The organism is Streptomyces sp. NPDC005574, assembly GCF_040605435.1.
Taxonomy (GTDB): domain Bacteria; phylum Actinomycetota; class Actinomycetes; order Streptomycetales; family Streptomycetaceae; genus Streptomyces.
In genome coordinates this window covers 169,167-226,837 of sequence record NZ_JBEXCW010000001.1, presented here as the reverse complement: position 1 = coordinate 226,837, position 57,671 = coordinate 169,167, and the positions used below count along the sequence as shown (strand labels likewise).

Annotated in this window: 49 protein-coding genes and 1 tRNA gene (1 of these 50 only partly in view); 21 read left to right on the top strand and 29 right to left on the bottom strand. The window is 68.8% G+C overall.

All coding sequences use genetic code 11. From position 1 onward, the window contains the following. Positions 1-1,176 carry the 3' portion of a protein kinase gene (locus ABZT03_RS01080; protein ID WP_356031698.1) on the top strand. The gene continues 423 nt to the left of window position 1, outside the view, so 1,176 of the gene's 1,599 nt are visible here — the last part of the coding sequence; the start codon falls outside the window, past its left edge; its stop codon occupies positions 1,174-1,176. Positions 1,177-1,229: 53 nt separating this feature from the next. Here the strand turns inward: ABZT03_RS01080 and ABZT03_RS01075 are convergent, their stop codons facing one another. Together ABZT03_RS01075 and ABZT03_RS01070 are read right to left on the bottom strand one after the other, a co-directional pair. After that, on the bottom strand, positions 1,230-2,567 hold the full coding sequence (locus ABZT03_RS01075; RefSeq protein WP_356031696.1) for a hypothetical protein: 1,338 nt from the start codon (positions 2,565-2,567) through the stop codon (positions 1,230-1,232). Between the two features lie 282 nt (positions 2,568-2,849). Then, complete coding sequence (locus ABZT03_RS01070) at positions 2,850-2,978, bottom strand: DLW-39 family protein (protein ID WP_003999697.1); 129 nt, start codon at positions 2,976-2,978, stop codon at positions 2,850-2,852. Positions 2,979-3,315: 337 nt separating this feature from the next. Between ABZT03_RS01070 and ABZT03_RS01065 the strand changes: the two genes are divergently transcribed. Next, positions 3,316-3,684, top strand: coding sequence for a DUF6344 domain-containing protein (locus ABZT03_RS01065; RefSeq protein WP_356031694.1), 369 nt, complete (start codon positions 3,316-3,318; stop codon positions 3,682-3,684). Between the two features lie 464 nt (positions 3,685-4,148). On the opposite strand, the gene ABZT03_RS01060 is transcribed toward ABZT03_RS01065, so the two are convergent. The 9 genes from ABZT03_RS01060 to dnaA form a co-directional block, all read right to left on the bottom strand. Then, positions 4,149-4,225: transfer RNA gene (locus ABZT03_RS01060), tRNA-Ile, on the bottom strand. A gap of 123 nt (positions 4,226-4,348) precedes the next feature. After that, positions 4,349-5,134, bottom strand: a complete 786-nt coding sequence (locus tag ABZT03_RS01055; RefSeq protein ID WP_356031692.1) for a DUF3566 domain-containing protein — start codon at positions 5,132-5,134, stop codon at positions 4,349-4,351. 18 nt (positions 5,135-5,152) lie between these two features. Beyond that, positions 5,153-7,747, bottom strand: a complete 2,595-nt coding sequence (gene gyrA / locus ABZT03_RS01050) for a DNA gyrase subunit A (RefSeq protein WP_356031690.1) — start codon at positions 7,745-7,747, stop codon at positions 5,153-5,155. 42 nt (positions 7,748-7,789) lie between these two features. Continuing rightward, positions 7,790-9,874 (bottom strand): DNA topoisomerase (ATP-hydrolyzing) subunit B, encoded by a 2,085-nt coding sequence (gene gyrB / locus ABZT03_RS01045; protein ID WP_356031688.1) that lies wholly within the window; start codon positions 9,872-9,874, stop codon positions 7,790-7,792. Between the two features lie 362 nt (positions 9,875-10,236). Further along, on the bottom strand, positions 10,237-10,776 hold the full coding sequence (locus ABZT03_RS01040) for a DciA family protein (protein WP_356031686.1): 540 nt from the start codon (positions 10,774-10,776) through the stop codon (positions 10,237-10,239). Continuing rightward, the gene (gene recF, locus ABZT03_RS01035) at positions 10,773-11,894 is read right to left on the bottom strand and encodes a DNA replication/repair protein RecF (RefSeq protein ID WP_356031684.1); all 1,122 of its coding nucleotides are present in this window, start codon (positions 11,892-11,894) and stop codon (positions 10,773-10,775) included. The genes ABZT03_RS01040 and recF overlap by 4 nt, the downstream gene beginning before the upstream one ends. Positions 11,895-11,946: 52 nt before the next feature. Continuing rightward, positions 11,947-12,822, bottom strand: coding sequence for a phosphogluconate dehydrogenase (NAD(+)-dependent, decarboxylating) (gene gnd / locus ABZT03_RS01030; RefSeq protein WP_356031682.1), 876 nt, complete (start codon positions 12,820-12,822; stop codon positions 11,947-11,949). Between the two features lie 138 nt (positions 12,823-12,960). Further along, positions 12,961-14,091, bottom strand: coding sequence for a DNA polymerase III subunit beta (gene dnaN / locus ABZT03_RS01025; protein ID WP_356031958.1), 1,131 nt, complete (start codon positions 14,089-14,091; stop codon positions 12,961-12,963). An 857-nt stretch (positions 14,092-14,948) separates the two neighbouring features. Further along, positions 14,949-16,946 carry a chromosomal replication initiator protein DnaA gene (dnaA, locus tag ABZT03_RS01020; protein ID WP_356031680.1) on the bottom strand — a complete coding sequence of 666 codons (1,998 nt, stop codon included), beginning with the start codon at positions 16,944-16,946 and terminating at the stop codon, positions 14,949-14,951. A 374-nt stretch (positions 16,947-17,320) separates the two neighbouring features. Between dnaA and rpmH the strand changes: the two genes are divergently transcribed. The 9 genes from rpmH to ABZT03_RS00975 all read left to right on the top strand — a co-directional run bounded on the left by rpmH (position 17,321) and on the right by ABZT03_RS00975 (position 24,378). Continuing rightward, on the top strand, positions 17,321-17,458 hold the full coding sequence (gene rpmH / locus ABZT03_RS01015; RefSeq protein ID WP_006381191.1) for a 50S ribosomal protein L34: 138 nt from the start codon (positions 17,321-17,323) through the stop codon (positions 17,456-17,458). 21 nt (positions 17,459-17,479) lie between these two features. After that, positions 17,480-17,851 carry a ribonuclease P protein component gene (rnpA, locus tag ABZT03_RS01010; RefSeq protein WP_356031678.1) on the top strand — a complete coding sequence of 124 codons (372 nt, stop codon included), beginning with the start codon at positions 17,480-17,482 and terminating at the stop codon, positions 17,849-17,851. Continuing rightward, on the top strand, positions 17,848-18,201 hold the full coding sequence (yidD, locus tag ABZT03_RS01005; RefSeq protein WP_356031676.1) for a membrane protein insertion efficiency factor YidD: 354 nt from the start codon (positions 17,848-17,850) through the stop codon (positions 18,199-18,201). The genes rnpA and yidD overlap by 4 nt, the downstream gene beginning before the upstream one ends. A 3-nt stretch (positions 18,202-18,204) precedes the next feature. Further along, positions 18,205-19,488 carry a membrane protein insertase YidC gene (yidC, locus tag ABZT03_RS01000; protein ID WP_356031674.1) on the top strand — a complete coding sequence of 428 codons (1,284 nt, stop codon included), beginning with the start codon at positions 18,205-18,207 and terminating at the stop codon, positions 19,486-19,488. A gap of 15 nt (positions 19,489-19,503) precedes the next feature. Then, positions 19,504-20,019 carry a R3H domain-containing nucleic acid-binding protein gene (locus tag ABZT03_RS00995; RefSeq protein ID WP_356031672.1) on the top strand — a complete coding sequence of 172 codons (516 nt, stop codon included), beginning with the start codon at positions 19,504-19,506 and terminating at the stop codon, positions 20,017-20,019. Positions 20,020-20,144: 125 nt separating this feature from the next. Further along, the gene (gene rsmG / locus ABZT03_RS00990) at positions 20,145-20,867 is read left to right on the top strand and encodes a 16S rRNA (guanine(527)-N(7))-methyltransferase RsmG (protein ID WP_356031670.1); all 723 of its coding nucleotides are present in this window, start codon (positions 20,145-20,147) and stop codon (positions 20,865-20,867) included. Between the two features lie 388 nt (positions 20,868-21,255). Continuing rightward, entirely contained in the window at positions 21,256-22,332 is a 1,077-nt protein-coding gene (locus tag ABZT03_RS00985) for an AAA family ATPase (protein WP_356031955.1), read from the top strand. Next, the gene (locus tag ABZT03_RS00980; protein ID WP_356031668.1) at positions 22,329-23,432 is read left to right on the top strand and encodes a ParB/RepB/Spo0J family partition protein; all 1,104 of its coding nucleotides are present in this window, start codon (positions 22,329-22,331) and stop codon (positions 23,430-23,432) included. The genes ABZT03_RS00985 and ABZT03_RS00980 overlap by 4 nt, the downstream gene beginning before the upstream one ends. 328 nt (positions 23,433-23,760) lie before the next feature. After that, a complete protein-coding gene (locus ABZT03_RS00975; protein WP_356031666.1) occupies positions 23,761-24,378 on the top strand; it encodes a GNAT family N-acetyltransferase in 618 nt (205 codons plus the stop codon). 117 nt (positions 24,379-24,495) lie between these two features. Here ABZT03_RS00975 and trxA read toward each other — a convergent pair whose 3' ends face one another. The 7 genes from trxA to ABZT03_RS00940 all read right to left on the bottom strand — a co-directional run bounded on the left by trxA (position 24,496) and on the right by ABZT03_RS00940 (position 34,208). After that, complete coding sequence (gene trxA, locus ABZT03_RS00970) at positions 24,496-24,828, bottom strand: thioredoxin (protein WP_007383275.1); 333 nt, start codon at positions 24,826-24,828, stop codon at positions 24,496-24,498. Positions 24,829-24,871: 43 nt separating this feature from the next. Continuing rightward, positions 24,872-25,840: a thioredoxin-disulfide reductase gene (gene trxB / locus ABZT03_RS00965; RefSeq protein ID WP_356031664.1), complete on the bottom strand. Its 969-nt coding sequence runs from the start codon at positions 25,838-25,840 to the stop codon at positions 24,872-24,874. 169 nt (positions 25,841-26,009) lie between these two features. Further along, the gene (locus ABZT03_RS00960) at positions 26,010-26,930 is read right to left on the bottom strand and encodes a hypothetical protein (RefSeq protein WP_356031661.1); all 921 of its coding nucleotides are present in this window, start codon (positions 26,928-26,930) and stop codon (positions 26,010-26,012) included. Then, positions 26,927-27,652, bottom strand: coding sequence for an RNA polymerase sigma factor SigM (sigM, locus tag ABZT03_RS00955; RefSeq protein WP_356031659.1), 726 nt, complete (start codon positions 27,650-27,652; stop codon positions 26,927-26,929). Before sigM ends, ABZT03_RS00960 begins: the two co-directional genes overlap by 4 nt. Before the next feature lie 31 nt (positions 27,653-27,683). Then, positions 27,684-29,402: a protein kinase family protein gene (locus ABZT03_RS00950; protein ID WP_356031657.1), complete on the bottom strand. Its 1,719-nt coding sequence runs from the start codon at positions 29,400-29,402 to the stop codon at positions 27,684-27,686. Positions 29,403-29,520: 118 nt separating this feature from the next. Continuing rightward, positions 29,521-31,758 carry a murein biosynthesis integral membrane protein MurJ gene (gene murJ, locus ABZT03_RS00945; protein WP_356031655.1) on the bottom strand — a complete coding sequence of 746 codons (2,238 nt, stop codon included), beginning with the start codon at positions 31,756-31,758 and terminating at the stop codon, positions 29,521-29,523. A gap of 44 nt (positions 31,759-31,802) precedes the next feature. Further along, positions 31,803-34,208, bottom strand: coding sequence for a DUF6049 family protein (locus ABZT03_RS00940; protein WP_356031653.1), 2,406 nt, complete (start codon positions 34,206-34,208; stop codon positions 31,803-31,805). Between the two features lie 268 nt (positions 34,209-34,476). Here ABZT03_RS00940 and ABZT03_RS00935 point away from each other — a divergent pair, with 268 nt between their 5' ends. Next, complete coding sequence (locus ABZT03_RS00935) at positions 34,477-35,949, top strand: CCA tRNA nucleotidyltransferase (protein WP_356031651.1); 1,473 nt, start codon at positions 34,477-34,479, stop codon at positions 35,947-35,949. A 159-nt stretch (positions 35,950-36,108) separates the two neighbouring features. On the opposite strand, the gene ABZT03_RS00930 is transcribed toward ABZT03_RS00935, so the two are convergent. The 4 genes from ABZT03_RS00930 to ABZT03_RS00915 form a co-directional block, all read right to left on the bottom strand. Beyond that, positions 36,109-36,612, bottom strand: a complete 504-nt coding sequence (locus ABZT03_RS00930) for a hypothetical protein (protein ID WP_356031649.1) — start codon at positions 36,610-36,612, stop codon at positions 36,109-36,111. A gap of 123 nt (positions 36,613-36,735) precedes the next feature. Next, positions 36,736-37,998, bottom strand: coding sequence for an MFS transporter (locus ABZT03_RS00925; protein WP_356031647.1), 1,263 nt, complete (start codon positions 37,996-37,998; stop codon positions 36,736-36,738). 79 nt (positions 37,999-38,077) lie between these two features. Further along, on the bottom strand, positions 38,078-39,160 hold the full coding sequence (locus ABZT03_RS00920) for an inositol-3-phosphate synthase (RefSeq protein ID WP_356031645.1): 1,083 nt from the start codon (positions 39,158-39,160) through the stop codon (positions 38,078-38,080). A 44-nt stretch (positions 39,161-39,204) separates the two neighbouring features. Further along, positions 39,205-39,885: a PadR family transcriptional regulator gene (locus tag ABZT03_RS00915; RefSeq protein WP_356031643.1), complete on the bottom strand. Its 681-nt coding sequence runs from the start codon at positions 39,883-39,885 to the stop codon at positions 39,205-39,207. A 372-nt stretch (positions 39,886-40,257) separates the two neighbouring features. On the opposite strand from ABZT03_RS00915, the gene ABZT03_RS00910 reads away from it, so the two are divergent. Next, entirely contained in the window at positions 40,258-42,957 is a 2,700-nt protein-coding gene (locus ABZT03_RS00910) for a transglycosylase domain-containing protein (protein WP_356031641.1), read from the top strand. A gap of 107 nt (positions 42,958-43,064) precedes the next feature. Beyond that, on the top strand, positions 43,065-44,564 hold the full coding sequence (locus ABZT03_RS00905) for a glycosyltransferase 87 family protein (protein WP_356031639.1): 1,500 nt from the start codon (positions 43,065-43,067) through the stop codon (positions 44,562-44,564). Positions 44,565-44,694: 130 nt separating this feature from the next. Here the strand turns inward: ABZT03_RS00905 and ABZT03_RS00900 are convergent, their stop codons facing one another. The 3 genes from ABZT03_RS00900 to ABZT03_RS00890 all read right to left on the bottom strand — a co-directional run bounded on the left by ABZT03_RS00900 (position 44,695) and on the right by ABZT03_RS00890 (position 47,405). Beyond that, positions 44,695-45,726, bottom strand: a complete 1,032-nt coding sequence (locus tag ABZT03_RS00900; RefSeq protein WP_356031637.1) for an alanine racemase — start codon at positions 45,724-45,726, stop codon at positions 44,695-44,697. Between the two features lie 63 nt (positions 45,727-45,789). Further along, positions 45,790-46,911: a peptidoglycan bridge formation glycyltransferase FemX gene (gene femX / locus ABZT03_RS00895; RefSeq protein ID WP_356031635.1), complete on the bottom strand. Its 1,122-nt coding sequence runs from the start codon at positions 46,909-46,911 to the stop codon at positions 45,790-45,792. A gap of 179 nt (positions 46,912-47,090) precedes the next feature. Continuing rightward, entirely contained in the window at positions 47,091-47,405 is a 315-nt protein-coding gene (locus ABZT03_RS00890) for a hypothetical protein (protein ID WP_356031633.1), read from the bottom strand. 262 nt (positions 47,406-47,667) lie between these two features. Here ABZT03_RS00890 and rpsF point away from each other — a divergent pair, with 262 nt between their 5' ends. The 4 genes from rpsF (at position 47,668) to rplI (ending at position 49,398) form a co-directional block, all read left to right on the top strand. Beyond that, the gene (gene rpsF / locus ABZT03_RS00885; protein ID WP_006604399.1) at positions 47,668-47,958 is read left to right on the top strand and encodes a 30S ribosomal protein S6; all 291 of its coding nucleotides are present in this window, start codon (positions 47,668-47,670) and stop codon (positions 47,956-47,958) included. A 78-nt stretch (positions 47,959-48,036) separates the two neighbouring features. Next, on the top strand, positions 48,037-48,651 hold the full coding sequence (locus tag ABZT03_RS00880) for a single-stranded DNA-binding protein (RefSeq protein WP_356031631.1): 615 nt from the start codon (positions 48,037-48,039) through the stop codon (positions 48,649-48,651). Positions 48,652-48,696: 45 nt separating this feature from the next. After that, positions 48,697-48,933: a 30S ribosomal protein S18 gene (gene rpsR, locus ABZT03_RS00875; RefSeq protein ID WP_003949403.1), complete on the top strand. Its 237-nt coding sequence runs from the start codon at positions 48,697-48,699 to the stop codon at positions 48,931-48,933. An 18-nt stretch (positions 48,934-48,951) separates the two neighbouring features. After that, positions 48,952-49,398, top strand: coding sequence for a 50S ribosomal protein L9 (gene rplI, locus ABZT03_RS00870; RefSeq protein WP_356031629.1), 447 nt, complete (start codon positions 48,952-48,954; stop codon positions 49,396-49,398). Positions 49,399-49,538: 140 nt separating this feature from the next. On the opposite strand, the gene ABZT03_RS00865 is transcribed toward rplI, so the two are convergent. Next, positions 49,539-50,876 carry an MATE family efflux transporter gene (locus ABZT03_RS00865; RefSeq protein WP_356031627.1) on the bottom strand — a complete coding sequence of 446 codons (1,338 nt, stop codon included), beginning with the start codon at positions 50,874-50,876 and terminating at the stop codon, positions 49,539-49,541. 460 nt (positions 50,877-51,336) lie between these two features. Between ABZT03_RS00865 and dnaB the strand changes: the two genes are divergently transcribed. After that, positions 51,337-52,815: a replicative DNA helicase gene (gene dnaB, locus ABZT03_RS00860; RefSeq protein ID WP_356031625.1), complete on the top strand. Its 1,479-nt coding sequence runs from the start codon at positions 51,337-51,339 to the stop codon at positions 52,813-52,815. 61 nt (positions 52,816-52,876) lie between these two features. Then, a complete protein-coding gene (locus tag ABZT03_RS00855) occupies positions 52,877-54,262 on the top strand; it encodes a serine hydrolase domain-containing protein (RefSeq protein ID WP_356031623.1) in 1,386 nt (461 codons plus the stop codon). Positions 54,263-54,327: 65 nt separating this feature from the next. Here the strand turns inward: ABZT03_RS00855 and ABZT03_RS00850 are convergent, their stop codons facing one another. Next, entirely contained in the window at positions 54,328-54,780 is a 453-nt protein-coding gene (locus ABZT03_RS00850) for a GNAT family N-acetyltransferase (protein WP_356031621.1), read from the bottom strand. A gap of 41 nt (positions 54,781-54,821) precedes the next feature. Beyond that, positions 54,822-55,286 carry a MarR family transcriptional regulator gene (locus ABZT03_RS00845; RefSeq protein ID WP_356031620.1) on the bottom strand — a complete coding sequence of 155 codons (465 nt, stop codon included), beginning with the start codon at positions 55,284-55,286 and terminating at the stop codon, positions 54,822-54,824. A 141-nt stretch (positions 55,287-55,427) separates the two neighbouring features. Between ABZT03_RS00845 and ABZT03_RS00840 the strand changes: the two genes are divergently transcribed. Then, the gene (locus ABZT03_RS00840; protein WP_356031618.1) at positions 55,428-56,636 is read left to right on the top strand and encodes an MFS transporter; all 1,209 of its coding nucleotides are present in this window, start codon (positions 55,428-55,430) and stop codon (positions 56,634-56,636) included. Positions 56,637-56,730: 94 nt separating this feature from the next. On the opposite strand, the gene ABZT03_RS00835 is transcribed toward ABZT03_RS00840, so the two are convergent. Next, entirely contained in the window at positions 56,731-57,597 is an 867-nt protein-coding gene (locus ABZT03_RS00835) for a GNAT family N-acetyltransferase (RefSeq protein WP_356031616.1), read from the bottom strand. Positions 57,598-57,671 lie beyond the last annotated feature (74 nt).

The window sequence follows — 57,671 nt, the reverse complement described above, 5'->3', positions numbered from 1 at the left end:
CGGCCGCGGCTGCGGCTGTCGGACTTCGGCATCGCGATGCGGCTGGGTGAGCCGCGGCTGACGGAGACGAACCTCGTGGTGGGGACGCCGGGGTATCTCGCGCCCGAGCAGATGATGGGCGCCGAACCGGACTTCCCCGCCGATCTGTTCGCGGTGGGGCTGGTCGCCCTGTATCTGCTGGAGGGCGCCAAGCCGGACGCGAAGGCGATCATCCAGTACTTCACGGCGCACGGCACTCCGAGCGCGCCCAAGGGCATCCCGGAGCCGCTGTGGCAGGTGGTGGCGTCGCTGCTCCAGCCCGATCCGCAGGCGCGGTTCCGGACGGCGACGGGGGCCCGCAAGGCGCTCGGCTCGGCCGTGCAGTTGCTGCCCGAGACCGGCCCGGACGACGAGCTGATCGAGATCTTCGACCAACTCGGCCCGCTTCCGGCGGGGTTCGGACCGGACGGACCGGCCAGGCCGGGACGCGGGGTGCGGGTGGGGCCGGGGAGGGCCCTGTCGGGGGACGACGTGTCGTCGGGGTCGGGGACCCCTGCCGGTGCCGCCCACGCGGAAACCGGCGCCGCGGGTGGCGAGCTTGCCGGCGGTTCCGTGGCGTCCGGCTCGGTCGAGGGTGTCGTATCGCGGGATTCCGGGGCCGTATCGCGGGATCCTCGGCGAAGTGGGGGGTCCCGGCCGGCTCCGGACGGCCAGGACTCCCGCGTTCCCCCGGTCCCCGGTGCGCAGCCGCTCGGGATGTCGGACACCGGCAGCTTTCATCTGCCGCCGCCTCAGCCGACCGTCTCCTCCCAGGTGTCCGCCGTACGGACGCCTCACGCGAACCCGCGGGCGGAGGGCGGGCAGCTGCCGGACGAGCAACGTCGGGGCGCGTGGCAGCACTTCTCCCCCGACGATCCCACGTACGACCTGCCGTCCCCTCCGTCTCACGCACCACGTCCGGCGGTGCCCGCCGTGGCCGCGGTGCCGGACCGGTATCAGCGTGAGGACGCCTCCACCGCTTCGTACACCGCTGAGGTCCCCAAGGTCCCGGCGTTCACGCAGGGGCACGCGCAGCCGCGTCACCGGGCCGGCCGTCGGGCCCTCCGGGCCGGGCCGCCCGCCAAGGTCGTGGTTCCGCTGCTGCTGCTCGCGCTGGCCTGCTACGCAGTGGGTTTCTGGGCGCTGACCCGCGTCTGACGGGCCACACCGCCGCTTCCCACGACGGTGAGGCTCGACCAGGGGCGGGCCGGCTACCGCTCGCCGGGCCTCCGTCGCGCCAGCGCCGTCCACGCTCCGAGCGCCACCAGCAGTACGGTGCCGGCGCCGATGCCGCCCGCGGCGACGAGCCGCATCGTGGCGTCGCCCCCCGAGGCGCCGTTCCCTGCGGCCGTCTGCCCGTCGCGTGCCGTGTCTCCGAAGATTCCGGCCGGCTCGGCGGGCCCGTCGTAGCCCGGGCCGCTCAGCGTGCCGCCCTTGATCCGTACGCGCAGGGTGAGTCCGACGGGTGCGTCGCCGAAGCGGTCGGCGACCTGCGCGGACAGGTTCACGACGAGGTAGTACGAGCCGGCGAACCGCATGGTGTTCACGCGGTCGGCGACGGCGTAGCGGTTGGGGTAGGAGACCGGCGGGACGGGTTGCAGGGTGGCCGACCTCTGGTTGCCGTCGTAGGTGACGCCGGTGTTCTCGATCTCGGCGCGCACCGGATTGTGGAGCGACACGTTGAGGGCGCCCGGTACGAAGCCCTTGCCGCCGCTGGAGTTGCCCAGTTCCACGGTGGCGTAGGGCTGGCGGCCCCAGCCGAGCGGTACCGCGTAGAAGAGGGTCTGTCCGGGCCGTATGTCATCGCGCCACACTCCCTCGGTGAGAGGTGTGGCGGAGGCGAAGCCCAGGCCGCCGCGGCAGCGCCGGGGATCGCCCGGGAGGGGCTGCGCCGAGGCCGAGTTCCAGGTCTCGGGGGCGCTGGTGGCGGTGGCCTGGCGCAGGCGGGGCTCCAGGACGGGGGAGAGCTCGAGGTCCCAGGTGCCCGGGGAGGAGTCCGTGCCGGTGATGCGCTCGACGACCAGGTAGTACGTGCCGCCGGCCTGGCACAGGACGCGCGTGGTCCTGGTCTCTCGGGTGCCGACGGCGGTGACGGGGTGCGGGCTGCGGCTCGGGCCCACGGTGGCGCTGTCGAAGGAGCAGGAGTTGCCGTCGGCGTCCTGGACCGAGACCCGGATGCCGTCGCCCGCCGTGACGGTCCTACCGGCGCGGGGGACGGCGGTCGCGGCGACGTAGGCGTTCGACGTGTCGTCGAGTTCGAGGCGGTAGTAGACCTTGCCGGTGCCCGGCAGGGAGCTGGTGTACGACGTGCCGGGCGTGAGGCGTTCGGCGTCCGTGGTGCTGGTCCTGGCGGCGACGGGCCGGGCGCCCTCGGCGAAGGCGTAGCGACCGGCGCCGGAGCCGGGGCTGGGGCCGGAGCCCGGGCCCGCGGTGCCGGCCGCCGTCGCGGGCACCCCGGGCAGCATCGCGACCGCCGCGCACAGGGCGGCACCCACGACGGCCGCACGCGCGTGCGCTCGCGTAGGCAGCGCGAGCGCGCGCGGGGGCAAGGTGACAGGCGGCGGGACGGAGGCCCGGGCGGGCGCCGGGGAACGGCCGTACGACACTCTCGCGCGCCACCACGCCGTACGCCGCCCCATCGTGCGCCACCCCTCGTCGTCCGCGCGGATCGCGGACCGTGGCCCATCCTGCCCCGCCGGGCCGCGCGTCATCCGCGCAATGCGTACGAGCGTCCGAAACACCCGGGGCACGGTGCGCTTAGAGGAGCCGGGCAACACAAAACCCCGACCGTGAGAGACGGCCGGGGTCTGGTCAGAATCGGTTGTCGGTCCTCACGAACCCGTGGGCACGGAGTCGGTCGCCTCCGTCCACAGATCCTGCTCGGCGCGATCCGCCTGGATCTGGCGGTACACGAGGAGCCCGCCGATGGCGGCCAGTGCGACCAGGAGAAGCTTCTTCACCGTGCGACCTCGTCTTTCCTTGACGTAGGGGACTTGTGGCGCCCGACTATACACACCGGCCGAGACCGATCGGTGACCTGCGTGGGCCCCTCAACTACCGCCCCGGGTACCGCAATAGAAGCGGATGATGCCGCCCCGATCAGAGGGTGATCACACCCCCACAGGCGGTGATTCAGGCACGGTTTCCCCTCATTTCTACTCTTCTGACGGCTTTGCGGCCATACGGGTGGTGTTCATCCGAAGATCGACGCGCCACGGGCGTCGGTCCACCACTTCCCGACCCACATACACATCATGAGGAAAGTACGCAAATCGCCCGACCCGAAAGTGAGGGGCCATGGCCCAGAACAAGGTCATGAAGCTGTGGACCGCCATCGTCACCGCCTTCCTCGCGCTGTTCACGGCGCTCGGACTCGTCACGACGACAGCCGCCGCGGCAGTACCGCAGACCGAAGCCCCGCGCAACAGCGGAAGCGCCACGACCGCGCAGGTACCGACGACGGCGTCGGCCCCGTGGGCCTGGTCCTTGGCCAGGTCCCTGCCCCCCACGATGAAGCAGCGCATCCACGCCGAGGCCCACGGCAAGTCCCCCAGCTGCCGCCACCGCCCGTCGGCGGACGCGGAAGCGGACCTGACCGCGGCGCCGGACACCCTGTGCGCCTCCCCCGACGCCCTGGACGCGCCCGACGCCCCGCTCCAGCGCTGAACGACCGCGCTCAGCGGCCCGCGCTCCGGGCGCCGGCACCAGGCCCCGACACGCGTCACCGCCGATCATCCTTCACCGCTCATCACGCCTCACCGCTCATCACGTATCTCGCACCACCGATCCCCGCGCCTCTCGCTCGTAGCGGCGCAGCAGCCCCTTCTTCCTCACGTCCATGACGGAACGGCGAACTTGCGTACAACGCTCTCGAAGAAGACCTGAGAAAGAACCGACGAAGACCCCCGGCCCACCGGCCGGGGGTCTTGTGTTTCCCTCCTCTTGTCGCACAGGCGGCCTTACGCGGAGGTCGTCGTGAGCGGAGGCGGCCGTGCGGGGGTCCCTGGGTGCGGGGACCGTGCGGTGCGGGGGCGCGCGGGTAGCCGAGGCCCGGTGGGTGCGGGACCGGCGTAAAAGCGCCTCGCATACGGCGAAGACCCCCGGTCCTGATGGACCGGGGGTCTTCTCGCTGGTGGGGCTAACAGGATTTGAACCTGTGGCCTCATCCTTATCAGGGATGCGCTCTAACCAACTGAGCTATAGCCCCGCCGCGCTGTGCGGAGTGTGTCCCGCGCGCTGACTCCTGAAGATTAGCGCACGACACGGGCAGTCCCAAAATCGGTTGTGACGGGTGCTTCGGCGGAGGTTTGGCACGACCGCCGAAGCGAAGTCACTCGTCCTCGGCGAGCGTCAGCTCGACGCCGCCGACGAAGCCGGCGGACAGGTTGTAGATGAACGCGCCCAGGGTCGCGAGGGCGGTCGCGAGGACGACGTCGATGACCGCGATGATCGTCGTGAAGATCAGGACGTTCGGCAGCGACAGGAAGGACTGCAGGTCGAAGCCGTTCGACTCGTTGGAGCCGGTCGCCTCGGAGATCGTGCCGCCGACCGTCGAGAAGACGCCCATCGCGTCCATGACCATCCACAGCACGGCGGCCGCGACGATCGTGCAGATGCCCAATGCGATGGACAGCAGGAAGCTGACCTTCATCACCGACCAGGGGTCGGCCTTGGCCACGCGCAGGCGGGCCTTGCGGGTGCGGGGCACGGTGCGCGCGCCTGTGCGCGGTCGGCGTACGGCGCCCGCCGGGCCGTCGGCGGGGTAGGCCTGCGGCGGGTGGTAGGGGCCGGCGGGCTGCTGCGGCTGGCGTTCGCCCGGCAGCGGGGAGGGGGCCTTCGGGGCCTGTGCCTGGACCGGCGGCTGGTGCGGCTGGGCGCCCGAGGCCTGGGCCGCGGCCGGGCCCGCGCCAGCGGTGTACTGCTGGGCCTGCGGACCTCGGGTGTCCGTCACAGTTCCCCCCTGGGAATCATGCGTGTCGGGCGAGCGCGAGTCGGTCGCGGGAGACTTGATCGCTTGAAGATTGGTCGTGTGCGGGTCTGTCGCGTTCGTGGCGGAGCCACGGCCACCGCCGCCCGTGTTCGTACCGGTCGATCCGGCGCCCGTGGCTCCGCTCACGCTGACTCACTCCTCGTGCTACTCGGCCGAGGGCGCGTCACCCTCATCCGTGCCGGTGGTCGTGGCATCCTCGGCGGTCTCGGCGAGGGCGTCGTCACCCTCGACCGCTTCCGCCTCGCGCCCCGCCTCGGCGTTACGAGCGACGCCGACCACGGCATCGCGCTTGCCCAGGTTGATCAGTTGGACGCCCATGGTGTCACGGCCCGTCTCCCTGATCTCGTTGACTCGCGTACGAATCACACCGCCGGACAGCGTGATGGCGAGGATCTCGTCCGTCTCCTCGACCACCAGCGCGCCGACGAGCGACCCGCGGTCCTCCACGATCTTGGCAGCCTTGATGCCGAGGCCGCCGCGACCCTGGACGCGGTACTCGTCGACGGCGGTCCGCTTCGCGTACCCGCCGTCTGTGGCAGTGAACACGAACGTACCGGTTCGAACAACATTCATCGAGAGCAGCTCGTCGCCCTCACGGAAACTCATGCCCTTGACACCCGAGGTGGCGCGGCCCATGGGGCGCAGGGTTTCGTCCGTGGCGGTGAACCTGATCGACTGGGCCTTCTTGCTGATCAGCAGCAGATCGTCGTCGGCCGAGACGAGTTCGGCTCCGATCAGTTCGTCGTCGGAACCGTCCTCCGTCTCACGGAGATTGATCGCGATGACGCCACCGGAACGCGGCGAATCGTAATCCTTCAGAGGCGTCTTCTTGACCAGACCGCCCTTGGTGGCCAGGACCAGGTACGGCACGGCCTCGTAGTCGCGGATCGCGAGGATCTCCGCGATCGCCTCGTCCGGCTGGAAGGCCAGCAGGTTCGCGACGTGCTGGCCGCGCGCGTCCCGGCCGGCGTCCGGCAGCTCGTACGCCTTCGCGCGGTAGACGCGGCCCTTGTTGGTGAAGAACAGCAGCCAGTTGTGCGTCGTCGTCACGAAGAAGTGGTCGACGATGTCGTCCTGCTTCAGCTTCGTCCCACGGACGCCCTTGCCGCCCCGCTTCTGCGAGCGGTAGTCCTCCGTCTTGGTGCGCTTGATGTAGCCGCCGCGTGTGATGGTGACGACGATGTCCTCTTCGGCGATCAGGTCCTCCATGGACATGTCGCCGTCGAAGGGCACCAGCTTGGAGCGGCGGTCGTCGCCGAACTTCTCGACGATCGCGGCGAGTTCCTCGCTGATGATGCCGCGCTGGCGCACCGGCGAGGCCAGGATCGCGTTGTACTCGCGGATCTTCGCCTGGAGCTCGTCGTGCTCCTGGATGATCTTCTGGCGCTCCAGGGCGGCCAGTCGGCGCAACTGCATCTCGAGGATGGCGTTGGCCTGGATCTCGTCGATCTCCAGGAGGCCCATGAGGCCCTCGCGCGCGATCTCGACGGTGTCGCTGCGCCGGATCAGCGCGATGACCTCGTCGATGGCGTCCAGGGCCTTCAGCAGGCCGCGCAGGATGTGCGCCCGCTCCTCGGCCTTGCGCAGCCGGAACTTCGTACGGCGGACGATGACCTCGATCTGGTGCGTCACCCAGTGCCGGATGAACGCGTCCAGGGACAGGGTGCGCGGCACGCCGTCGACCAGCGCCAGCATGTTGGCGCCGAAGTTCGTCTGCAGGTCGGTGTGCTTGTAGAGGTTGTTCAGGACGACCTTGGCGACCGCGTCCCGCTTCAGCACGATGACCAGGCGCTGGCCCGTGCGGGAGGACGTCTCGTCACGGACGTCGGCGATGCCGCCGACCTTGCCGTCCTTCACCAGGTCGGCGATCTTCTGCGCCAGGTTGTCGGGGTTGACCTGGTAGGGGAGCTCGGTGACCACCAGGCACTGGCGGTTCTGGATCTCCTCGACCTCGACGACCGCGCGCATCGTGATGGAGCCACGGCCCGTGCGGTACGCCTCCTCGATGCCCTTGCGGCCCACCACCAGGGCGCCGCTCGGGAAGTCGGGGCCCTTGATGCGCTCGATCAGGGCGTCCAGCAGCTCCTCGTGGGAGGCCTCGGGATTCTCCAGGTACCACTGGGCGCCGGCCGCGACCTCGCGCAGGTTGTGCGGCGGGATGTTGGTGGCCATGCCGACCGCGATGCCCGCCGAGCCGTTGATCAGCAGGTTCGGGAAACGGGCGGGCAGGACGGTCGGCTCCTGGGAGCGGCCGTCGTAGTTGTCCGTGAAGTCGACGGTGTCCTCGTCGATGTCGCGGACCATCTCCATGGACAGCGGCATCATCTTGCACTCGGTGTACCGCATGGCGGCCGCCGGGTCGTTGCCGGGAGAGCCGAAGTTGCCGTTGGAGTCCACCAGCGGCATGCGCATCGACCACGGCTGCGCGAGGCGGACCAGCGCGTCGTAGATCGAGGAGTCGCCGTGCGGGTGGTAGTTGCCCATGACGTCGCCGACGACGCGGGCGCACTTGTAGAAGCCCTTCTCGGGCCGGTAGCCGCCGTCGTACATGGCGTACAGGACGCGGCGGTGGACCGGCTTGAGGCCGTCCCGCACGTCGGGCAGCGCGCGGGAGACGATGACGGACATCGCGTAGTCGAGGTAGGAGCGCTGCATCTCCGTCTCGAGCCCGACGGGCTCGACACGCAGGACGATCTCGCCGCCCTCTTCAGGCGTGCTGGGGGTGTTCTCGTCGGCCATTGCTGGTGAAGATCCTTTCTGCGGCGGTCAGCTGAGACCGACTCAGATGTCGAGGAAGCGGACGTCCTTGGCGTTGCGCTGGATGAAGGCACGGCGCGCCTCGACGTCCTCGCCCATGAGGACCGAGAAGAGGTCGTCCGCCTGGGCCGCGTCGTCCAGCGTGACCTGGCCGAGCACGCGGTGCTCCTGGTCCATCGTGGTGATGCGCAGTTCCTCGGCGTTCATCTCGCCGAGGCCCTTGAAGCGCTGGACCGAGTCGTCGCGGATGCGCTTGCCGTTCTGCCGGCCGAGTTCGATCAGCGCGTCGCGCTCACGGTCGGAGTACGCGTACTCGAAGTCGTCCCGGCCCCACTTGATCTTGTACAGCGGGGGGCGGGACAGGAAGACGTGTCCGGCCTCGACCAGCGGCCGCATGAAGCGGAACAGGAAGGTCAGCAGCAGGGTGTTGATGTGCTGGCCGTCGACGTCGGCGTCCGCCATCAGGATGATCTTGTGATAGCGGAGCTTCTCGATGTCGAAGTCCTCGTGGACCCCGGTGCCGAACGCGGAGATCAGCGCCTGGATCTCCTGGTTCTGCAGGATCTTGTCGATCCGCGCCTTCTCGACGTTGAGGATCTTTCCCCGGATCGGGAGGATCGCCTGGTACTGCGGGTTGCGGCCGGACTTGGCCGAACCGCCGGCGGAGTCACCCTCGACGATGAAGATCTCGCACTTGGTGGGGTCGTTCGACTGGCAGTCGGACAGCTTGCCCGGCAGGGACGCCGACTCCAGCAGACCCTTGCGGCGGGTGAGGTCGCGCGCCTTGCGGGCCGCCACGCGCGCGGTGGCCGCCTGGATCGACTTGCGGATGATGTCCGCGGCCTCGTTGGGGTTGCGGTCCAGCCAGTCGCTGATGTGCTCGTGGACGACCTTCTGCACGAAGGTCTTCGCCTCGGTGTTGCCCAGCTTGGTCTTGGTCTGGCCCTCGAACTGCGGCTCACCGAGCTTGATCGAGATGATCGCCGTCAGACCCTCGCGGATGTCGTCACCCGTGAGGTTGTCGTCCTTCTCGCGCAGCAGCTTCTTGTCGCGCGCGTACCGGTTGATGAGACCGGTGAGCGCCGCGCGGAAGCCCTCTTCGTGGGTGCCGCCCTCGTGGGTGTGGATGGTGTTGGCGAAGGAGTACACGCCCTCGCTGTAACCGCTGTTCCACTGCATCGCGACCTCGAGGGAGAGCATGCGCTCCCGGTCCTCGGCCTCGATGTCGATCACCGTCTCGTGGACGACGTCGCCCTTGCGGGAGTTGAGGTACTTCACGAAGTCGACGATGCCGCCCTCGTAGTGGTACGTGACGGTCTTGACCTCGGCCTTCTCGTCCGCACCCGCCTCGTCGGCCCCGGCCGTGGCCTTCGCCGACTCGCGCTCGTCAGTGAGTTTGATCGTCAAACCCTTGTTGAGGAACGCCATCTCCTGGAAACGCCGCGAGAGCGTCTCGAAGGAGTAGTCGGTGGTCTCGAAGATGTCGCCGTCGGCCCAGAAGGTGACCGCCGTACCGGTCTCCTCGGTGGCCTCGTGCTGCGCGAGCGGGGCCGTGGGGACGCCCAGCTTGTAGTCCTGCGTCCAGCGGTGGCCGTCCGTCCGGACCTCGACCGCCACCCTCGTGGACAGCGCGTTCACGACGGAGACACCCACGCCGTGCAGACCGCCGGAGACGGCGTACCCGCCGCCGCCGAACTTGCCGCCCGCGTGCAGCACGGTCAGCACGACCTCGACCGCCGGCTTGCCCTCGGAGGGCACGATGCCCACCGGGATACCGCGGCCGTTGTCGACCACACGCACGCCGCCGTCGGCGAGGATCGTCACGTCGATCGTGTCCGCGTGACCAGCCAGCGCCTCGTCGACGGAGTTGTCGACCACCTCGTACACGAGGTGGTGAAGTCCACGCTCACCGGTCGAGCCGATGTACATACCGGGTCGCTTGCGGACCGCGTCCAGACCCTCGAGGACGGTGATGGCGCTGGCGTCGTACGAGGCGGTGACCTCGCCGTTCGAGGTGGATGCCTCGATGTTGACGCCGGCGTCGGTGGACGGGATGTTCTCGTTGGGGTTGCCGGAATCGGCCACGAAGCGCCCTTTCTGGCACAGCACCAGCCAGGCTCGTCGGCGGGTTGCCGGAGCGGCTGCGGCATGTTGCGTTGGTAAGCCTTGATCAGCGTTGCTCAGCTTTTCCCGGGCGGTCCCCACGTTCGGGGCGGGATTGGCTCCAGTCTACCGGTAGCGCCGACAGTGATGGGGGTTTGCCGGTACCTGAGTCCCCATGTGCCGCCCTGAACCGGTCTCCGCCGGGTCCCCATATACGGAACGGGGCTCAAAGAGGCTCACGGAGGCACTCAGCGCTTCCGGGTGTCAACCCATGGCTACTTGGGAGTCAGGTCGGCATTCGCCACCGCGTGCGGTAGCGCGCCGGGACCTCGGACAGCGCCACGATCAGCCCCGGGACGTGACGTACCTCACCCATAGGTGTCACCGGGTCCGGTGCTCCCGGGGGCACGCAGCGGGCCGTAGCGACGGACGGGGCCGGCGGGGCCGTGGACCTTGATCAGCTTCACCGTGCCGTGCCCGAGGTCCTCGTTCAGCCGGGCGACGAGCTGCGGCGCGAGCAGCCGCAGGTTCGTCGCCCACGCCGTGGAGTCGCAGCGCACGACGAGCACCCGCTCGTCCTCGTCGTACGTCTCCGGCTCGCAGTGCTTGGCCAGGTCCTCGCCGACGATCTGCGGCCAGCGCCCCATCACACCGCCCACCGCGGCCGGCGCCTCCCAGCCGCGCTCCGTGATCAGACGGTTGATCGCCGCTCCCAGCGCCATGGGATCGCGCCCGTCGGCGCGCGCACCGGAGCGCAGCCCCCCGCGCCGCGCCTGCTTCTTCTGCTGGGCCGCGTCCCCGCGCGCGCGTGCCTGCTCCTTGGCCGCCCGCAGCGCCACGCGCGCGAGGTCCACCCCGGAGGGCTCCGGGGCCTTCTTGGGGGCCGCCTCGTCCTTGCCGTCACTCACGCGCGCTCCACCGTCCCGTCGGACACCGTGTACCGCACCCCCGCGAGCACATGCGGTACGTCGTCGTCGACCGCGGCCGTCACCAGGACCTGCTCGCCCGGCGCGACCAGCTCCGCCAGCCGCTCCCGGCGACGGGTGTCCAGCTCGGCGAACACGTCGTCGAGAACGAGCACCGGCTCGTTCCCCTCGGCGCGCAGCAGGTCGTACGACGCCAGCCGGAGCGCCAGTGCGTAGGACCAGGACTCGCCGTGCGACGCGTACCCCTTCGCCGGCAACTGACCCAGCTTCAGCAGCAGTTCGTCCCGGTGCGGCCCCACCAGGGTCACGCCCCGCTCGATCTCCCCCTTGCGGGCCTCCGCGAGCGCGGCCATCAGCTGCCCGTAGAGATCCTCACGCGTGTGTGCCTCGCCCGGCGCGGACGGCCTGTACTCCAGCGCCACCGGACCCCCGCCCGGCGCCAACTGCTCGTACGCCTTGTCGGCCAGCGGCTGGATCGCGGCGATCAGGTCGAGACGCTGTGCGAGCAGCTCCGCGCCCACGCGCGCGAGATGCTGGTCCCACACGTCGAGGGTGGACAGGTCCATGGAACGGCCGCCGTGCCGGCGGGCCAGCGCCGCCGTCTTCAACAGCGTGTTGCGCTGCCTGAGGACCCGGTCGTAGTCCGACCGGACCCCGGCCATGCGCGGCGAGCGCGCGGTGATCAGCTCGTCGAGGAAACGCCGCCGCTCACCGGGGTCGCCCTTGACCAGCGCGAGATCCTCGGGCGCGAACAGGACGGTCCGTACGATACCGAGCACGTCCCGCGGTCTGACCTGCGACGATCTGTTGATGCGGGCCCGGTTCGCCTTGCCCGGGTTGAGTTCCAGCTCGACCAGCTGCTGCCGCTCGCCCTGGCGGACCTGTGCCCGGATCACCGCGCGGTCGGCGCCCATGCGCACCAGAGGGGCGTCCGAGGAGACCCGGTGACTGCCGAGGGTCGCCAGATAGCCGACCGCCTCGACCAGGTTCGTCTTGCCCTGCCCGTTGGGACCGACGAACGCGGTGACGCCCGGATCGAGCGGGACCTCGACCCGGGCGTAGGAGCGGAAGTCGGCCAGCGACAGATGCGTGACGTGCATGGTCGTTCGCCGACCTCCCGCAGGGTTGTGGACCGCCGGGCGGCCCTGTGGACTACTTCTTCTCGACCGCGTGGCCGCCGAACTGGTTGCGCAGCGCCGCGATCATCTTCATCTGGGGCGAGTCCTCCTGCCGGGAGGAGAACCGCGCGAACAGCGAGGCGGTGATGGCCGGCAGCGGCACCGCGTTGTCGATCGCGGCCTCCACGGTCCAGCGGCCCTCGCCGGAGTCCTGGGCGAAGCCCCGCAGCCGGTCCAGGTGCTCGTCCTCGTCCAGGGCGTTGACCGCGAGGTCCAGCAGCCAGGACCGGATCACGGTGCCCTCCTGCCAGGAGCGGAACACCTCCCGGACGTCGGTCACGGAGTCGACCTTCTCCAGGAGCTCCCAGCCCTCGGCATAGGCCTGCATCATCGCGTACTCGATGCCGTTGTGGACCATCTTCGCGAAGTGGCCCGCGCCGACCCGGCCCGCGTGCACCGCGCCGGAGTCGCCCTCCGGCTTCAGCGCGTCGAAGACCGGCTGCACCTTGGCGACGTGCTCCGCGTCACCGCCGTACATGAGCGCGTAGCCGTTCTGCAGGCCCCAGACGCCGCCGGAGACGCCGCAGTCGACGAAACCTATGCCCTTGGCCGCCAGCTCCCCGGCGTGCTTCTCGTCGTCCGTCCAGCGGGAGTTCCCGCCGTCCACGACGACGTCGCCGGGCTCCAGCAGTTCCGCGAGTTCGTCGACGGTCGACTGGGTCGCGGCTCCGGCCGGGACCATCACCCACACGACCCGCGGGCCCTGCAGTTTCCCCACCAGCTCTTCCAGGCTGTGGACGTCGGCGAGGTCCGGGTTGCGGTCGTATCCGATCACGGTGTGGCCTGCGCGGCGGATCCGCTCGCGCATGTTGCCGCCCATCTTGCCGAGGCCGACGAGACCGAGCTCCATCAGTGTTCCTTAGGTGTGCGACGTGGCGTGACGGCACTTTCGTACCTACGTCCGACCCTAAACCCGGACGCTCGCGCACATCTGTGGGCATACGCGCTCATGCGTATGCCCCGACCTGCGGGTTCTCCGACGGAACGGTCAGCCGCTGAGGCGGACCGGCATGATCAGGTACTTGTAGGCCTCGTCCGCCTCCGCGTCCAGGGCCGGCCTGCCGCTCAGCAGGGCGGGCTTGGTGGACGTGGTGAACGACAGCTGGGCCACCGGGGAGTCGATGGCGCTCAGGCCGTCCAGCAGGAACGTCGGGTTGAAGGCGATCGAGATGTCGTCGCCCTCCAGCTGGGCGTCGACCCTTTCCACAGCCTGTGCGTCGTCGCTGGAACCGGCCTCCAGGATCAGCACTCCCTGCTCGAAGCTGAGCCGCACCGGGGTGTTGCGCTCGGCGACCAGCGCCACACGCTTGACGGCCTCCACGAAGGGGGCGGTCTCGATCACGGCGATGGAATTGAACTCCGTCGGGAACAGGGTCCGGTACTTCGGGAGGTCACCCTCCAGCAGCCGCGTGGTGGTGCGCCGGCCGGCGCCCTCGAAGCCGATCAGGCCCTCGCCCGCACCCGAACCGGACAGCGCCAGGATGACGCTGTCGCCGCTCGTGAGGGCCTTGGCGGTGTCCAGGAGCGTCTTGGCGGGCACCAGGGCCACCGCGGACGCCTCCGGGTTCTCCGGCTTCCACAGGAACTCGCGGACCGCGAAGCGGTAGCGGTCGGTGGACGCCAGCGTGACCGTGTCGCCCTCGATCTCGATGCGCACACCGGTGAGCACCGGCAGCGTGTCGTCGCGGCCGGCGGCGATGGCCACCTGGGCGGCCGCGGACGCGAAGACCTCACCGGGGACCGTGCCGGTCGCGTTCGGCATCTGCGGCAGCGCCGGGTACTCCTCCACAGGCAGGGTGTGGAGGGTGAACCGCGAGGAGCCGCAGACCACCGTCGCCCGTACACCGTCTGTGGAGATCTCCACCGGGCGGTTGGGCAGGGCGCGGCAGATGTCGGCGAGCAGGCGGCCGGAGACGAGCACCGTGCCCTCCTCCTCGACCTCCGTCTCCACAGACACCCGCGCCGAGACCTCGTAGTCGAAGCTGGACAGGCTCAGCTGGCCGCCCTCGGCCTTCAGCAGAAGGCCGGCGAGGACAGGCGCCGGCGGACGGGCCGGGAGGCTGCGGGCCGCCCAGGCCACTGCCTCCGCGAGTACGTCGCGTTCCACCCGGATCTTCACTGTTGCCGCCTCCTGCTGTTGCCGGCGCTTCTCGCCCTGCCTGGCTTCGTCGTCTGTCTCGGTGTCGTCGGTCCCAGCGGTGGGAAGGACACCGGGAACAGTCTGACGCACCGCACTGACAGTAGGTGCCTCTCGGGGTCAAGTCGTGACGAGGGGCAGTCGGGGGCCGGACAGCGAGTTGTGCACAGGACCCCCTTCGAAGCGACTTTCTCACTCTCTCCAGTTGTCAGTAGTAGTAGGGGCTGTGGATACCGTGGATAACCCCGTTTTCGCAGGTCAGGTGCCGAATTTTATCCACTGGCCCTGTGGGCGGAGGCGGTGGACAACCGGGGCTGTCTGTGGAGAAAGAAAAGTTCTGCACACTCCGTGCACAGACAGGGGTGAGTTGTCCCCAGCGTCGTCCCCAGCTTTTCCCGTCTTTCCCACAGGGCAACCCGGCACCTTCGTGTGACGGCTTTCACTCGACACGGTGAGGACGCGCTCCGGGTTGCCGAACAGTGGACAGTGCTGTGGAGAAGCCGCTGATCGCTGGGGACAACCGGCCTCGGCCTGTGGGTTTCCCGTGGACAACTCGATGCACAGGCTGTGGATCACCGCGTCGTCCACAGCCTGTGGAGATCCTCTGTCCACGAATCCACAACCACTTGACCTGGCATGACAGTTCCCGGGCCGCCGGGCCTGTGGACACGATCTGGACAACTCCGTGGTCCCCAGGATGTGGACGGGAGAAAGTCGCCGAATCTGTGGACGAAGGCCGTAACCCCGCAGCTATTCGAACACCGGAGGGGTGCCCACGACGAAGGGCGCCGCCGGGATCTCCTCCCGGCGGCGCCCTCGATGACGTGCTGCGGCGGTCCTCAGCCGTTCTTGATGCGGTTGGTGAGCTCGGTGACCTGGTTGTAGATGGAGCGCCGCTCGGCCATCAGATTGCGGATCTTGCGGTCTGCGTGCATGACCGTGGTGTGGTCCCGGCCGCCGAACAGCGCGCCGATCTTCGGCAGCGAGAGGTCCGTCAGCTCACGGCACAGGTACATGGCGATCTGCCGGGCCGTCACCAGGGCGCGGCCGCGCGAGGTGCCGCACAGGTCCTCGACGGTCAGCCCGAAGTAGTCGGCGGTCGCGCCCATGATGGCCGTCGAGGTGATCTCGGGGGCGGAGTCCTCGCCGCCGGGGATGAGGTCCTTCAGGACGATCTCGGTGAGGCCCAGGTCCACCGGCTGCCGGTTGAGTGACGCGAACGCCGTCACCCGGATCAGCGCGCCCTCCAGTTCGCGGATGTTGCGCGAGATCCGGGAGGCGATGAACTCCAGCACCTCCGGCGGGGCGTTGAGCTGCTCCTGTACCGCCTTCTTGCGCAGGATCGCGATCCGCGTCTCCAGCTCGGGCGGCTGGACGTCGGTGATCAGGCCCCACTCGAAACGGTTCCTCAACCGGTCCTCGAGGGTGACCAGCTGCTTGGGCGGCCGGTCGGAGGACAGCACGATCTGCTTGTTGGCGTTGTGCAGGGTGTTGAACGTGTGGAAGAACTCCTCCTGCGTCGACTCCTTGTCCGCGAGGAACTGGATGTCGTCGACGAGCAGGATGTCCATCTCGCGGTAGCGCTTGCGGAAGCTGTCGCCCTTGCCGTCGCGGATGGAGTTGATGAACTCGTTGGTGAACTCCTCGGAGCTCACGTACCGCACACGGGTGCCGGGGTACAGGCTGCGCGCGTAGTGCCCGATCGCGTGCAGCAGGTGCGTCTTGCCGAGTCCCGACTCCCCGTAGATGAAGAGCGGGTTGTACGCCTTGGCGGGGGCCTCGGCGACGGCGACCGCGGCCGCGTGGGCGAAGCGGTTGGAGGCGCCGATGACGAAGGTGTCGAAGAGGTACTTCGGGTTCAGGCGCGCGGTCGGCTCGCCCGGGCCGGTGGCCGGCGCGGGCTTCGCGGCCAGCGGCCCGGGGGCGCCGCTGGAGGAGGGCGAGCCGACCGGGCCGCCGCGGTGGACGTGCCCGGAGCCGGGCTCTTGCCGGTCGCGCCGGGGGGCGCGCTGATCGTAGTCGGAGCGCTGGCCGTAGTCGGGCCGCTGCTGCTCGTACTCGGACCGCTGCGAGTCGTAGTCCGGCCGCTGGTTGTCGTAGTCGGGGCGCTGGTTGTCGTACGGCGGGCGCTCCATCGACTGCGGGCGGTAGTCCTGGGACGGCGGGTTGTACGCGTCCTGTCCGGAGGAGCCGTACGCGTCCTGTCCCGAGCCGCCGTAGCCGTCCTGGGACGGTGAGGCGTAGGGGTCGCGGTCGGGGAAGCCGAGGCGCTGCTGCTGCCAGCTGTACTCGTCCTGGGCCGGGCGCGGCCAGGAGCCGGGCTCGGGGCGCTGGTACTCCGAGGGGTAGGTGGGGCGGGCGGTGGGGAGCTGGTCCTGGCGCGAGTGGGGCAGCTGGTCGCTCGGGGTGCCGGGGTGCTGTTCGCCACGGCCGGGTGCGCGGTCGTCGGCGCGGTGTCGGCCGTATCCCCCCTCGTAGCTCTCGCGCCCCTGGCCGGAGGGGAGTTCCGGTTCCTCGTACCTGGGGCGGGCCGGTGCCGCCGACGGGGGGGAGGGGTCGCCCGCGGAGTCGTCGACGGTGATCGCGATGCGGATCGGGCGGCCGCACTCGCGGCTCAGGGTCTCGCTGACGATCGGCGCGAGCCGGCCCTCGAGGACGCCCTTGGCGAACTCGTTGGGTACGGCGAGCAGGGCGGTGTCGGCGACCAGGGCCAGGGGCTGGCAGCGCCGGATCCAGTGTTCGTCCTTGCCCTCGACCCCCTGTCCGCGGCTCTCACCGAGGAGCTGTTCCAGTACTCGTGGCCACACTGCGGCAAGATCGGCAGGCACGTCAGCCACAGGGCACGCTCTCTCACGGGTCCCTCGAAGGTGTGATCCGGGGACGGGTCGGGATGTAAATCGGGTGGGTGAGGGACTAAGGAACGAGTCGGAGTCCAGTCACGGTAGTCAGGGCGACGGGTACGGTTCAAGTTGTTGTCCCCAGGCTGTGGACAGTGTCTCCCGCTGACCCTTGGTTTGACCGGATGGCGTAGCCCCGCGTACCGTAACCAGGTCGAGTTGTCGATGGCTGCTGCCGCCTGCCTCCGATGGGCACAGATCGCTTCAGGTGATCGGGAAGCGGTGCACTCGGGCGTGATACGAGCTACTCGTGGGCGCACGGTGACAGCCAGGACGGCACCCCGCCACCACCGATTGATTTCTGGAGCCCCCGAGTGAGCAAGCGCACCTTCCAGCCGAACAACCGTCGTCGCGCCAAGACCCACGGCTTCCGCCTGCGGATGCGTACCCGTGCCGGCCGCGCGATTCTCGCGAACCGTCGTGGCAAGGGTCGCGCCAGCCTGTCCGCCTGATCCCGATCAGGTCATGACGTCGTGCTGCCTACCGAGCATCGGCTGAGGCGGCGCGAAGACTTCGCGACCGCGGTACGACGGGGTCGTCGGGCAGGCCGCCCGACCCTCGTCGTCCATCTTCGTAGCGGTGCCAAGGACCCGCACGCGCCTGGGGAGAGCGCTCCCCCGGTGCGTGCGGGTTTCGTCGTGAGCAAGGCCGTGGGCGGTGCGGTCGTGCGCAACAAGGTGAAGCGCAGGCTTCGCCATCTGATGCGCGACCGGGTCGCCCAGCTGCCCCCCGGTAGCCTGGTAGTCGTACGAGCGCTGCCCGGTGCGGGCGACGCCGATCATGCACAACTGGCCCGAGACCTGGATGCCGCTCTGGAGCGGCTGCTGGGAGGGGGCGCGCGATGAAGTACCCGCTGCTGGCGCTGATCAAGGTGTACCAGTGGATCATCAGCCCGTTGCTCGGGCCGGTGTGCAAGTACTACCCGTCGTGTTCCCACTACGGCTACCAGGCCATCGACCGGCATGGTGCGATCAAGGGAACGGCACTCACGGCCTGGCGCATCCTGCGGTGCAATCCGTGGTCGCCGGGCGGTGTGGACCATGTTCCGCCGCGCAAGCGCCCGCGGTGGCACGAAATGCTGCGTGACGCGTGGCGCGCACGCAAGGGCGGGTCCTCCGCCGCCGAACCGGCCACCGAGGGGCTGAGTCCTTCGAGCCCGGCCGCAGAGACTCCGTCCCATGCCCAAGGAGCATGATTAGTGGACACGATTGCCAGCCTTTTCAGCTTCATCACGACACCTGTCTCCTGGGTCATCGTCCAGTTCCACACGGTGTACGGGTCCATCTTCGGACCTGACACCGGTTGGGCCTGGGGCCTGTCGATCGTGTCCCTGGTGATTCTGATCCGTATCTGCCTGATCCCGCTGTTCGTGAAGCAGATCAAGGCCACCCGGGCGATGCAGACGCTGCAGCCCGAGATGAAGAAGATCCAGGAGCGCTACAAGAACGACAAGCAGCGCCAGTCCGAAGAGATGATGAAGCTGTACAAGGAGACGGGTACCAACCCGCTCTCCTCGTGCCTTCCCATCCTGGCGCAGTCGCCGTTCTTCTTCGCTCTGTACCATGTGCTCAACGGCATCGCGTCCGGTGACACCATCGGCGTGATCAACCAGAGCCTGCTGACGAGCGCGCAGAAGGCGCACATCTTCGGCGCGCCGCTGGCCGCGAAGTTCACCGACAGCTCCGCGAAGGTGGAGGCGCTCGGCGCCACGATCACCGACGTGCGGGTCGTCACCGCGATCATGATCGTCCTGATGTCGGCGTCGCAGTTCTACACGCAGCGCCAGCTGATGACGAAGAACGTCGACACCACGGTGAAGACGCCGTTCATGCAGCAGCAGAAGATGCTGATGTACGTCTTCCCGGTCATGTTCGCCGTCTTCGGCATCAACTTCCCGGTCGGTGTCCTCGTCTACTGGATGACCACCAACGTGTGGACCATGGGCCAGCAGATGTACGTGATCCACAACAACCCGACCCCGGGTTCCAAGGCCCAGGCCGCGTACCTGGAGCGCCTGTACAAGCACGTCACGAACCACGGCAAGACCCGCAACCGCCGCGAGCGCACCATCGTCAAGGCGATCGTCGTCAAGGGCCGTGACCGCAACGAGCACGAGCGCAAGTTCATCAACGGTCTCAACAAGGCGGGCCTCACGGCCCAGCCCGACGGCACCGTGGTGAAGGGCGAGGGCTCGGTGGTCACGCAGGCCGAGGACGGTACGACGACGACCACCACCGCGGCCGCCCCCAGGCGTCAGCAGCCGAAGCGGCAGAGCAAGTCCCAGCGCCAGTCCGGCCCCGTGAAGGCAGGCGGCGAGCCGGAGGCGAAGACCTCGCTGTCCAAGTCCGCCGAGCCTGAGAACGACAAGCCGGCCGCCGCGGCCGGCAAGGCCGAGCCGAAGCCCGGTGCCGGAACCCGCAGCAAGGCCCAGTCCGGACAGCGCAAGGGCCCGCAGCGGCCCAAGTCCCCGTCCAAGAAGTAAGAAGGAGTCCATCCCGTGACGGAAGGCACCACCACCTCCGCCGCTGCTGAGGGTGTAGACACCCTTTCCCGCCTGGAGCAGGAGGGGGAGATCGCGGCGGACTACCTCGAGGGTCTGCTGGACATCGCCGACCTCGACGGTGACATCGACATGGACGTCGAAGCCGACCGTGCCGCTGTCTCGATCATCAGCGACGCGAGCGGCCGAGACCTGCAGAAGCTGGTCGGGCGGGACGGCGAGGTGCTGGAGGCGCTCCAGGAGCTCACGCGCCTGGCGGTGCACCGGGAGACCGGGGACCGCAGCCGGCTGATGCTGGACATCGCGGGCTACCGGGCGAAGAAGCGCGCGGAACTCTCCGAGCTGGGTGCCAAGGCGGCGGCCGAGGTCCGCAGCAGCGGTGAGTCCGTGAAGCTGAAGCCGATGACGCCGTTCGAGCGCAAGGTCGTGCACGACGCGGTCAAGGCCGCGGGTCTGCGCAGCGAGTCCGAGGGCGAGGAGCCGCAGCGGTTCGTCGTCGTGCTGCCCGCCTGATCGGTCGCACGTTTTTCCGGCCCCGTCTGTTGCGCAGGCGGGGCCGAGCTTTGTCAGCCTGATAGTTCTGGTGGTTCTGGCGTGGGTGCCCGGTGTGCCGACGCAGTACGGAAGGACGGTCCCCCGTGACGGAGGCAGCGGAGCTTCCCCCCGCGCCCGAGCAGGCGCGTGAGGTGTTCGGTGACCGCTTCGCTGATGCGGTGCGGTACGCGGAACTGCTCGCTGAGGCGGGAGTGCAGCGAGGGCTGATCGGCCCCCGTGAGGTGCCCCGGCTGTGGGAACGGCACCTGCTGAACTGCGCGGTGCTCTCGGAGGTCGTTCCGGAGGGCGTGACGGTGTGCGACGTGGGGTCGGGCGCCGGCCTGCCCGGCATCCCGCTGGCGCTCGTCCGCGAGGACCTGAAGATCACACTCCTCGAACCCCTGCTGCGGCGGACGACCTTCCTGACCGAGGTGGTGGAGCTGCTCGGCCTGGATCACGTGACGGTCGTGCGCGGCCGCGCCGAGGAGGTCATGGGCAAGCTGAACCCCGTCCATGTGGTGACGGCGCGGGCCGTGGCCCCGCTGGACCGGCTGGCCGGCTGGGGGATCCCGCTGCTGCGGCCCTACGGCGAGATGCTGGCGCTCAAGGGTGACACCGCGGAGGAGGAGCTGAAGACCTCGGCCACCGCCCTCAGCAAGCTCGGTGCCGTGACGACTTCTGTCCTCCATGTAGGTGAGGGCGTGGTGGACCCGCTGTCCACCGTGGTGCGGGTCGAGGTCGGGGAGAGCCCCGGAGGGGTGCGGTTCGCCGCCAAACGGGCCAAGGCCGCGCGGACGGGTCGGACACGGCGACGCCGTGGCCAGTGATCAGAGACATTCGTCTCAGTTGTTTTGACGGCATGGCCGTCCCCGCCCGCCGTCGTGGCATTCGTCTCAGCCTTCAGGACGCGCTGATCCGTCCTGACGACGGGACGTACTCCACACAAGGTGTCAAACCTACGCATGCCGGAGTGTCGCGACAGTTCGCTGTCCGGCGCTGTGCATCGTGTTTCACGTGAAACGTCGCTCACTGCTGCACGGCATCATCAGTCGGGGCCGGGCCGCGGCCGAACCCCGCGACCGCAAGCCTCTGGGTTCTCTTGGCGGGGGCCCGGTTTCCCACGACCCTTCGTCCCCCTCAGGGGGAACGGAGTTGTCCACAGAGGTGGATTTCTCCACAGAACAACAGGCCTCACTGGTTCACCACCCCGAAGACATGGGAGGCTCTGTTCATTGCGAGCCTGAAGTCGAGGAGAGTGAATCCTTGCGGTCCGACGCCAACATCGCGGGACCGATGACCGATCCGGTCCCCGGTCCCCGTACCGAGTCGACGTTGGGGGACGATGTTTCACGTGAAACACCGCCTCCGATGGACGACACCCCGATCGGTCGTGCTGCCCAACTGGCGGTCGAGGCTCTAGGCCGCGCCGGTGAAGGCCTGCCGCGGCCCGACCAGACCCGAGTCATGGTTGTCGCCAACCAGAAGGGCGGGGTGGGCAAGACGACGACGACCGTCAATCTTGCCGCCTCGCTGGCCCTCCACGGCGCACGCGTCCTGGTGATCGACCTCGACCCGCAAGGCAACGCGTCCACCGCGCTGGGCATCGACCATCACGCCGAGGTCCCGTCCATCTACGACGTCCTGGTCGACAGCCGGCCGCTCGCGGAAGTCGTGCAGCCGGTACCGGACGTCGAAGGTCTTTTCTGTGCCCCCGCCACTATCGATCTCGCCGGTGCGGAGATCGAGTTGGTGTCTCTGGTGGCGCGGGAAAGCCGACTGGAGCGGGCGATCCAGGCTTACGAGCAGCCACTGGACTACATCCTGATCGACTGTCCGCCGTCGCTCGGTCTGCTGACCGTCAACGCGCTGGTGGCAGGGCAGGAAGTCCTCATTCCGATCCAGTGCGAGTACTACGCGCTGGAGGGACTGGGGCAACTGCTGCGCAACGTCGACCTGGTGCGGGGGCACCTCAACCCCGACCTGCACGTGTCGACGATCCTGCTCACCATGTACGACGGCCGGACACGCCTTGCGTCCCAGGTCGCGGACGAGGTGCGCACCCACTTCGGTGAGGAGGTGCTGCGGACGAGCATTCCCCGCTCGGTCCGTATCTCCGAGGCACCGAGCTATGGCCAGACGGTGCTGACCTACGATCCCGGATCGAGCGGTGCCCTGTCCTACCTTGAGGCGGCACGAGAAATCGCGCTGAGGGGGGTCGGCGTCAGCTATGAAGCGACGCACACCCACATCGGCGCACAGGGCGACCCGAGCATGGTGGAGGGCATCCAGTGAGTGAGCGACGGAGGGGGCTTGGCCGTGGCCTCGGGGCACTGATCCCTGCCGCCCCGACGGAGAAGTCGGTGGCTCAGGCCGCGATCGTCGGGGGTTCCGCGTCCGCGTCCCCGGCGTCGGTCCCGGTACTGACGGCCGAGCGTGGAGTGGCCGCGGCGAAGGTGGCCACGCTGCCGCAGGTCTCCCATGACATCGAGGAGCCGGCGCCCGCCGATGTGGTGGAGACTCCCCCTCCTCCGGTCGGTGCCCACTTCGCCGAGCTTCCTCTCGACTACATCACGCCGAACCCGCGGCAGCCCCGTGAGGTGTTCGACGAGGACGCGCTGCAGGAACTCGTCACCTCCATCCAGGAGGTCGGTCTCCTCCAGCCGGTCGTCGTACGACAGCTCGGTCCCGCGCGGTACGAGCTCATCATGGGTGAACGGCGTTGGCGGGCCTGCCGCGAGGCGGGGCTCGACGCGATCCCGGCGATCGTCCGTGCCACCGATGACGAGAAGCTGCTTCTGGACGCGCTGCTGGAGAACCTGCACCGGGCTCAGCTGAACCCGCTGGAGGAGGCCGCGGCCTACGACCAGTTGCTGAAGGACTTCAACTGCACGCACGACCAGCTGGCGGACCGCATCGGCCGCTCCCGCCCGCAGGTCTCCAACACCCTGCGTCTGCTGAAGCTGTCGCTGTCGGTTCAGCGCCGGGTCGCGGCGGGTGTTCTGTCCGCCGGCCATGCGCGGGCCCTGCTGTCCGTGGACGACTCGGAGGAGCAGGACCGGCTGGCGCACCGCATCGTGGCCGAGGGCCTCTCGGTGCGTGCCGTGGAGGAGATCGTGACCCTGATGGGGTCGCGGCCGCAGTCGGCTCAGCGGTCCAAGGGGCCGCGGGCCGGGGCGCTGGTCTCGCCGGCTCTGACGGATCTGGCGACCCGTCTCTCGGATCGCTTCGAGACGCGGGTGAAGGTCGACCTGGGCCAGAGGAAGGGCAAGATCACCGTCGAGTTCGCCTCCATGGAAGACCTGGAGCGGATCCTGAGCTCCCTCGCCCCGGGTGAGGGGCCGGTCCTCCAGAGGAGCCTCCTGGATGACGACTCGGAGGAGACCGAGGACTGAGTCCCGGTCGCGAGGCGACAGTCGACGTCGTTCGGCGAACGAGGGAGCGGGTCGTGTCCGGTACTCACCGGATACGACCCGCTCTTTGCTTTGAGGCGGTTTCGATGGAATGCCATCGTGGATACGATGCGTTGAGGCAGGGCACATCCACCCGGCAGCACCTGTGAGGGGTGACAGGGGCCATGCGAACGGTGAGTCGCACCGGACTGGTGAGCGCAGGCCTGGGACTGGGCGCCGTCGGCGGGTTCGTCGGCAGCCTGCTCAGGGAAAAGAACGCTCTGACGGCCGCCCGCGACGCGGCGGGCGAAGGAAGCGAGGAACAGCCTTCATGGGGCGCCGGCTCGTACCGCTCACGCTGGACAACCTTGCGGACCTTCCCAAGCGCTGTCGTTCATGCGTCTTCTGGGAGTTGGATCCCGTCAGCGGTGAGGCCGCGGTAAAGGCGGGCACCTCCGTGCTGGAGAAGGAGGCATGGATCTCCGCCGTCCTGCTGGACTGGGGGTCCTGCGGCCGGGTCGTGTACGTCGACGACGTACCGGTGGGCTACGTCCTGTACGCGCCACCCGCCTACGTCCCCCGTTCGACGGCGTTTCCCACGAGCCCGGTGTCGCCCGATGCCGTGCAGTTGATGAACTCGTTCATCATGCCGGGCTACCAGGGGCAGGGGCTGGGCCGGACGATGGTCCAGACGGTCGCCAAGGACCTGCTGCGGCGGGGATTCAAGGCGATCGAGGCATTCGGTGACGCCCGCTGGAAAGAGCCTGCCTGTGTGCTGCCCGCCGACCATCTTCTGGCCGTGGGCTTCAAGACGGTCCGGACGCATCCCGCCTACCCGCGGTTGAGGCTGGAACTCCGCTCCACGCTCTCCTGGAAGGAAGACGTCGAGATGGCCCTGGACCGGCTTCTGGGAGCCGTACAGAAGGAACCTGCACTGCGTCCTCTCTGATCGACGCAACGCCTCTCCAGCGTGATCCAGCGTTGCTCCTGTCACGGGCGGCGCAGTCCGCGGCACAACGAATGGGCCGACCCTCGGGGTCGGCCCATTCGTGTTTCACGTGAAACGTCACTCGGCGATGAAGTCCTCGAGGTCGCGGACGATCGCGGCCTTCGGCTTCGCACCGACGATGGTCTTGGCGACCTCGCCACCCTGGTACACGTTCAGGGTCGGGATGGACATGACGCCGTACTTGGCGGCCGTACCCGGGTTCTCGTCGATGTTGAGCTTGACGATCTCGATCTTGTCGCCGTACTCGGCGGCGATCGCCTCGAGCGAGGGCGCGATCTGACGGCACGGACCGCACCAGGCGGCCCAGAAGTCCACCAGGACGGGCTTGTCGCTCTTGAGGACGTCCTGCTCGAAGGAGTCGTCAGTCACATTCTTCAGGGTGCCGGCCACGGCGGGCTCCTTAACTTGTTCGTGCGGTGGGGCGGATGGGGGATCAGACAGCGGTCTTCTCGGGCTCGGCCTTCTCCTCGTCCGCCAGGGCGGCGAGGAAGCGCTCGGCGTCGAGAGCGGCGGAGCAGCCGGTGCCGGCGGCGGTGATCGCCTGCCGGTAGGTGTGGTCGACGACGTCACCCGCGCCGAAGACGCCGGTCAGGTTCGTCCGCGTCGAGGGTGCCTGTACCTTCAGGTAGCCCTCGTCGTCCAGGTCCAGCTGGCCCTTGAACAGCTCGGTTCGGGGGTCGTGGCCGATCGCGATGAACAGGCCGGTCACCGGGAGGTCCGAGAGCTCACCGGTCTTGAGGTTCCGCAGGGTCAGGCCCGCGAGCTTCTGCTCCCCCTGGACCGCGGCGACCTCGCTGTCCCAGACGAACTTGATCTTCGGGTCGGCGAAGGCCCGCTCCTGCATCGTCTTGGACGCGCGCAGGGTGTCCCGGCGGTGGACGATCGTCACGGACTTGGCGAACCGCGAGAGGAAGGTGGCCTCCTCCATCGCGGTGTCACCGCCACCGATCACAGCGATGTCCTGCTCCCGGAAGAAGAAACCGTCACAGGTGGCGCACCACGAGACGCCACGTCCGGAGAGGGCGTCCTCGTTCGGCAGCCCGAGCTTGCGGTGCTGGGAGCCGGTGGTGACGATGACGGCCTTGGCCTTGTGGACCGTGCCCGCGGTGTCGGTGACGGTCTTGATCTCACCGGTGAGATCGACGTCGACGACATCGTCGGGGATGAGCTCGGCACCGAAGCGCTCGGCCTGGGCGCGCATGTTGTCCATGAGCTCGGGGCCCATGATGCCGTCCTGGAAGCCGGGGAAGTTCTCCACCTCGGTGGTGTTCATCAGCGCACCACCCGCGGTCACGGCGCCCTCGAACACCAGCGGCTTCAGCGACGCGCGCGCGGTGTAGAGCGCCGCCGTGTAGCCGGCGGGCCCGGAGCCGATGATGATCACGTTACGGACGTCGCTCACGGCCTGATTCCTCGTCTCTGGACTACGTCGTAGGTCCGGTGGGAGTGCCTCTCGGAACTCTCATCCGACCCAACGGATCCTAAGGGGCGCGCATTCCCGTTGTGTCAGGGCACACGGGAAGCCGCCACCGTACGAGATGCCACGGGGAGCGGAGACGAAGGGTGCGGGCTCAGGAGCGTGTGTAGGACTGCTTCAGCAGAACCGTGGCGGTTGCGGACGCCGGGTGGTCCACGCACGTGGCGTCCACGATGTACGCCGTGACCAGGGTGGTGTCGGAAGGGTCCGGCAGCACCACGAGTACCGCGTGCTTGCCCTGGTAGGTCCCGTCCTCGGTGGCGAGGGCCGAGTCCTCGCGGCCGATGCCCTTCTGGACGCATCCGGGAACCGCGGGCTGCTTGAGGGTCCTGGGGGAGTCGGTGACGGCGTTGCCCTCGACTCCGAGGCTGTGGGGGGTGTGGGAGCCGCTCGCCGGAACGCTGCTCCGGGCGAGGAGACCGGCGACCTGGTCCTCCAGCGTTCCCTGGGAGAAGGTGTCCGAAGCGGACTGCCGACCGCGTGCCTCCGGGGTCGACGAGTTGCCGTCGTTGAGTGAGGACAGCAGCAGGGATCCGAGTCCCAGGGCGGCGGCCGTGAAGACGGCGCCGAGAACGGCGGCCCGGCGGCGCTTGCCCCGCCTGCCCTTACGTCCGGGACCGGTGGTCGAGACGCGGGCTCGGCCTGTGGGACGGTCGGTGGTGAGCGATGTTTCACGTGAAACAGGCGCGTCCGCTTCAGCGGCGGAGAGGGAGGGCGAGGGGTCGACCCGCTGGGCTGTCTCCTCCCCGTCGGGTGCCGTGGCATCGAGCAGGGCCTCGGCGGCGAGCGCGGCGTCGATCCGCCCGGCGACATCGTCAGGCATGCGGGCCGGGCCCGGCAGTGTTCCGAGGAGGCCCCGGATCTCCTCCAGCGAGGCGAGAGTGTCGGCGCAGAGATCGCACCCGTCCACGTGCTGTCGTATGTCCGCGGTCCGGGAGGGCGGGAGCAGGCCTTCGGTGAGGTCGGAGATCTCCGCGACGTCCGGGTGCCCGGCCGTGTCCGTCGTGGATGTCACGCTCGCCCACCTCCGCCCTTCACCGCAGTCGAATCGCTTGGCCCCGTACCCGGCGGACTCGCTGGGGGCGGTCCCGCTGCGGGTGGGACGGATGTCCCCTGCGCCCGGTTCCGTCCTGCGCGGGGTTCCTTGCTCTGATCCGTGTTTTCCGGTCGTAGATGGGTGAGCAGGGGGAGGAGCCTGGCTCTGCCGCGTGCGCACCGGCTCTTCACCGTGCCCGTGGGCACGTCGAGAACACGTGCGGCCTCGGCGACCGGGTAGCCCTGCATGTCCACGAGGACGAGGGCGGCCCGCTGGTCGGGCGGGAGGGTGCCGAGTGCCTCGATGAGCTGCCGGTGCAGATCGTTGCGTTCCGCCGGCACGGAGGCCGCCTCGTGGGGTTCCAGCAGCTGTTCCAGCCGCTCGGTGTCGTCGACCGGAGACGTCTTGCGGGAGGCTGCCTTGCGGGCGCGGTCGAGACAGGCGTTCACCGTGATGCGGTGCAGCCAGGTCGTGACAGCCGACTGGCCGCGGAAGGTGTGCGCGGCCCGGTAGGCGGAGACGAGCGCGTCCTGCACCGCGTCAGCGGCCTCCTCGCGGTCTCCGAGCGTACGCAGGGCGACGGCCCACAGCCGGTCCCGATGGCGCCGGACGAGCTCGCCGAAGGCGTCGGGGTCGCCGTCCACGTGACGGGCCAGGAGGTCCTGATCGCTGGTGTCGCCGTATGCGCTGCCATCTGCCATCGGACCCCCTCCCCTGGTGTGCGGTGAGCCCTCAGCCGGTGAACTTCACATCGGTGACGGCCTGCTTGTACCCGGCACTGCTGAACCCGTCGCCGGGGGCGTTCGGTACGGCGGTGACCCACAACAGTACGTACTGCGTCTTGATCGACTTGGACGCCTTCACCTTCAGAGAGGTGCCGGTGCCGGTGGCGGTTCCGATCTGCTTCATCCCGTCGACGCCCGTGGAGGGGGTCAGTGAGTCCGTCGCGTAGAGCACGATCGTCGTGTGGTCGCCGCTGTACAGGAGCCCTATCGACGCGGCCGAGACCTTCTGTGCCGAACCGAGGTCGTAGACGATGCCCACGCCCGGCTTGTACGGGGCCAGTTCGGGTCCCTGGAGGAAGCGCTTGGTACGCCAGTAGGTGGAGCCATCGTTGTCGTACGTCTTGCCGACATCACCGGGGGCCTGGGCCGAACCGCTCGCGACGTACTCCTGTGCTCCCTCGACTCCGAGTGCGCGGACCGGCCTGGTCTTGTCGCTGTTCTTGTCGTGGCTGTCGTTGGTCTGCGTCTTGTTGGTGTCCTCGGACTGGTTGCCCCGGTCCATGAGGGCTTCCGCCAACTGCCAGCTGCCGAGGCCCAGCGCGGCGATCAGCAGCGCCGACACGGCCCACTTGAGGGCCTTGCCGGTACGGCTCTGCAGCGGGGCCGGCGGCGTCGGCGCAGGCTGTGCGACGCGCGGATGGGCGGTGGTACGGCCATAGGTGCCCTGCTGGTACGTCGTGCGCTGGTACTCGGGCGGGGCGGTGAACGCCGGCTCCGGCGGGCGGATGCGGGGCATCTCGCCGATCGCCTTCACCAGTTCCTCCGGCGTGGTGCACGGGGACTCGTGCCGGGATGCCGTGGCGCCGTCGTTGGCGAGTGCCCGCATGGACAGCTCGGACAGGCCGCGGTGCACCCCCGCACGCACCTGGTCGGGAGCGATCAGACCGACGTCCTTCGGGAGCCCCGACAGACCGTACGCGTCGCTCTCGTAAGGCCAGCGCTGGGTGAGCGCCGCGTAGAGCAGCGCGCCGATCGCTTCCGTGTCGGTGCGCTGCGGGGTGTCCGAACTGACACCGCGCAGAGCGGCGTTGACGGCCAGGCCGCGGATGCGCCACTGACCGCTGGAGGTGCGCAGGATCGCGTTCGGGTTCAGGCGCAGATGTGCCAGGCCCTCCCGGTGGGCGGCTGCCATGGCCGCGGCCACCTGGCTGACCATCTGGTAGGCGTCGTACACCTCCAGCGGGCCGGCGGCGAGGAGAGCGGTCAGTTCGGTGGCGTCGGGGAGCCACTCGTGGACGACGTAGACGAGGTCGTCCTCCTCGACGGCGTCGAGGACCTGGACGAAACGGGGGTCGCCGAGCAACGCCGAGGAGCGTGCCGCGGCGAGTACCGAACGGGCCCGTGTGTGGTTCGCGGGGAGAAGGTGGACACCGACCGCTCGGCGAAGTTTCTCGTCGACGGCACGCCAACTGCTGAAACCGTCCAGACGGGTGACGCACTCCTCCAGGCGGTAGCGCCCGGCGAGCTTGTGTCCGCTGTGCAGTTCCGGTGGTGAGGCTTTCCCAGGACGCTCGGTCCCGCCACTCCCCTGTGCCTCGACGTCGTCCGTGTCCCGCTCCCGGTTCTGGGCCTCCCCGTCGGCCGTGGACTGGTCCGCCTTGGCGGTCAGCGGCTTGTCACCGCTGGTGTCTGCCACGTCGACGGCAGCCGTGCTCCGTTCCGCCACCGTCGTTCCTGCCTCCCCATCCATTGCGCGCCGTGCGACGCCGAATCCAATTGTGCCCACAGTCTGCCGCTATGCACGACACACGGTGGCGGCCGATGGTTGTGCGCCTACCCCGGCCTCAACGCCCCAGGCGCCCACGGACCATACCGACCAGCGAGTTCAGCTCCTCGATCCGCAGGCGCCGGGCCACGACGAAGAAGATCCCGAGGAGTACCGCTCCGCCCGCCAACAGCGCGGCCAGGGAGCCGGCGACGCCCTGACCGAGCGTGTGCCCGATGCCGTAGCAGGCCGCGCCGCTCAGCAGCGCGGCAGGCACAGAGGCGAGGCAGAGCCTGGCGTACGTGCGCAGCACGCGGGAGCCGTCCAGGTCGCCGCCCAGCCGCTTGCGCAGCCGGTTCCAGGCGACGCCGACCCCGATGGCGTAGGCGAGGCCGTATGCGGCGGACATGCCGACCACGGCCCAGCGGGCCGGCAGGACGAGGAAGCACAGGGCCGAGGCGCCCGCGTTGACCGCGGCCACGATGACCGTGTTGTAGAAGGGAGTTCGGGTGTCCTCGTAGGCGTAGAAAGCCCGCAGGACGACGTACTGCACGGAGTAGGGGATCAGGCCTAGGCCGAAGGCCATCAGCATGAAGCCCATGTTGGTGGCGGCACGGGTGCCGGACGAGCCGAAGATCAGGGTGCACATCGGGATGCCGAGGGCGAGGAAGCCGAAGGCGATGGGCACGATGGCGACCGCTGTGGTGCGCAGTCCCTGGGAGATGTCGTCGCGGACCGCGCCGCCGTCGCCCTCGGCCGCCGAGCGGGAGATGCGCGGCAGCAGCGCCGCCATCAGGGAGACGGTGATGATGGCCTGTGGCAGGCCCCAGATGAGCTGGGCGTTGGCGTAGGCACTGAAGCCGGTACCGGCGATCTGCGTGTCCGAGACCGACGCGGTGGCCAGCTGGGTGACGACGAGCGCGCCGACCTGGTTCGCGAGGACGAAGAGGATCGTCCACTTGGCGAGCATCGCGGCCTTGCCGAGGCCGTGGCCCTTCCAGTCGAAGCGCAGACGCAGCCTGAAGCCGGTCTCCCGCAGGTACGGGATCATCGCGAGAGCCTGCACGACGAGGCCGAGGAGGATGCCGACGCCCAGGAGCCGCTGGCCCTGCGGCGGGATGTTCGCCACGCCCATGCCGGAGTCGGCCGAGGTGCCGTACACCCAGAGGAACATGCCGAGCGTCACGATGATGACGATGTTGTTGAGGACCGGGGTCCACATCATCGCGCCGAACTTGCCGCGGGCGTTGAGGACCTGGCCCATCACGACGTGAATGCCCATGAAGAAGATGGAGGGCAGGAAGTAGCGGGTGAAGGTGATGGCCACGTCGTTGGCGGCGGGATCGCTGGCGACCGGGTTCGACAGCACCTGGACGAGGAGCGGGGCGGCGAACATCGCCAGCGCGGTGAGCAGTCCGAGCGCCACCATCACCAGTGTCAGCAGGCGGTTGGCGAACGCCTCGCCACCGTCGTCGTCCTCTTTCATGGCCCGCACGAGCTGTGGGACGAAGACCGAGTTGAGGCCGCCGCCGACGGTGAGGATGTAGATCATCGTCGGGAGCTGGTAGGCGACCTGGAAGGTGTCGCCCAGCAGGGCGGTGCCGAGGGCGGAGACGATCAGCGCGGAACGGACGAAGCCGGTGAGGCGCGAGACCATCGTGCCCGCCGCCATCACGGCGCTCGACTTCAGCAGGCCCGAGGCGCGGCCGCCCTGTTTCGCGGCAGGAGCGGCGGGCGCGGGTGCCGGCGTCGCTTCCGCCGCGGGTGGGGCCGGTGCCGGCCGGTACTGGCCGGGGGCCGGTGCGGCGGCCGGGCCGGGCACCGCCGGGGCGTCCGCGGAGGGCAACTGCCCGCCTTGCTGCTGGTCACGGAAGAGATGCGCGAAGGCGTCCGGCTCGTGGTGTTCCTCGCCCGCCCCGGTGACCAGGTCGTCCACTCCCACGAACTGGGTCGTCCGGGGGTCGTCGCCGTACGGCAGGTACTGGGTCGGGCCCTCCGGCTCGGGCGGCGGGGTCTGCGCCCACACGCGGGGGTCGGGGGCGTACGGCGACTGGGGCGGCTGGGCGTACAGCTGCTGCTGCGGCGGGTACGTGCCGGGCGGCGGCGGGGGATGCGCGGCACGGTCGTAGAGCGCCTCGGCGACCGGGTCCTGGGCGTAGAGGTCCTGTGCCCGGTAGGGGTCCTGGTCGTAGGCGTCTTGGAGGTACATGTCCGCGGGAGACTGCGGAGGTACCTGGCCGTGCTCGGGCGCCGGGCCCTCGGGGTGGCCCGGGCTGTCCGCGGCCCGGCCGCGGTCACCGTCGTACGGCGCGTTCATGGTTACCCCACCTCATCGTCCCGGGCCCACCGGCCACGACATCCTCAACGGTCCACTCTCTCACCCGTGCCGGACGGGTCCGTGCTTTCCGCTGGGGTGTCAGCTGTCGGGTCACTCGGCTGCTCCGGGGCTTCCACCCCGGGCCGGATGCCCGACTCCCCCTCTGGACGGTCATCGGATCCCTCGGGGTTCCGTACGTCGTCATCGGTCTCTCCCGGCTCGTCCGGGCTGTCCGGACCGGCCTCCTCCGCCTCGTCGGCCTCCCGGGCCGCGGCACGCTTGCGGTGCGTGTACATCCGGAAGCCGGCGAGGACCAGGAGAAGGAAGCCGCCACCGATGACCAGCATGACGGTGGCCGTGAACTCGGTGACCTTCACGTCGAAGGTGACCGGCTCGCCGTACTTCTGGCCGTCCTCGGTGTACAGCTGGGCGACCACCGCGGCCTGGCCGTTGGCCTTGGCGGTGGTGGTGAACTTCACTGTCTGGCTGTGCCCGCCGGAGACCGTGACGGGCTGCTCGTCGAAGGATTCGCCGCCGATCTCCAGGCGCGGGCTCGTCGAGGTGAGCCGCAGCCTGAGGTGCCCGACGCCCTGCACCAGATTGTTCTGCACCGTCACGGGGATCGTGGCGCTGCGGCCGGAGAGCTTGGTGTCCGACTTGTCGATCAGTCTGACCTGGCCGGTCAGGCGGTCGAGATAGATCTTCACGCCGGTGCGGTAGGCGGCGGCCTCGGTGGCGAGGCCACGCCACGAGGTGGACATCGCCCGGTTCATGGCCCGCCCGAAGGGGGTCACCACACGGGACTGGTCGGTGAGGATCACCTTGAAACTGTCGAGTTCGGCCTGCGTGCTCGCGATCTCCTCGAAGGCCGCTCGTGGCAGCTCGCGCTTGCGCAGTGAGGAGGGGTACGCCGACGTCGACGGCACCCTCGTGGTGGCACCAGGGTCCGGCTTGGCGGAAGCGGCCGCCGAGAGTTCCTGGGACTCCGACCAGGTCCCGTCCTGGAGCGCGGTGATCGCCTCGGCCATCGCCTGCGCCTGGCGTGCGGTGGGCATGCGCTGTGGTGCGACGACGATGCTGCGCTGCTTGTCCGTCTGCCCGTTCAGGGCGAGGCTCTGCGCCAGGAAGGTCTGCACGGCGAGGGTGCCGGACGAGGCCTTGATCAGGTCTCCCTGGAACGCGGTCGACAGGCGGGCGTCCGCCACGACCGCCGTGGTGCCTCCGCCGATGGGACGCGCCGCGGACGGGGTGTACGGCAGGCCGCCGGTCTCCTGGAGGCTGTCGTTGCGCGCGATCACCTTGTCGGCGCCGGCGGAGGTGGCCACCTTGACGATCGAGGGGTCCACGGCACCGTCCACGGGCCAGGCGAAGTCGGTGACCGGCACGGTGTGAAGGATCGGCTCGACCGTGTTGGTGACGACGTCGGTGGCTTCCTTGAGGTGACTCAGGGAACCGGTGACCCGCGTGCCGTTGTGCGCGAGGGACGCCAGATCGGGGTCGGCGAAGGGGAGGGCGACCACCTCCTTGTTCTTCACCGCCGCCTGGAGGTCGGCGAGCCACTGCTTGGCGACCGCCTGATGGGTGCCCGCGGTGGTGGTGCCGTCGTCGGCCCGGACCTGGTAGTTGTGCGTCATCGCGTCGACGGACGCGAGCAGGTTCGGGTCGATCACCCAGGTGACGTCGAGGTCCTTGCCCAGGGACAGCAGCTGGTCCAGCCGGCCGCCGGGAGAGATCTCCGAGGCGAGGTCGTCGTTGAGGAAGACCGGGGTCTGCTGTTCGTTCGACCTGGTCTGCGCCGTCATATGGACGGTGGACACCAGCGGCCACAGGTACGTCGTCCTGGTCCTGGTGTCGGCCTCCGCCGGCTGCCACGGCAGGAACGTCCGCTGAATGCCGAGCAACTGGTCCCACGGCTGGGCGGACGTCTGTCCGGACAGGGATACGGCGAGCGGGTAGACCCCGTCGTCGCCGAGGTCCAGCTTGTCGACCGGGACGCGGAGGGAGAAGGGCTGCGCGACGCCGGGTGTGAGTTTGGTGAACTTCTCGACGTAGCTGCCGCCGACCTCAGTGCCGGTGCCTGTCCGCAGGTCGGTGCTGTCCCTGGAGATGTCGTCGATGGCGGAGCGGGTGGTCAGTACGGAACCGAGCCGCAGTCCGACATGGGCACCCGTGACCGCCTGCTTGCCGGTGTTGGTCACGGTCCCGGACACCGTGAGGGTGTCCCCGTCCCTCGGGGTGGACGGGCTGAGCGTGTCGAGGGCGACGGCCACCGTCCCCGCACCGGCGACGGCCTTCGGGGAGGTGGGTGCCGCGGCGAGTGCGGTGGAGGCGGCGGGCAGCTGGAGGAGACCGGCCAGCAGAGGCGCCCCGGCCAGAAGTGCTCCGGTGCGCCGCAGCCACCGGCGGGCAGGTGAGGGACTCGTCCCCGGGAAGTCTGCCGCCTCGGCCACGCGCTCGTCCGTCCCTCGTCGTCGTCAGTGGTCGTCGGAATGTGCGTCCACGCATGGTAACGATGCCCGCTGAGGGGAAGTGCCGCGGACTCTGCCACAAGATCGGGAAACCATGCCGGGCCGCCCTGTATGAGCGCGAATGAACAGCTGATGCCGTACGTCTCAAAGGTAGATCTTGTGTGGTTTAGAGGACATGTGCCGGGGGCCGCCGATGTGCGCGTTCAATGGAGGCGCCCGCGGTGGCCCGGGCCACGTACCCTCTTCTGTTGTGCCGAACGCCAACGAAGACAACGCCCGCGCCCTCAGCCAGGTGCAGCACCGTGCGGTGACCGAGCTGCTGAGGGTCGCCCCGGTCGCCGACGACCTCGCCCGCCGCTTCCAGGAGGCCGGCTTCTCGCTCGCCCTGGTCGGTGGCTCGGTCCGCGACGCGCTGCTCGGCCGGCTCGGCAACGACCTCGACTTCACGACGGACGCCCGTCCCGAGGACGTGCTGAAGATCGTGCGGCCGTGGGCGGACGCGGTGTGGGAGGTCGGGATCGCCTTCGGCACGGTCGGACTGCAGAAGGACGCCAGGGTCGAAGGCGTCGACAGGTCCTTCCAGATCGAGGTGACCACCTACCGGTCGGAGGCGTACGACCGCACCTCGCGCAAGCCCGAGGTGGCGTACGGCGACTCCATCGAGGAGGACCTCGTCCGCCGTGACTTCACCGTGAACGCGATGGCCGTCGCCCTCCCCGAGAAGGAGTTCATCGACCCGCACGGAGGGCTCGCCGATCTGAAGGCCCGCGTGCTGCGGACGCCGGGCACGCCCGAGGCGTCCTTCTCCGACGACCCCCTGCGGATGATGCGGGCCGCGCGGTTCGCCGCCCAGCTCGACTTCGAGGTGGCTCCCGAGGTCGTCGGGGCGATGAAGGACATGGCCGGACGGATCGAGATCGTCTCGGCCGAGCGGGTGCGGGACGAACTGAACAAGCTGATCGTCTCCGCGCACCCGCGCAAGGGACTGACGCTTCTGGTCGAAACAGGGCTCGCTGACCGTGTGCTGCCCGAGCTGCCCGCCCTGCGGCTGGAGAGCGACGAGCACCACCGGCACAAGGACGTCTACGAGCACACGCTGATCGTCCTGGAGCAGGCGATGGCCCTGGAGGAGGACGGCCCCGACCTGATCCTTCGTCTGGCGGCCCTGCTGCACGACATCGGCAAGCCCCGCACGCGCCGGTTCGAGGACGACGGCCGGGTCTCGTTCCACCACCACGAGGTGGTCGGCGCCAAGATGACCAAGAGGCGCATGACGGCTCTGAAGTACTCCAACGACCTGGTGAAGGACGTCTCCCGGCTCGTCGAACTCCACCTGCGCTTCCACGGGTACGGGACCGGAGAGTGGACGGACTCGGCGGTTCGCCGCTACGTCCGTGACGCGGGACCGCTGCTCGACCGTCTCCACAAGCTGACCCGCTCCGACTGCACAACCCGGAACAAGCGCAAGGCGGCCACGCTGTCCCGTGCGTACGACGGCCTGGAGGACCGGATCGCCGAGCTCCAGGAGCGGGAGGAGCTGGACGCGATCCGTCCCGACCTGGACGGCAACCAGATCATGGAGATCCTCGGCGTCGGGCCCGGCCCGGCCGTCGGGCAGGCGTACAAGTACCTGCTGGAGCTGCGGCTGGAGAACGGGCCGATGGAACACGCCGACGCGGTGACCGCCCTCAAGGAGTGGTGGGAGCAGAAGGCTCAGGTCTGAGGAGGCGGCCCGATCAGGGTCGGTGTCCTTTTCGCAACGGGGACAGCAGAGCGGGGCATGTTTCACGTGAAACATGCCCCGCTCTGCGTTGCTGCCGTTCGTAGCTCCCGACGTTGTTTCACGTGAAACAGCACGCCCGGAAGGACGGACGCGGTCAGATCAGACGTCCGCCAGGCACAGCAGGAACTCGTCCCCGTCGCCCGTCTCGGCATAGAAGCTGGTGGCACCGGTGACCTTGCGGCACTCGGTCTCCGCGGTGATCTGCGAATAGTGGCCCTTGATCTTCTGGAGGACCTTGGCCTCCGCGTCGGAGGAGTCGCAGCCGACTACCTCCATGCGGTCCGAGGACGACGACGCGGACTTCAGGCAGTCGCCCACGTTGGCGTGATCGGCGTCATCACGGCTGGCGATCCAGCCGCCGATGACCGCCGTGAGAACCGCGACAACGATGACCACGTTCTTGATGGTCTTGAACTTGGGGCGACGGCTCGGAGCCTGCGGCGGGACCGGCGCGTAGGGAGCCGTGGCCTGCTGAGGGAACCCCGGCTGACCGGTCTGCTGCGGGTAGCCACCCTGCGGCGGGTACGGGGCCTGGGGCTGGCCGACGGGAGGCTGGCCCTGAGCGAACGGGTTCTGGCCCTGAGGTGGCGGCGGAGTGGTCACGTGGAAGTCCCCCTGGAGCATCGGTATGTGACGCGCACATGGCGTAAGTAAGACGCACGTAAGTTACCGGGACCCTGTGACAACTCTGTGGTCAGGAGCGGCTCTGTGGCATTGATGTGACACTTACTGGCGGCCAAAGCGGGCCATACCCAGCGCAACTGCCGCGTAGATAACGGCGATCGTGACCACCAGGGCCACGGATCGGCCGTCGGGCGGCAGCATGAGCGCGGCGACCGAGGCCGCGCCGACGAAGGCGATGTTGAACAGCACGTCGTACACCGAGAAGATTCGGCCACGGAAACCGTCGGCGACCGAGGACTGCACCAGGGTGTCGGTCGCGATCTTCGCTCCCTGGGTGGTCACCCCCAGCACGAACGCCGCGGCCAGCATGGGCACGGTGGCGAACGGCAGCCCGAGGGCCGGCTCCAGCACCGCGGCGGCGCCTGCGCAGGCGACGATCCAGCGGACGGCCCCCAGTCGTCCCGCGGCCCAGGGCGTCACCACGGCTGCCACGAAGAACCCGGCGCCGGAGACGCCCAGCGCCAGCCCCAGCAGACGCAGCCCCTCCTCCGCGTCCGAGGAGAGGGCGTACCGACAGAGCATCAGCACCATGACCGTCAGGGCGCCGTAGCAGAACCGCATCAGGGTCATCGCGGCCAGCGCCCAGGCGGCTCCGCGACGCGGAGGTGCGGCCAGATGCCTGAGGGCCGCCACCAGGTCACGGGCGGCGCCGGTGAGCGCCGTGCCCAGCCGCGGTGGCAGCGACTCCGGGTCTGGGCCCAGCAGTTCCGGGGCCATGCGCAGCGAGGCGAGCGCCGCGCACAGGTACAGGGCTGCGCCCAGCAGGACCACGGCGGCGTCCGAGTCGGCGAAGAGCAGCCGCACGACGAAGGCGAGGCCGCCACCCGCCGTCGCGGCGAGCGTTCCGGCGGTGGGGGAAAGGGAGTTGGCGATCACCAGACGGTCGCCGTCGACCACGCGGGGCAACGCGGCGGACAGCCCGGAGAGGACGAACCGGTTGACGGCGGTGACGCACAACGCGGAGACGTAGAAGAGCCAGTCCGGGACGTGACTGATCACCAGGAGGGCGGTCACGGAGGCCATCAGGGCGCGCAGCAGGTTGCCGTACAGGAAGACCTGGCGGCGGCGCCAGCGGTCCAGCAGGACGCCGGCGAAGGGGCCCACGAGGGAGTACGGAAGCAGCAGGACCGCCATCGCGGAGGCGATCGCGGCAGCCGAGGTCTGCTTCTCCGGGGAGAAGACGACGTGGGCGGCGAGGGCGATCTGGTAGACGCCGTCGGCGCCCTGGGAGAACAGACGGACGACGAGCAGGCGCCGGAAGTTCCCGAAACGGAGCAGGACGCGCAGGTCGCGGACGACGGACATGGGGCACAGCCTCACACACGGCAAGGGCCCCCGGGCGTGTCACCCAGGGGGCCCTCAGCGGTCGTACAGGGAGCGGCTTCTAGCGCTCGACCTCGCCCTTGATGAACTTCTCGACGTTCGCGTAGGCCTCGTCGTCGAAGTACTGCACCGGCGGGGACTTCATGAAGTAGCTCGACGCGGAGAGGATCGGGCCGCCGATACCGCGGTCCTTGGCGATCTTCGCGGCGCGCAGGGCGTCGATGATGACGCCCGCGGAGTTCGGGGAGTCCCAGACCTCGAGCTTGTACTCCAGGTTCAGCGGGACGTCGCCGAAGGCACGGCCCTCGAGGCGGACGTAGGCCCACTTGCGGTCGTCCAGCCAGGCCACGTAGTCCGACGGACCGATGTGGACGTTCTTCTCGCCCATGTCGCGGTCGGGGATCTGCGAGGTGACGGCCTGCGTCTTCGAGATCTTCTTGGACTCGAGGCGGTCGCGCTCCAGCATGTTCTTGAAGTCCATGTTGCCGCCCACGTTGAGCTGCATGGTGCGCTCGAGACGGACACCGCGGTCCTCGAACAGCTTCGCCATCACACGGTGCGTGATGGTGGCTCCGACCTGGGACTTGATGTCGTCACCGACGATCGGGACGCCGGCCTCGGTGAACTTGTCCGCCCACTCCTTGGTGCCGGCGATGAAGACCGGGAGGGCGTTGACGAAGGCGACCTTGGCGTCGATGGCGCACTGGGCGTAGAACTTCGCCGCGTCCTCGGAACCGACGGGCAGGTAGCAGATGAGGACGTCGACCTGCTTGTCCTTGAGGATCTGGACGATGTCGACCGGCTCCTCGGCGGACTCCTCGATGGTCATGCGGTAGTACTTACCGAGACCGTCGAGGGTGTGGCCGCGCTGCACCGTGACGCCCTTGTTCGGGACGTCGCAGATCTTGATGGTGTTGTTCTCGCTGGCACCGATGGCGTCCGAGAGGTCGAGACCGACCTTCTTCGCGTCGACGTCGAAGGCGGCGACGAACTCGACGTCACCGACGTGGTAGTCGCCGAACTGGACGTGCATCAGGCCGGGTACCTTGGTCGCCGGGTCGGCGTCCTTGTAGTACTCGACTCCCTGCACCAGCGAGGCGGCGCAGTTGCCCACGCCGACGATGGCTACGCGAACCGAACCCATTCCGGTTGCTCCCTGTGTGTGCGAGTGAGGCCCTGGCAGGGGTCTCACGTGGTGGTGTCGCCGGGCGTATCCGGGCCGGGGGTGTCCCCGGTCCGGGGCAGGACGCCCGGCGCTCCCTCTGTGGTGTCGCGAGCGGGGCCTCCGTGGGCGGGACCCTTCAGGTCCCGGCCCGCCCGCTCACTTTCGATGAGCTCGTTCAGCCAGCGCACTTCGCGCTCCACGGACTCCATCCCATGGCGCTGGAGCTCAAGCGTGTAGTCATCGAGGCGCTCCCGGGTGCGCACCAGGGAGGCGCGCATCTTCTCGAGGCGCTCCTCCAGTCGGCTGCGGCGGCCCTCCAGTACGCGCATGCGTACGTCGCGTGACGTCTGCCCGAAGAAGGCGAAGCGCGCGGCGAAGTGTTCGTCCTCGTACGCGTCGGGCCCCGTCTGCGAGAGCAGCTCCTCGAAGTGTTCCTTACCTTCCGCCGTCAACCGGTAGACGATCTTGGCGCGACGCCCTGCGAGTGGTGCGGCCAGGGCATCCTCGGAGGCGTTCGACGTCTCCTCGATCAACCAGCCGTTGGCAAGCAGCGTCTTGAGGCAGGGGTACAGCGTCCCGTAGCTGAAAGCACGGAACACGCCCAGTGATGTGTTGAGGCGTTTGCGCAGCTCATAGCCGTGCATCGGGGACTCGCGGAGCAGGCCGAGGACGGCGAACTCAAGGATTCCGGCTCGCCGGCTCATCGTCGCCTCCTCTCTGTCGCGGACTCCGTGACGGTCTTTATGCCGCGCTGATGTATCGACTCGATACATCAGCACGATAGATCGAGCTTCCGATCACGGCAAGGGAGACGGGAGTGAACGGGATCACATCCCTGATTCATGACGAGCAAGTTGCCTGATTTGGGGTGAACTTCTGCGCTAAGCAGGTTTTGACGGTGCGTAGTCTGTGCGCCATGCACACCACCGGGAACCGAGTGACGCATGGGGACGTCCTCGTCCCCGGTGCAGTACGGATGAATGCGGGACCGACCACATCCGTACTTCGGGGGGACCGGAAACCAGTCGCCTTTTCCAGGCGCGCAACGGTGCGCCTGCCCGAGGAGTAGTCGTTCGATGAGCGAGCACCGTCGCAAACCGCCGCCGCCGCAGGGAGGCGGACGTGCCGCGAACCGACGCGGCCAGTCCAGCTCGTCCTCCGGCCGCCGTGCGGCACCGCGAGGCGCCACCGGGTCACTTTCCGACTCCTACGGGACGAGTTCCCAGGAGTCGGACTCCTATGGGCCGGGAGGTGAGGAACGCCTGTCCGGCGGCCGGGCCGAGGCCCGGCGCGCGGCACAGAGAAGCAGCGGCAGCCGTCGCCGGGCGGACGAGCCCGCCGGCCGGCGTGGCGCGCCGGACGGTCCGAACGGTCCCGGCGGCCGGGGCAGAGGGCGCTCGGCGGGTCCGCCCAAGAAGCGCTTCGTCGACTACCCGCGGGCCGGGAAGTACGGCGTGGGCCGCTGGATCCCGTCGTGGAAGCTGGTGACGGCCCTGTTCCTCGGCTTCGTGGGTGGTCTGGTCGCGGTCGCCGGTGTCGGGTACGCACTGGTGAGCGTTCCCATCGTGGCCAAGACGGCGACGGCGCAGAACAACGTCTTCTACTGGTCCGACGGCACCGAGATGGTCTCCACGGGTGGTGAGACCAACCGCCAGATCATCAACTACGCGTCCATTCCCCCCGCGATGCGGTACGCCGTCATCTCGCAGGAGAACAAGACCTTCGAGACCGACAGCGGCATCGACCCCAAGGGCATCGCCCGCGCCGTGTTCAACATGGCCCGGGGTGGTCAGACGCAGGGTGGCTCCACCATCACCCAGCAGTACGTCAAGAACGCGATGCTCGACGATCAGTCGCAGACGCTCTCGCGCAAGTTCAAGGAGATCTTCGTCTCCGTGAAGGTGGGCACCACGGTCTCGAAGGACGAGATCATGGCCGGCTATCTGAACTCCGCGTACTACGGGCGCAGCGCCTTCGGGCTCCAGGCGGCCGCCCGCGCGTACTTCGACAAGGAAGCCGTCGACCTCGACGAGGGCCAGTGCGCCTTCCTGGCGGCCATGCTCAAGGGCGCCACGTACTACGACCCGGCGGGCATGCCTTCCGTCGACTCGGTCGGCGCCACTCCCCAGGCGAACCAGAAGCGGGCCTTGGCCCAGATGCAGGACACGCTCGACAAGATGGTGGAGTACGGCCACCTGTCCGAGGCGAAGCGGGCACAGTTCACGAAGCTCCCATCGTGGAAGAACCCTCGCTCGAACACCCGGCTGAGCGGTCAGATCGGCTATCTCGTCGACCTGGCCAAGGGCTACCTGGTCAACAACACAAAGTTGACCGAGACCGACCTGCAGCGGGGCGGCTACTCGATCTACACGACCTTCGACAAGAAGAAGGTCAACGCACTGGAAGCCGCGGTCAAGAAGGTCCGCAAGGCCAACATCGATCCCAAGAAGCGCCCGGACACCGACACACACGTCCAGTTCGGCGGGGCGTCCGTGGATCCGGAGACAGGTGCCATCAAGGCGATCTACGGCGGTGAGGACGCGACCAAGCACTTCACCGACAACGCCGACGTCACCGGTGCCCAGGTCGGTTCGACCTTCAAGCCGTTCGTGCTCGCGGCGGCGATGAAGTGGGGCGTGCGCAACCCCGAAGGTCCCGCGTCACAGGCGCAGGACGAGCGCACCGTCGTCTCTCCGAAGAGCCTGTACAGCGGCCAGAACAAGCTGAAGATCGAGGACTACCAGAAGAACGTCTGGAAGAACGAGAAGGGCGAGGAGTGGCTGCAGACGAATGACGGCAACGCGTCCTACGGCAGCCCGCCGAAGTTCCAGATCGACCTCCGCGAGGCGATGAGGGAGTCGGTGAACTCGGCCTTCGTGCAGCTGGGCATGGACGTCGGTCTGGACAAGGTGAAGGACTCCGCCATCGACGCGGGTCTCAAGCCGGACAGCCTCACCGGCACGAGCTTCCCGTCCTTCTCCATCGGCATCTCCGATCCGAGCGCGATCCGGATGGCCGGCGCGTACGCCACCTTCGCGGCCAGCGGCCAGCAGCGGGAACCGTTCTCCGTCAAGAAGGTCACCGGTGCGGACGGCACCGTCTTCGTTCACAAGACCGTGAGCGAGGACGCGTTCGAGCCCGCGGTAGCCGACAACGTCACCGACGTCCTCAAGACCGTGGTCGAGAAGGGCACCGGCACCAACGCCCAGCTGGCCGGCCGTGAGGTTGCCGGCAAGACCGGTACCACCGACGGCAACAAGTCGGCCTGGTTCGTCGGCTACACCCCGCAGCTGTCCACCTCGATCAACATGTTCCGGTACGACGACGACGAGACCAAGAAGAACCGCACCTTCCTGAAGATGTACGGGACGGGTGGCCAGGAGAAGATCCACGGTGCGTCGTTCCCGGCCGAGATCTGGCACGACTACATGGAGCAGGCCATGAAGGGCCTGTCCGTGAAGGACTTCCCGACTCCCGAACCCATCGGTCAGATCGTCAACGACGTCCCGTCCCCGACGCCCACGCCCACGCCCAGCGAGACACAGGAGCCGTCCCCCACGCCGACGCCGACGCCGAGCGTGACGGTGACCTCTCCGACTCCGACCGTGAGCGAGACCTGCCAGTTCGAGTTCCAGTGCCCCGGTGAGACCGGTGGGGCGGACGCGGGTGGCACTGACGGAGGCGTTTCCTCCTCGCCCTCGGCTTCGGAGTCGACCGGGAACGGCAACACCAGAGGCAATGGCAACGGGGGCATCTTCGGAGGCTCGACCGGTTAGTCGCGTATAGCCCGTCACGGGTGTTTCACGTGAAACAAGGGCCGCCGTACCCACCAGGTGCGGCGGCCCTCGGCGTATTCCTAGACACGTACGGCAGGATGAGCGGCATGCCCAGTGCTGAATCGACGCGAGCGAGCGTCCACGCCACGGACCCGGTGCTGCCGACCAAGGAGGACGCGGTCGCTGCGAACGGCAGCGAGCTGATCGGCGGCCCCATCGGACGGCGTGCCCTGCTCGGGACGTCCTGGTGGACTCCCGTACGGATCGTCGCGCTCGTGGCGATCGGCGTCTTCGCCCTCGGGCTGGTCCAGAAGGCGCCGTGCTACGACGGCGCCTGGTTCTTCGGCGCCAGCTCGCAGTACACGCACGCGTGCTACTCGGACATCCCGCACCTCTATCAGGGGCGCGGCTTCGCCGACGGGCTCGTGCCGTACTTCGACAAGCTGCCCGGTGACATGCAGTACCTCGAATACCCGGTACTGACCGGCGTGTTCATGGAGGTGGCCTCCTGGCTCACACCTGGCAGCGGCACCATTCAGCACCAGGAGCAGTGGTACTGGATGGTCAACGCCGGAATGCTGATGGTGTGCGCGGCCGTCATCGCCGTCTGTGTCACCCGCACGCACGCCCGGCGGCCCTGGGACGGGCTGCTGGTCGCCGTGGCGCCCGCCTTCGCCCTGACCGCGACCATCAACTGGGACCTGCTGGCGGTCGCGCTGACGGCCGCCGCGATGCTGATGTGGTCACGGAGCCGGCCTCTCGCCTTCGGCGTGCTGCTGGGGCTCGCCACGGCCGCCAAGCTCTATCCCGTCTTCCTGCTCGGCCCGCTGTTCCTGTTGTGCTGGCGTGCGGGCAAATGGCGGGACTTCGGCAAGGCGCTGGGGGGTTCGGTCGTCGCCTGGCTGGTCGTGAACCTGCCGGTGATGCTCTTCGCCTTCGACGGCTGGTCGAAGTTCTACACCTTCAGCCAGGAACGCGGTGTCGACTTCGGGTCCTTCTGGCTGATCATGGCCCAGAAGTCGTCGAATCCGCTCAGCACCGAGACGGTGAACCTCTTCGCCATGCTGCTGGTGCTGCTGTGCTGCGTGGGCATCGCGGTGCTCGCCCTCACCGCGCCGCGCCGGCCGCGCTTCGCCCAACTGGCGTTCCTGATCGTCGCGGCCTTCATCGTCACCAACAAGGTCTACTCACCGCAGTACGTCCTGTGGCTGATCCCGCTCGCCGCCCTGGCCCGGCCGAAGTGGCGCGACTTCCTGATCTGGCAGGCGTGCGAGGTGGCGTACTTCCTCGGAATCTGGATGTACCTCGCCTACACGACCAGCGGAGAGGCCCACAAGGGCCTGCCCACCGACGGCTATCACTGGGCCATCGGCCTGCACCTGCTGGGGACGTTGTACCTGTGTGCCGTGGTCGTGCGGGACATCCTCATGCCGGAGCGGGACGTGGTGCGCCGAGCCGGTGATGACGACCCCTCTGGCGGGGTGCTCGACGGGGCCGAGGACGTGTTCGCCTTCGGCTCCGCCGCCCATCCGCCGCGGCACGCCGCACACCTCGCGACGCCTCAGGTGGAGTGGGGCAGCCGGGACCCGGCCGACGGGCCGGCCTGAGAGAGCCGGGCAGCACCCGGTCGAGCCCGCCCCCGACCGCTGTTCGCTGTGAGCGAACAGCGGTCGGGGGCCGTACCCAAAAGGCCGTACACGGACATTCCGTGTACGGCCTTCCGCTGTCCGGGAGCTGTCAGCGGTCGACGATCCGGTCGAACTGCGTGGTGGTGTGCCGCAGATGGGCCACCAGTTCCTCGCCCACCTTCGGCTCCGGCGCGTCCGAGGGCACGAAGAGGATCGACACCTGCATGTGCGGCGGCTCGGCGAACCAGCGCTGCTTGCCGCCCCAGACGAACGGGGAGAGGTTCCGGTTCACCGTGGCCAGGCCGGCGCGCGCGACGCCCTTGGCCCGCGGCATGACGCCGTGCAGGGCCTTGGGAGCCTCCAGGCCCACCCCGTGCGACGTACCGCCCGCCACGACCACCAGCCAGCCGTCGGAGGCCGCCTTCTGCTGCCGGTAGCCGAAACGGTCACCCTTGTCGACGCGCGTGACGTCCAGGACGGCCCCGCGGTACTCGGTGGCGTCGTGGTCGCCCAGCCACAGCCGCGTGCCGATCCGCGCGCGGAAAAGGGTCTGCGGGAACTGCTGCTGGAGCCGGGCGAGTTCCTCGGCCTTGAGGTGGCTGACGAACATCGTGTGCAGCGGCAGCCGGGCCGCGCGCAGCCGGTCCATCCAGCCGATGACCTCCTCGACGGCGTCCGAGCCGTCGGTGCGGTCCAGCGGCAGGTGGATCGCGAAACCCTCCAGGCGGACGTTCTCGGTGGCGGCGTGCAGCTGCGGCAGCTCCTGCTCGGTGATGCCGTGCCGCTTCATCGAGGACATCACCTCGATGACCACGCGGGCGCCGACCAGGCCGTAGACGCCGTCGATCGACGACACCGAGCGGATGACCCGGTCGGGCAGCGGCACGGGCTCCTCGCCACGGCGGTAGGGCGTCAGCACCAGCAGGTCGCCGCCGAACCAGTCCTTGATGCGCGCGGCTTCGTAGGTCGTGCCGACGGCGAGGACGTCCGAGCCCATCCGGGTGGCCTCCTCCGCCAGCCGCTCGTGTCCGAAGCCGTAGCCGTTGCCCTTGCAGACCGGCACGAGCGCGGGGAATTGCTCCTGCACGTGCTTGTGATGCGCCCGCCAGCGCGCGGTGTCGACGTAGAGGGTGAGCGCCATGGCCGGACCTAGGACCTTTCTCGTGGCTGGGGTGTGTCAGAGGTGGAACCGGACAGCTGGACGTCAGCGACGCGACATATACATGTCCAGCGCCTTGTGGAGCAGCTTGTTCAGCGGGAAGTCCCACTCGCCGAGGTACTCGGCGGCCTGGCCGCCCGTGCCCACCTTGAACTGGATCAGGCCGAAGAGGTGGTCGGTCTCGTCCAGCGAGTCGGAGATGCCCCGCAGGTCGTAGACGGTCGCGCCGAGGGCGTAGGCGTCCCGCAGCATCCGCCACTGCATCGCGTTCGAGGGCCGGACCTCACGGCCGATGTTGTCGGAGGCGCCGTAGGAGTACCAGACGTGCCCGCCGACGATCAGCATCGTCGCCGCGGACAGGTTCACCCCGTTGTGCCGGGCGAAGTACAGCCGCATGCGGTTGGGGTCCTCGTTGTTGAGGGCCGTCCACATGCGCTGGAAGTACGACAGGGGGCGCGGCCGGAAGTGGTCGCGCACGGCCGTGATCTCGTACAGCCGCTGCCATTCCTCGAGGTCCTGGTAGCCGCCCTGGACGACCTCGACCCCGGACTTCTCCGCCTTCTTGATGTTGCGGCGCCACAGCTGGTTGAAGTTCGAGTGGACCTCTTCCAGGGACCGGTTGGCCAGCGGCACCTGGTAGACGTAACGCGGCTGTACGTCGCCGAAGCCGGCGCCGCCGTCCTCCCCCTGCTGCCAGCCCATACGGCGCAGCTTGTCCGCCACCTCGAAGGCACGCGGCTCGATGAAGTCGGCCTCGATGTCGCGCAGCCGCTTCACGTCCGGGTTCTGGATGCCCTGCTTGATCGAGGGGGCCTCCCAGCGCCGGATGATCACCGGCGGTCCCATCTTCACCGAGAACGCGCCCTGCTGCTTGAGGTGCGCGAGCATCGGTTCCAGCCACTCGGTGAGATTCGGCGCGAACCAGTTGATGACCGGGCCTTCGGGAAGGTAGGCCAGGTAACGCTTGATCTTGGGCAGTTGGCGGTACAGGACCAGACCCGCGCCGACCATCTCGCCGGTGCGGCCGTCGAACCAGCCGAGGCTCTCCGAGCGCCACTCCGCCTTCACGTCTGCCCAGGCCGGGACCTGCATGTGGCTCGCCGACGGCAGGCTCTGGATGTATGCCAGATGCTGCTCGCGACTGATGGTCCTCAGGGTCAGGCTCATTCGGGGCGCTCCTCGGGCTGGTGTGTCCCCATGGGTACAGGGGCTCCGGCTCTCGCGGCGAAGCCTACTGCGCCCGGGGAGCGCTCCGACTGGGCGTACGGCACCTTCGCCCCGGCCTGTCGGTCGCCGAGCCGTTCAGCGGTGCTCTGTGCGGTGTTCGGGGGACGGTGTCCTTGGCGTCAGCCGATGACCCCGCCGAAGAGCCCCCCGTGCGCCATGCCCAGGAAGAAACCGACCGCGCTGGCGCCCAGACCCAGGATGAGTCCGAAGCGTTCGCGGGTCGTCTCCGAGATCCACTGGCCGTACGCGCCGGTCAGGATCCCCACCAGGCCGGCCCATGAGCTGACCAGGTGCAGGCTGTCGAAGATCGCCGTGATGGCGGCCGTCAGTCCGAGCACCAGGGTCACCGCGAGCAGCGTGTCCTGGAGCGGATGGGGCCGGCCGTCCGTGGCGAAAAGGCCTCCGGCGGTGTTGGGTCGCATTGCCTGTGCCATAGGGCACCTCCTGCGGAAGACGGCGCATCGTAGCGCCATACACACCCGATGTGTACAGACTGACGGCCTTGGGGGCCGGATTTCAACCGGAAGCACGTGTGCGGGTAGTGTGTACCGTCTGCACCGGTGTCTGCCCACGTCGGCAGGGAGTCCCGCGAGGAACCCCCGATTGTCAGTGGCGGCCGATACCGTTGCGAACGCATCACAACCCTCCTGCCACGGAACGACCGTGGCCGCTGAGTCCAAAGGAGGTGGGTTCCACATGCGTCATTACGAGGTGATGGTCATCCTCGACCCCGATCTCGAGGAGCGCGCTGTCTCCCCGCTGATCGAGAACTTCCTCTCCGTCGTCCGTGAGGGCAACGGAAAGGTCGAGAAGGTCGACACCTGGGGCCGTCGTCGTCTCTCGTACGAGATCAAGAAGAAGCCCGAGGGCATCTACTCGGTCATCGACCTGCAGGCCGAGCCTGCGGTCGTCAAGGAGCTCGACCGCCAGATGAACCTGAACGAGTCGGTCCTCCGGACCAAGGTCCTCCGCCCCGAGACCCACTGAGCCTCCCGCTCAGCGATCTCGGGATTCGAGTAGCAGCAGCACAAGCAGCCAGCAGCAAACCCGCCGAGAGGTTCCCCCATGGCAGGCGAGACCGTCATCACGGTCGTCGGCAATCTTGTCGACGACCCCGAGCTGCGCTTCACCCCCTCCGGTGCGGCGGTCGCGAAGTTCCGTGTCGCGTCCACTCCCCGCACCTTCGACCGCCAGACGAACGAGTGGAAGGACGGCGAAAGCCTCTTTCTGACCTGCTCGGTCTGGCGTCAGGCGGCGGAGAACGTCGCGGAGTCGCTTCAGCGAGGCATGCGCGTCATCGTGCAGGGCCGGCTGAAGCAGCGGTCCTACGAGGACCGTGAGGGTGTCAAGCGCACGGTCTACGAGCTTGACGTCGAGGAAGTCGGTGCCAGCCTGCGCAGCGCCACGGCCAAGGTCACCAAGACCGCCGGTCGCGGCGGTCAGGGTGGTTACGGCGGCGGCGGTGGCGGCGCCCAGGGTGGCGGCAGTTGGGGCGGTGGCTCCGGCGGCGGCCAGCAGGGCGGCGGCGGTGCTCCCGCCGACGACCCGTGGGCGACCGGCGGTGCTCCCGCCGGTGGCAACCAGGGCGGCGGTGGCGGCGGCTGGGGTGGAAACTCCGGCAGCGGCAGCGGCAGCGGCAGCGGCAGCGGCGGCGGCTACTCGGACGAGCCCCCCTTCTAGGGACGGGTTCGTACCCACACTTCTTGATCACACAGGAGAAACACCATGGCGAAGCCGCCTGTGCGCAAGCCTAAGAAGAAGGTCTGCGCATTCTGCAAGGACAAGGTCACGTACGTGGACTACAAGGACACGAACATGCTGCGGAAGTTCATTTCCGACCGCGGCAAGATCCGTGCCCGCCGCGTGACCGGCAACTGCACGCAGCACCAGCGTGACGTCGCCACGGCTGTCAAGAACAGCCGTGAGATGGCGCTGCTGCCCTACACCTCCACCGCGCGATAAGGGAAGGGTGACCTACCAATGAAGATCATCCTCACCCACGAGGTCTCCGGCCTCGGTGCCGCGGGCGACGTCGTCGACGTCAAGGACGGTTACGCTCGCAACTACCTGATCCCGCGGAAGTTCGCTATCCGCTGGACCAAGGGTGGCGAGAAGGACGTCGAGCAGATTCGTCGCGCTCGCAAGATCCACGAGATCCAGACCATCGAGCAGGCCAACTCCGTGAAGGCCCAGCTCGAGGGCGTCAAGGTCCGTCTGGCTGTCCGCTCCGGCGACGCCGGTCGTCTCTTCGGTTCCGTCACCCCGGCCGACATCGCTTCCGCGATCAAGGCTTCCGGTGGCCCCGAGGTCGACAAGCGTCGTATCGAGCTGACCTCGCCGATCAAGACCCTGGGCGCGCACGAGACGTCGGTGCGTCTGCACCCCGAGGTCGCCGCCAAGGTGAACCTCGAGGTCGTCGCGGCCTGATCGCCGCACTCGGCTGAACAGCTGACAGTGGGGCCACACCTGATGGGTGTGGCCCCACTTCGTGCCTAACGGGGTGGGCGGCGAGTCTGTTTCACGTGAAACACCGGACTCGCCTGAAGCGCCGGTTTCACGTGAAACGGTCAGCGGGTCGCGCCGGTGACGATCCAGCGCCCCGAACGGGCACGCAGCCAGAGGGTCAGCATCCGCACGGTCATCATCAACGTCATCGCACCCCAGAGCGCGGTCAGTCCACCGCCGAACACCGGCACGAGCAGAGCAACCGGAGTGAAGACGACCAGGGTGAGCACCATCGCCCAGGCGAGGTACGGCCCGTCGCCCGCTCCCATCAGGACGCCGTCCAGCACGAAGACGACTCCGCAGATCGGCTGGGAGAGCGCCACCATGAGCAGGGCGGGCAGTGCGACGTCCTTGACCAGCGAATCGCCTGTGAACAGAGGCAGGAAGAGCGGCCTGCACGCCACCACGAGCAGCCCGAGCACCACACCTGCCGCGATGCCCCACTCCACCATCCGCCGGCAGGCGGCTCGAGCCCCGTGGGGATCGTCGGCACCGAGGTAACGCCCGATGATCGCCTGGCCGGCGATGGCGATGGCGTCCAGGGCGAAGGCGAGCAAACTCCAGAGGGACAGGACGATCTGGTGGGCCGCGATGTCGGCGTCTCCGAGACGGGCCGCGACGGCCGTGGCGATCATCAGGATGGCCCGCAGCGACAGCGTGCGGACCAGCAGCGGGACGCCGGCTTGGGCGGAGGCTCTGATCCCGGCGGCATCGGGACGGAGAGAGGCACCGTGTCTGCGGGCTCCCCGGACGACCACCGTCAGATATGCGGCGGCCATCCCGCACTGGGCGATGACGGTTCCCCAGGCGGAGCCGGCGATACCGAGGCCGGCGCCGTACACCAGACCGACGTTGAGGGCGGCGTTGGCGACGAAGCCGCCTACGGCGACGTAGAGCGGGGTCCTGGTGTCCTGCAGACCGCGCAGCACACCGGTCGCCGCGAGCACGACGAGCATGGCCGGGATACCCAGGGCGGAGATGCGTAGATAGGTGACCGCGAAGGGAGCCGCCGTGTCGGAGGCGCCGAAGAGATCCACGATGGCCGGAGCTGTGGGCAGGACGACGGCGATCACCGCGGCACCCAGCAGCAGTGCCAGCCAGATGCCGTCCATGCCCTGGCGGATGGCGGCCCCGAGGTCGCCGGCTCCGAGGCGGCGGGCGACGGCGGCCGTGGTCGCGTAGGCGAGGAAGACGAACACGCTGACAGCTGTCGTGAGGAGGGCCGAGGCGACGCCCAGTCCCGCGAGTTGAGCCGTGCCGAGGTGGCCGACGATCGCACTGTCCGCCATGACGAACAGGGGCTCGGCGACGAGCGCGCCGAAGGCCGGGACGGCCAGTGCCACGATCTCCCGGTCGTGCTGTCGCCGGGTGGCCTTGGAGGTCACGGGAGCCTGTGTCATGAGCACCAATGTAATCGTCCACAGGTAAGAGATGCAATCCCATAAGGACCCTTACTTGCCGTTGCGTGGCGCACGCTGTCGCGCACTGTTCGAGGAGAACTTGGCCCGAGTGGGAAAGTTTTTCTTCTGCACAGCCGGTGGACGGGAAAGGTGCAGGTCAGAGCTGGTTGCCTGAAGAGGAAGAGGGCTTGTTCACAGGCTCGTCCACCGGGTCGTGCACAGGTTTCGGGGAGTTCTCCACAGCATCCGGGCCGTCGTCCACATGGCCTGTGGATAACCAGATTGGCTGACGGTGCCCGCGGGCCTACCGTGGTGCGGCACCCGCTCTGTCCGTCCGCCTAGGAAAACATCACAAAACCGACGCGCCAGAACCGGAGTTGGGGCTCTCAGTTGTCAGTGGCGTGCCGTAGAACAGAGGGGCACGCCGAGGTCCGCTCGGCGGACGGGAGGAGGTGGCTCGGTGAGTATTTCCGAGCCCTTGGACGACCCGTGGGCCGACAGCGGTCCCAGTGATCGTCTGCCTGCCTCACGACGCCGTGGAGAGGGCGGCCGGGGTCGGGACGAGCAGCACGACCGCGGCCGGGAGAACGGCTCCTGGGACGGCGGCTCGTCCTCCTTCGAGCGTGTCCCACCGCAGGACCTGGACGCCGAACAGTCCGTGCTCGGCGGCATGCTGCTGTCCAAGGACGCCATCGCGGACGTCGTCGAGGTCCTGAAGGGCCATGACTTCTACAAACCCGCGCACGAGACCGTCTACCAGGCGATCCTCGACGTCTACGCGAAGGGCGAGCCCGCCGACCCCATCACGATCGCCGCGGAACTCACCAAGCGCGGGGAGATCAACAAGGTCGGCGGCGCCTCCTATCTGCACACCCTCGTCCAGACCGTGCCCACGGCGGCGAACGCCGAGTACTACGCGGAGATCGTCCACGAACGCGCGGTCCTGCGCCGCCTGGTCGAGGCCGGCACCCGCATCACGCAGATGGGATACGCGGCCGACGACGACGTCGACGAGATCGTCAACCGCGCCCAGGCCGAGATCTACGCGGTCACCGAGCAGCGCACGAGCGAGGACTACCTGCCGCTCGGCGACATCATGGAGGGCGCGCTAGACGAGATCGAGGCGATCGGCTCGCGCAGCGGGGAGATGACCGGTGTGCCAACGGGCTTCACCGACTTCGACTCGCTCACCAACGGGCTGCACCCGGGCCAGATGATCGTCATCGCCGCCCGACCGGCCATGGGAAAGTCGACGCTCGCACTGGACTTCGCACGGGCCGCGTCGATCAAGAACAACCTGCCCAGCGTCATCTTCTCCCTCGAGATGGGCCGCAACGAGATCGCGATGCGTCTGCTGTCCGCCGAGGCCAGAGTGGCGCTGCACCACATGAGGTCGGGCACGATGACCGACGAGGACTGGACGCGGCTGGCCCGCCGGATGCCGGACGTCTCCGCCGCGCCGCTCTTCATCGACGACTCGCCGAACCTTTCCATGATGGAGATCCGCGCCAAGTGCCGGCGTCTCAAGCAGCGCAACGACATCCGGCTGGTCGTGATCGACTATCTCCAGCTGATGCAGTCCGGTGGTTCCAAGCGCGCCGAGAACCGCCAGCAGGAGGTCTCGGACATGTCCCGGAACCTCAAGCTCCTGGCGAAGGAGCTGGAGGTCCCGGTGATCGCGCTGTCGCAGCTCAACCGTGGTCCCGAGCAGCGCACGGACAAGAAGCCGATGGTCTCCGACCTGCGTGAGTCAGGTTCGATCGAGCAGGACGCGGACATGGTCATCCTGCTGCACCGGGAGGATGCCTACGAGAAGGAGTCGCCCCGGGCCGGCGAGGCGGACCTGATCGTGGCCAAGCATCGAAACGGTCCGACGGCGACGATCACGGTCGCCTTCCAGGGCCACTACTCGCGGTTCGTGGACATGGCGCAGACCTGAGCCGGCGGCCCCAGGGCAAATGAGCTCGACCTCGGGGTCCTCCGCGGGATGGACTGGGGGCATGACGACAGCTCAGGAAGATCTGCTCCCCGCTACCCGGCGGGCGCTGCTGCACCGCATCGCGGTGGCCCAGGCCGAAGGGCGCGCGCCGTCGCTGGTCGCCGCGGTCGTACGGGAGGGACGTGCCGTGTGGCACGGGGCGCGGACCTCGGTGGACGGTCACGCACCGGACGAGAACGTGCAGTACCGCATCGGCTCGATCACCAAGACCTTCACCGCCGTGCTCGTCCTGCGGCTGCGTGACGAGGGTGTGCTCGACCTCGGCGATCCGCTGGAGAAGCATCTGCCGGGCACGGGTGCGGGGGAGGCGACCATCGCCGAACTGCTCGCCCACACCAGCGGGTTGGCCGCCGAGTCGCCGGCGCCATGGTGGGAGCGCAGTCCCGGGGCCCTGCGCCCGCAGCTCGTCGACGTGCTGGGGGATCAGCCCTTCCGGCATCCGGTCGGCCGCCGTTTCCACTACTCGAATCCCGGCTACACCCTGCTGGGCGCGCTGGTCGAGCAGTTGCGGGGAGCTCCGTGGGAGGAGGTCCTGCGACACGAGGTGCTTGATCCTCTGGGTCTCGACCGTACAACTGTGCGGCCGAAGGCTCCGCATGCGGGCGGGTGGGCGGTGCACCCCTGGGCCGATGTGATGCTGTGCGAGCCGGCCGAGGATCTTGGCTGCATGGCACCCGCCGGTCAGCTCTGGTCGACGACCGGCGACCTGGCCCGTTTCGCGGTCTTCCTGACGCAGGGGGACGACCGGGTGCTCGGCGCGCGCACCGTTCAGGAGATGCGGGCGCCCGCGGCACCCGCCGAGGCCACCGACGTCGTGGACGGTGCCGCCTACGGGCTCGGCCTGCAGGTCCAGCACCGGGACGGCAGGCTGCTCGTGGGGCACTCGGGTTCGCTGCCCGGCTTTCTGGCGAACCTCACGATCGGGGTGGCGGACGATGTCGCCGCGGTGGTGCTTGCCAACTGCACCTCGGGTCCGCCGCTTGCCACCGTAGGCGCGGACCTGGTGCGGATCGTCGCCGAGGCGGAACCCCGGATCCCCGCGCCCTGGCTACCCCTTGCCGAAGTCGATCCGGCGGCCCTGGAGTTGGCGGGCCAGTGGTACTGGGGGACCTACGGCTTCGCACTGCGGCTGACGGCCGACGGGCTCGCTTCACTGGAGCCCCTGGCCGCCAACGGCCGCCGTTCGCGTTTCCGCGCGAACGGCGACGGCACGTGGACCGGACTGGAGGGTTACTACGCCGGAGAGCTCCTGAAGGCGGTACGGCGTCCTGACGGATCCGTGGATCATCTGGACCTCGGCTCGTTCGTCTTCACCCGTCAGCCGTACGACGAGGGGTCCGCCGTCCCGGGTGGGGTGGACCCCGAAGGGTGGCGGGGGATCAGCTGACGAGTGGCCTGGACGGAGCGGCCTGTTTCACGTGAAACAGGCCGCTCCGCTTACGCCATGGGCGCTCACAGAGTGAGCTTGAAGCCCACGTGTGAGGCGGTGAAACCGAGCCGCTCGTAGAAACGATGGGCGTCCGTGCGGGTGGCGTCCGAGGTCAGCTGCACCAACTGGCATCCCTGGCGTCGGGATTCATCGACTGCCCACTCGATGAACTGCGTCCCCAGCCCGCTGCCGCGTTCGTCTGCATGGACGCGGACGCCCTCGATGATCGACCGGGTGGCACCGCGGCGGGACAGACCCGGGATCACCGTGAGCTGGAGTGTGCCGGCGACCTGTCCCGCGCGCACGGCGACGACCAGGTGCTGGTTCGGGTCGGTCGAGAGGCGTTCCAGTGCGGCCAGGTACGGGGCAAGGTCGTCGGGGGACTCCAGCTGGGCGCCCAGCGGGTCGTCGGCGAGCATGGCCACGATCGCGGGGATGTCGTCCCTCGTGGCGGGCCGTATTTCAAGATCTCCCATGACCGCACCCTACGCAGCCGAGGCCGGCAGGAGCCGGCCGCTCATGCCGTCGCGGGAGCGTTCAGTGACTCCACCACCCGGACCAGAGGAGCCAGTTCGGGGGTCTTGGAGGCTTCGTCGAGTGCCTCACGCAGGGCGGTGTCGTTGGTGGGCCGGGCCTGTTCCAGCAGAGTGAGGCCGGCGTCGGTGACATCGGTGTAGATCCCGCGACGGTCGGTGGGGCACAGGTAGCGCGAGAGCAGGCCACGGTCCTCGAGCCTGGTGACCAGGCGGGTGGTGGCGCTCTGGCTGAGGACGACCGCGTCGGCGACCTGCTTCATCTGCAGATGGCCGCCCTCGCCGTCGTGCTGCCGGCTGAGGACGTCGAGCAGGGAGTACTCGCGCACGCTCAGGTCGTGCTCGCCCTGCAGGGCCCGTTCGATGTGGGCCTCGATGCGGCCGTGCAGCAGGGAGAGCGCGCACCAGCCCTGTGCGAGGGCGGTGAGTGCGGGGTCCGTGGCGGTCATCAGGCGTTTCCTCCGTCCAGGAGCGACGCGGACCAGGATACTCCAATATCGCGATAGTCAGCGTTTGCAAATAACCCGCGTCTGCAATTAACGTGGTCGGTGCTTGACGAACCTCTGCACTCTTCTGGAAGGTGCCCGCACATGCCGCTCGCGCTTCTGGCCCTCGCGATCGGGGCCTTCGGCATCGGTACGACCGAGTTCGTGATCATGGGCCTGCTGCCCCAGGTCGCCGGCGACTTCGGTGTCTCCATCCCCACCGCCGGCTTCCTGGTGACCGGCTACGCCCTCGGCGTCATGTTCGGTGCGCCCCTCATGACCGTCCTCGGAACCAGGATCCCCCGCAAGCGGATGCTGATGCTGCTGATGGGCCTCTTCGTCGCCGGCAACCTGCTCTCCGCCCTGGCGCCGTCCTTCGGCGTCATGCTGATCGGCCGGGTGGTCGCCTCGCTCGCGCACGGCGCCTTCTTCGGCATCGGTTCGGTCGTCGCGGCAGACCTGGTCGCCCCGGACAAGAAGGCCGGAGCCATCGCGATGATGTTCACCGGACTGACCGTCGCCAACGTCGTCGGCGTCCCGCTCGGCACCCTGGTCGGACAGTCCCTCGGCTGGCGGTTCACCTTCGGCATCGTCGCGGCTCTCGGGGTCGTCGGCCTGGTCGGCATCGCCAAGCTCGTGCCCGTCCTGCCCAGGGCGCACGAAGTGCGGCTCAGGCACGAGGTGGCCGCGTTCAAGAACACCCAGGTCCTGCTCGCGATGGCGATGACCGTGCTCGGCTTCGGCGGTGTCTTCGCGGCCATCACCTACATCGCGCCGATGATGACCCACGTCGCGGGCTTCGCCGACGGCTCCGTCACCTGGCTGCTCGTGCTGTTCGGTCTCGGCATGGTCGCCGGCAACCTCATCGGTGGCAGGTTCGCCGACCGCGCCCTGATGCCCCTGCTGTACGTCTCGCTGGGCGCCCTGGCCGTCGTCCTGGCGCTCTTCACGATCACCGCCCACCACAAGGCGTCGGCAGCCGTCACGATCGCCCTCATCGGCGCCCTGGGGTTCGCGACCGTCCCGCCGCTCCAGAAGCGGGTGCTCGACCAGGCACACGGCGCGCCGACCCTCGCCTCAGCCGTGAACATCGGCGCCTTCAACCTGGGCAACGCGCTCTCCGCGTGGCTCGGCGGGATCGTCATCGGTGCCGGCTTCGGGTACACGGCACCGAACTGGGTCGGCGCCGTCCTCGCCGCCGCCGCGCTGCTCCTCGCCTTCCTGTCGGCCGCCTTGGAACGCCGTGACACCGTCGCTGCCGAGGCCGGCGCGGAGACCTCAGCGCCCGGACAGCGGGCCGCGGTGCACGGCTGAGCCAGCCGGGCCCGGTGGGGCTCTTGGAGCGATCCGGCATGAACGCCGGTTCCCGGAACTGCGGGAGCCGGCGTCGTCGTACGGGTGGGTCCTCTCAGCCCGCTGCCACCGTCAGTGGTGCGAACCGTCGGCTCCAGTCCCCAGGCGGCTCCGTGATCCCGTAGGTCATGACCGCGTTGAAGGCGACGGACTCCAGCCCGCGCTCCTTCGCCCAGGTGATCAGCTGCTCGTGCCGCACGTCGATGTCCGTCCGCAGGGGACGGTCGGTGCGGGCGGCGAGGGAAGCGAGCAGTGCCTTCGCCGTCTCGGTGTCCTCGGCGATCAGGGGGCCCACGACAAGGGTGTCCATGTTGGGCCAGGCCGCCGCGTATCCGACGATCCGGTCCTGAGCCTCCGCCACGCGCAACTGGTCGGCGAAGGCGGGCAGCCGGGTCACGATGTGCGTACGGTCGGCGCCGAACACCTCCTCATCGAGCCGGAGGATCGAGATGAGGTCCTCGGCAGTGGCCGCACGGGTCGACACCTCGGGTTCCGGTCCACCGGGATGGAAGCGGCCGCACAGCATCTCGGCCCGTCCGACGGCTTTGAAACCGAGTTCCTCATAGAGCGGGCGCCCGTACGGTGTCGCGTGCAGGGTCAGTGGCGTCGGGCCCATCTCGGAGACGACGTGGTGCATCAGCCGCCGGCCGACTCCCTGGCGAGCGTGCCGTTCGGCGACCAGGACCATGCCGATGGCCCCGAGGTCGGGGCGGTCCCGCGGCCCGTACTCGGTGACCACGCAGGCGGTCACCAGGCCCCCGCCGGGGTCGTCGATGCCGTATCCCTTGCCGGCCGCGAGGAGAAGGCCCCACTTGTGTTCTTCGCGCGGCCACCCCCGGTCCTCGGACAAGTCGGCGCAGGCGGTGAGATCGCGGAGCGTCAGCCGGCGAATCGGCAGAGCGGTGTGAGAGGCAGTCGGCACGCAGGTCAGGCTGTCGGACGGGCGCCCTTGCCGTCCACCTCTTTCCCGCGTCACATACGAGCTTTTGGCCATGA

Bases quoted from the DNA above. Each gene is read 5' to 3' on its own strand.
- ABZT03_RS01065 (WP_356031694.1), top strand. From the start codon at position 3,316: ATGGCCCAGAACAAGGTCATGAAGCTGTGGACCGCCATCGTCACCGCC.
- gyrA (WP_356031690.1), bottom strand. From the start codon at position 7,747: ATGGCCGACGAGAACACCCCCAGCACGCCTGAAGAGGGCGGCGAGATC.
- recF (WP_356031684.1), bottom strand. From the start codon at position 11,894: ATGCACGTCACGCATCTGTCGCTGGCCGACTTCCGCTCCTACGCCCGG.
- gnd (WP_356031682.1), bottom strand. From the start codon at position 12,822: ATGGAGCTCGGTCTCGTCGGCCTCGGCAAGATGGGCGGCAACATGCGC.
- yidD (WP_356031676.1), top strand. From the start codon at position 17,848: ATGAAGTACCCGCTGCTGGCGCTGATCAAGGTGTACCAGTGGATCATC.
- ABZT03_RS00985 (WP_356031955.1), top strand. From the start codon at position 21,256: ATGGGAGGCTCTGTTCATTGCGAGCCTGAAGTCGAGGAGAGTGAATCC.
- ABZT03_RS00975 (WP_356031666.1), top strand. From the start codon at position 23,761: ATGGGGCGCCGGCTCGTACCGCTCACGCTGGACAACCTTGCGGACCTT.
- sigM (WP_356031659.1), bottom strand. From the start codon at position 27,652: ATGGCAGATGGCAGCGCATACGGCGACACCAGCGATCAGGACCTCCTG.
- murJ (WP_356031655.1), bottom strand. From the start codon at position 31,758: ATGAACGCGCCGTACGACGGTGACCGCGGCCGGGCCGCGGACAGCCCG.
- ABZT03_RS00925 (WP_356031647.1), bottom strand. From the start codon at position 37,998: ATGTCCGTCGTCCGCGACCTGCGCGTCCTGCTCCGTTTCGGGAACTTC.
- ABZT03_RS00920 (WP_356031645.1), bottom strand. From the start codon at position 39,160: ATGGGTTCGGTTCGCGTAGCCATCGTCGGCGTGGGCAACTGCGCCGCC.
- ABZT03_RS00915 (WP_356031643.1), bottom strand. From the start codon at position 39,885: ATGAGCCGGCGAGCCGGAATCCTTGAGTTCGCCGTCCTCGGCCTGCTC.
- ABZT03_RS00910 (WP_356031641.1), top strand. From the start codon at position 40,258: ATGAGCGAGCACCGTCGCAAACCGCCGCCGCCGCAGGGAGGCGGACGT.
- ABZT03_RS00905 (WP_356031639.1), top strand. From the start codon at position 43,065: ATGCCCAGTGCTGAATCGACGCGAGCGAGCGTCCACGCCACGGACCCG.
- ABZT03_RS00900 (WP_356031637.1), bottom strand. From the start codon at position 45,726: ATGGCGCTCACCCTCTACGTCGACACCGCGCGCTGGCGGGCGCATCAC.
- femX (WP_356031635.1), bottom strand. From the start codon at position 46,911: ATGAGCCTGACCCTGAGGACCATCAGTCGCGAGCAGCATCTGGCATAC.
- ABZT03_RS00890 (WP_356031633.1), bottom strand. From the start codon at position 47,405: ATGGCACAGGCAATGCGACCCAACACCGCCGGAGGCCTTTTCGCCACG.
- rpsF (WP_006604399.1), top strand. From the start codon at position 47,668: ATGCGTCATTACGAGGTGATGGTCATCCTCGACCCCGATCTCGAGGAG.
- ABZT03_RS00880 (WP_356031631.1), top strand. From the start codon at position 48,037: ATGGCAGGCGAGACCGTCATCACGGTCGTCGGCAATCTTGTCGACGAC.
- rpsR (WP_003949403.1), top strand. From the start codon at position 48,697: ATGGCGAAGCCGCCTGTGCGCAAGCCTAAGAAGAAGGTCTGCGCATTC.
- rplI (WP_356031629.1), top strand. From the start codon at position 48,952: ATGAAGATCATCCTCACCCACGAGGTCTCCGGCCTCGGTGCCGCGGGC.
- ABZT03_RS00865 (WP_356031627.1), bottom strand. From the start codon at position 50,876: ATGACACAGGCTCCCGTGACCTCCAAGGCCACCCGGCGACAGCACGAC.
- ABZT03_RS00855 (WP_356031623.1), top strand. From the start codon at position 52,877: ATGACGACAGCTCAGGAAGATCTGCTCCCCGCTACCCGGCGGGCGCTG.
- ABZT03_RS00850 (WP_356031621.1), bottom strand. From the start codon at position 54,780: ATGGGAGATCTTGAAATACGGCCCGCCACGAGGGACGACATCCCCGCG.
- ABZT03_RS00845 (WP_356031620.1), bottom strand. From the start codon at position 55,286: ATGACCGCCACGGACCCCGCACTCACCGCCCTCGCACAGGGCTGGTGC.
- ABZT03_RS00840 (WP_356031618.1), top strand. From the start codon at position 55,428: ATGCCGCTCGCGCTTCTGGCCCTCGCGATCGGGGCCTTCGGCATCGGT.